Origin of the sequence: Lactobacillus helsingborgensis (genome assembly GCF_000970855.1) — a bacterium.
In the GTDB taxonomy this organism is placed as follows: Bacteria; Bacillota; Bacilli; order Lactobacillales; family Lactobacillaceae; genus Lactobacillus; species Lactobacillus helsingborgensis.
Window position 1 is genome coordinate 396942 of the sequence record NZ_KQ034046.1, and the last position, 57671, is coordinate 454612.

Annotated in this window: 58 protein-coding genes and 4 tRNA genes (1 of these 62 only partly in view); 47 read left to right on the forward strand and 15 right to left on the reverse strand. The window is 35.8% G+C overall.

Features of this window, described 5'->3' with window-relative positions; translation table 11 throughout:
* The first annotated feature begins 168 nt into the window (after positions 1-168).
* Genes JF73_RS01800 through JF73_RS01815 form a run of 4 tightly spaced genes read left to right on the forward strand, consistent with a single transcriptional unit; the run spans position 169 to position 3311 of the window.
* A complete protein-coding gene (locus JF73_RS01800; protein WP_046326752.1) occupies positions 169-1173 on the forward strand; it encodes a mannose/fructose/sorbose PTS transporter subunit IIA in 1005 nt (334 codons plus the stop codon).
* Between the two features lie 17 nt (positions 1174-1190).
* Entirely contained in the window at positions 1191-2000 is an 810-nt protein-coding gene (locus JF73_RS01805; RefSeq protein WP_046326753.1) for a PTS mannose/fructose/sorbose transporter subunit IIC, read from the forward strand.
* Between the two features lie 27 nt (positions 2001-2027).
* Complete coding sequence (locus JF73_RS01810; protein ID WP_046326754.1) at positions 2028-2942, forward strand: PTS system mannose/fructose/sorbose family transporter subunit IID; 915 nt, start codon at positions 2028-2030, stop codon at positions 2940-2942.
* A gap of 6 nt (positions 2943-2948) precedes the next feature.
* Complete coding sequence (locus JF73_RS01815; RefSeq protein WP_046326755.1) at positions 2949-3311, forward strand: DUF956 family protein; 363 nt, start codon at positions 2949-2951, stop codon at positions 3309-3311.
* Positions 3312-3428: 117 nt separating this feature from the next.
* On the opposite strand, the gene JF73_RS01820 is transcribed toward JF73_RS01815, so the two are convergent.
* Positions 3429-4799: an amino acid permease gene (locus JF73_RS01820; protein WP_046326756.1), complete on the reverse strand. Its 1371-nt coding sequence runs from the start codon at positions 4797-4799 to the stop codon at positions 3429-3431.
* 186 nt (positions 4800-4985) lie between these two features.
* Between JF73_RS01820 and JF73_RS01825 the strand changes: the two genes are divergently transcribed.
* Positions 4986-5534, forward strand: a complete 549-nt coding sequence (locus JF73_RS01825; protein ID WP_046326757.1) for a GNAT family N-acetyltransferase — start codon at positions 4986-4988, stop codon at positions 5532-5534.
* Positions 5535-5571: 37 nt separating this feature from the next.
* Here the strand turns inward: JF73_RS01825 and galE are convergent, their stop codons facing one another.
* Entirely contained in the window at positions 5572-6564 is a 993-nt protein-coding gene (gene galE / locus JF73_RS01830; protein ID WP_046326758.1) for a UDP-glucose 4-epimerase GalE, read from the reverse strand.
* Between the two features lie 140 nt (positions 6565-6704).
* Between galE and JF73_RS01835 the strand changes: the two genes are divergently transcribed.
* From JF73_RS01835 to JF73_RS01850, 4 genes are all read left to right on the forward strand, one after another.
* Complete coding sequence (locus JF73_RS01835) at positions 6705-7463, forward strand: NADPH-dependent oxidoreductase (RefSeq protein ID WP_046326759.1); 759 nt, start codon at positions 6705-6707, stop codon at positions 7461-7463.
* Positions 7464-7530: 67 nt separating this feature from the next.
* Positions 7531-7603, forward strand: a tRNA-Thr gene (locus tag JF73_RS01840).
* A 928-nt stretch (positions 7604-8531) separates the two neighbouring features.
* A complete protein-coding gene (locus JF73_RS01845) occupies positions 8532-9104 on the forward strand; it encodes a ribonuclease H family protein (protein ID WP_046326760.1) in 573 nt (190 codons plus the stop codon).
* Between the two features lie 627 nt (positions 9105-9731).
* A complete protein-coding gene (locus JF73_RS01850) occupies positions 9732-10580 on the forward strand; it encodes a matrixin family metalloprotease (protein ID WP_046326761.1) in 849 nt (282 codons plus the stop codon).
* Positions 10581-10789: 209 nt separating this feature from the next.
* Here JF73_RS01850 and JF73_RS01855 read toward each other — a convergent pair whose 3' ends face one another.
* On the reverse strand, positions 10790-12301 hold the full coding sequence (locus JF73_RS01855; protein ID WP_046326762.1) for a DNA/RNA helicase domain-containing protein: 1512 nt from the start codon (positions 12299-12301) through the stop codon (positions 10790-10792).
* A 288-nt stretch (positions 12302-12589) separates the two neighbouring features.
* On the opposite strand from JF73_RS01855, the gene JF73_RS01860 reads away from it, so the two are divergent.
* Both JF73_RS01860 and JF73_RS01865 read left to right on the forward strand, forming a co-directional pair.
* Positions 12590-13303: a uracil-DNA glycosylase family protein gene (locus tag JF73_RS01860; RefSeq protein WP_046326763.1), complete on the forward strand. Its 714-nt coding sequence runs from the start codon at positions 12590-12592 to the stop codon at positions 13301-13303.
* A gap of 35 nt (positions 13304-13338) precedes the next feature.
* Positions 13339-14091, forward strand: a complete 753-nt coding sequence (locus tag JF73_RS01865; RefSeq protein WP_046326764.1) for a hypothetical protein — start codon at positions 13339-13341, stop codon at positions 14089-14091.
* 129 nt (positions 14092-14220) lie between these two features.
* On the opposite strand, the gene JF73_RS01870 is transcribed toward JF73_RS01865, so the two are convergent.
* Both JF73_RS01870 and JF73_RS01875 read right to left on the reverse strand, forming a co-directional pair.
* Positions 14221-14985: a MerR family transcriptional regulator gene (locus JF73_RS01870; protein ID WP_046326765.1), complete on the reverse strand. Its 765-nt coding sequence runs from the start codon at positions 14983-14985 to the stop codon at positions 14221-14223.
* Positions 14986-15116: 131 nt separating this feature from the next.
* A complete protein-coding gene (locus tag JF73_RS01875; RefSeq protein ID WP_046326766.1) occupies positions 15117-16079 on the reverse strand; it encodes a D-2-hydroxyacid dehydrogenase in 963 nt (320 codons plus the stop codon).
* 313 nt (positions 16080-16392) lie between these two features.
* On the opposite strand from JF73_RS01875, the gene JF73_RS01880 reads away from it, so the two are divergent.
* From JF73_RS01880 to JF73_RS01920, 8 genes are all read left to right on the forward strand, one after another.
* Positions 16393-17247 (forward strand): zinc ribbon domain-containing protein, encoded by an 855-nt coding sequence (locus tag JF73_RS01880; RefSeq protein WP_046326767.1) that lies wholly within the window; start codon positions 16393-16395, stop codon positions 17245-17247.
* A gap of 14 nt (positions 17248-17261) precedes the next feature.
* On the forward strand, positions 17262-18662 hold the full coding sequence (locus JF73_RS09295; RefSeq protein WP_052727760.1) for a zinc ribbon domain-containing protein: 1401 nt from the start codon (positions 17262-17264) through the stop codon (positions 18660-18662).
* A 131-nt stretch (positions 18663-18793) separates the two neighbouring features.
* Positions 18794-19120, forward strand: coding sequence for a hypothetical protein (locus tag JF73_RS01890; RefSeq protein ID WP_046326768.1), 327 nt, complete (start codon positions 18794-18796; stop codon positions 19118-19120).
* A 317-nt stretch (positions 19121-19437) separates the two neighbouring features.
* A complete protein-coding gene (locus tag JF73_RS01900; RefSeq protein ID WP_046326770.1) occupies positions 19438-20367 on the forward strand; it encodes a phosphate/phosphite/phosphonate ABC transporter substrate-binding protein in 930 nt (309 codons plus the stop codon).
* 171 nt (positions 20368-20538) lie between these two features.
* Positions 20539-20967 carry a galactose-6-phosphate isomerase subunit LacA gene (gene lacA, locus JF73_RS01905; protein ID WP_046326771.1) on the forward strand — a complete coding sequence of 143 codons (429 nt, stop codon included), beginning with the start codon at positions 20539-20541 and terminating at the stop codon, positions 20965-20967.
* 10 nt (positions 20968-20977) lie between these two features.
* A complete protein-coding gene (lacB, locus tag JF73_RS01910; RefSeq protein WP_046326772.1) occupies positions 20978-21553 on the forward strand; it encodes a galactose-6-phosphate isomerase subunit LacB in 576 nt (191 codons plus the stop codon).
* 156 nt (positions 21554-21709) lie between these two features.
* Positions 21710-22789 (forward strand): AEC family transporter, encoded by a 1080-nt coding sequence (locus tag JF73_RS01915; RefSeq protein WP_046326773.1) that lies wholly within the window; start codon positions 21710-21712, stop codon positions 22787-22789.
* Between the two features lie 18 nt (positions 22790-22807).
* On the forward strand, positions 22808-23806 hold the full coding sequence (locus tag JF73_RS01920; RefSeq protein ID WP_046326774.1) for an NAD(P)-dependent oxidoreductase: 999 nt from the start codon (positions 22808-22810) through the stop codon (positions 23804-23806).
* A 44-nt stretch (positions 23807-23850) separates the two neighbouring features.
* On the opposite strand, the gene JF73_RS01925 is transcribed toward JF73_RS01920, so the two are convergent.
* The 4 genes from JF73_RS01925 to JF73_RS01940 all read right to left on the reverse strand — a co-directional run bounded on the left by JF73_RS01925 (position 23851) and on the right by JF73_RS01940 (position 27061).
* Positions 23851-24537, reverse strand: coding sequence for a response regulator (locus JF73_RS01925; protein WP_046326775.1), 687 nt, complete (start codon positions 24535-24537; stop codon positions 23851-23853).
* A 1-nt stretch (position 24538) separates the two neighbouring features.
* Positions 24539-26134 (reverse strand): ATP-binding protein, encoded by a 1596-nt coding sequence (locus JF73_RS01930; RefSeq protein WP_046326776.1) that lies wholly within the window; start codon positions 26132-26134, stop codon positions 24539-24541.
* A gap of 141 nt (positions 26135-26275) precedes the next feature.
* Positions 26276-26566: a PTS sugar transporter subunit IIB gene (locus JF73_RS01935; protein WP_046326777.1), complete on the reverse strand. Its 291-nt coding sequence runs from the start codon at positions 26564-26566 to the stop codon at positions 26276-26278.
* 27 nt (positions 26567-26593) lie between these two features.
* Positions 26594-27061 (reverse strand): PTS sugar transporter subunit IIA, encoded by a 468-nt coding sequence (locus tag JF73_RS01940; protein WP_052727761.1) that lies wholly within the window; start codon positions 27059-27061, stop codon positions 26594-26596.
* 203 nt (positions 27062-27264) lie between these two features.
* Between JF73_RS01940 and JF73_RS01945 the strand changes: the two genes are divergently transcribed.
* From JF73_RS01945 to JF73_RS02000, 12 genes are all read left to right on the forward strand, one after another.
* Entirely contained in the window at positions 27265-28023 is a 759-nt protein-coding gene (locus JF73_RS01945; protein ID WP_046326779.1) for a DeoR/GlpR family DNA-binding transcription regulator, read from the forward strand.
* A gap of 9 nt (positions 28024-28032) precedes the next feature.
* Entirely contained in the window at positions 28033-29388 is a 1356-nt protein-coding gene (locus tag JF73_RS01950) for a PTS galactitol transporter subunit IIC (protein WP_046326780.1), read from the forward strand.
* A gap of 25 nt (positions 29389-29413) precedes the next feature.
* Positions 29414-30223 (forward strand): SDR family oxidoreductase, encoded by an 810-nt coding sequence (locus JF73_RS01955; protein ID WP_046326781.1) that lies wholly within the window; start codon positions 29414-29416, stop codon positions 30221-30223.
* Between the two features lie 84 nt (positions 30224-30307).
* A complete protein-coding gene (locus JF73_RS01960) occupies positions 30308-31303 on the forward strand; it encodes a tagatose 1,6-diphosphate aldolase (RefSeq protein ID WP_046326782.1) in 996 nt (331 codons plus the stop codon).
* A 792-nt stretch (positions 31304-32095) separates the two neighbouring features.
* A complete protein-coding gene (gene apf, locus JF73_RS01965; RefSeq protein WP_046326783.1) occupies positions 32096-32767 on the forward strand; it encodes an aggregation-promoting factor in 672 nt (223 codons plus the stop codon).
* A gap of 229 nt (positions 32768-32996) precedes the next feature.
* Entirely contained in the window at positions 32997-34055 is a 1059-nt protein-coding gene (locus tag JF73_RS01970; RefSeq protein ID WP_046326784.1) for an SEC10/PgrA surface exclusion domain-containing protein, read from the forward strand.
* Positions 34056-34122: 67 nt separating this feature from the next.
* Positions 34123-34641 carry a GNAT family N-acetyltransferase gene (locus JF73_RS01975; RefSeq protein ID WP_046326785.1) on the forward strand — a complete coding sequence of 173 codons (519 nt, stop codon included), beginning with the start codon at positions 34123-34125 and terminating at the stop codon, positions 34639-34641.
* 85 nt (positions 34642-34726) lie between these two features.
* A tRNA-Gln gene (locus JF73_RS01980) sits at positions 34727-34798 on the forward strand.
* A gap of 209 nt (positions 34799-35007) precedes the next feature.
* Positions 35008-35712: a glycerophosphodiester phosphodiesterase family protein gene (locus JF73_RS01985; RefSeq protein ID WP_046326786.1), complete on the forward strand. Its 705-nt coding sequence runs from the start codon at positions 35008-35010 to the stop codon at positions 35710-35712.
* Between the two features lie 173 nt (positions 35713-35885).
* Entirely contained in the window at positions 35886-37067 is a 1182-nt protein-coding gene (locus JF73_RS01990; protein ID WP_046326787.1) for an aminotransferase class I/II-fold pyridoxal phosphate-dependent enzyme, read from the forward strand.
* Positions 37068-37130: 63 nt separating this feature from the next.
* Positions 37131-37212, forward strand: a tRNA-Tyr gene (locus JF73_RS01995).
* 7 nt (positions 37213-37219) lie between these two features.
* Positions 37220-37291, forward strand: a tRNA-Gln gene (locus JF73_RS02000).
* A gap of 42 nt (positions 37292-37333) precedes the next feature.
* On the opposite strand, the gene JF73_RS02005 is transcribed toward JF73_RS02000, so the two are convergent.
* Positions 37334-39163 carry a BspA family leucine-rich repeat surface protein gene (locus tag JF73_RS02005; protein ID WP_046326788.1) on the reverse strand — a complete coding sequence of 610 codons (1830 nt, stop codon included), beginning with the start codon at positions 39161-39163 and terminating at the stop codon, positions 37334-37336.
* Between the two features lie 433 nt (positions 39164-39596).
* Here JF73_RS02005 and JF73_RS02010 point away from each other — a divergent pair, with 433 nt between their 5' ends.
* The gene (locus tag JF73_RS02010) at positions 39597-40712 is read left to right on the forward strand and encodes a hypothetical protein (protein WP_046326789.1); all 1116 of its coding nucleotides are present in this window, start codon (positions 39597-39599) and stop codon (positions 40710-40712) included.
* A gap of 80 nt (positions 40713-40792) precedes the next feature.
* Positions 40793-41491: a GntR family transcriptional regulator gene (locus JF73_RS02015; RefSeq protein ID WP_038521477.1), complete on the forward strand. Its 699-nt coding sequence runs from the start codon at positions 40793-40795 to the stop codon at positions 41489-41491.
* 41 nt (positions 41492-41532) lie between these two features.
* On the opposite strand, the gene tagD is transcribed toward JF73_RS02015, so the two are convergent.
* A complete protein-coding gene (gene tagD / locus JF73_RS02020) occupies positions 41533-41919 on the reverse strand; it encodes a glycerol-3-phosphate cytidylyltransferase (RefSeq protein ID WP_038521479.1) in 387 nt (128 codons plus the stop codon).
* Between the two features lie 120 nt (positions 41920-42039).
* On the opposite strand from tagD, the gene JF73_RS02025 reads away from it, so the two are divergent.
* The 10 genes from JF73_RS02025 (at position 42040) to trxA (ending at position 53033) form a co-directional block, all read left to right on the forward strand.
* Complete coding sequence (locus JF73_RS02025; protein ID WP_046326790.1) at positions 42040-42771, forward strand: WecB/TagA/CpsF family glycosyltransferase; 732 nt, start codon at positions 42040-42042, stop codon at positions 42769-42771.
* A gap of 2 nt (positions 42772-42773) precedes the next feature.
* The gene (locus JF73_RS02030) at positions 42774-43865 is read left to right on the forward strand and encodes a glycosyltransferase (protein ID WP_046326791.1); all 1092 of its coding nucleotides are present in this window, start codon (positions 42774-42776) and stop codon (positions 43863-43865) included.
* Between the two features lie 78 nt (positions 43866-43943).
* Positions 43944-45422 (forward strand): nicotinate phosphoribosyltransferase, encoded by a 1479-nt coding sequence (locus JF73_RS02035; protein WP_046326792.1) that lies wholly within the window; start codon positions 43944-43946, stop codon positions 45420-45422.
* A complete protein-coding gene (nadE, locus tag JF73_RS02040) occupies positions 45419-46246 on the forward strand; it encodes an NAD(+) synthase (protein ID WP_046326793.1) in 828 nt (275 codons plus the stop codon). The genes JF73_RS02035 and nadE overlap by 4 nt, the downstream gene beginning before the upstream one ends.
* Before the next feature lie 296 nt (positions 46247-46542).
* Entirely contained in the window at positions 46543-49182 is a 2640-nt protein-coding gene (gene alaS, locus JF73_RS02045; protein WP_046326794.1) for an alanine--tRNA ligase, read from the forward strand.
* A gap of 52 nt (positions 49183-49234) precedes the next feature.
* Positions 49235-49492, forward strand: a complete 258-nt coding sequence (locus JF73_RS02050) for an IreB family regulatory phosphoprotein (protein ID WP_038521496.1) — start codon at positions 49235-49237, stop codon at positions 49490-49492.
* The gene (gene ruvX, locus JF73_RS02055; protein ID WP_038521499.1) at positions 49492-49920 is read left to right on the forward strand and encodes a Holliday junction resolvase RuvX; all 429 of its coding nucleotides are present in this window, start codon (positions 49492-49494) and stop codon (positions 49918-49920) included. Before JF73_RS02050 ends, ruvX begins: the two co-directional genes overlap by 1 nt.
* 1 nt (position 49921) lies before the next feature.
* The gene (locus JF73_RS02060) at positions 49922-50227 is read left to right on the forward strand and encodes a DUF1292 domain-containing protein (protein ID WP_038521502.1); all 306 of its coding nucleotides are present in this window, start codon (positions 49922-49924) and stop codon (positions 50225-50227) included.
* A 54-nt stretch (positions 50228-50281) separates the two neighbouring features.
* Positions 50282-52636: an endonuclease MutS2 gene (locus JF73_RS02065; RefSeq protein ID WP_046326795.1), complete on the forward strand. Its 2355-nt coding sequence runs from the start codon at positions 50282-50284 to the stop codon at positions 52634-52636.
* A gap of 85 nt (positions 52637-52721) precedes the next feature.
* A complete protein-coding gene (gene trxA, locus JF73_RS02070) occupies positions 52722-53033 on the forward strand; it encodes a thioredoxin (RefSeq protein WP_034980713.1) in 312 nt (103 codons plus the stop codon).
* Positions 53034-53060: 27 nt separating this feature from the next.
* Here the strand turns inward: trxA and mscL are convergent, their stop codons facing one another.
* Together mscL and JF73_RS02080 are read right to left on the reverse strand one after the other, a co-directional pair.
* On the reverse strand, positions 53061-53432 hold the full coding sequence (mscL, locus tag JF73_RS02075) for a large-conductance mechanosensitive channel protein MscL (RefSeq protein ID WP_038521509.1): 372 nt from the start codon (positions 53430-53432) through the stop codon (positions 53061-53063).
* A 73-nt stretch (positions 53433-53505) separates the two neighbouring features.
* The gene (locus JF73_RS02080) at positions 53506-53910 is read right to left on the reverse strand and encodes a YslB family protein (protein WP_038524923.1); all 405 of its coding nucleotides are present in this window, start codon (positions 53908-53910) and stop codon (positions 53506-53508) included.
* An 80-nt stretch (positions 53911-53990) separates the two neighbouring features.
* On the opposite strand from JF73_RS02080, the gene murI reads away from it, so the two are divergent.
* Together murI and JF73_RS02090 are read left to right on the forward strand one after the other, a co-directional pair.
* On the forward strand, positions 53991-54779 hold the full coding sequence (gene murI / locus JF73_RS02085) for a glutamate racemase (protein WP_046326796.1): 789 nt from the start codon (positions 53991-53993) through the stop codon (positions 54777-54779).
* Between the two features lie 16 nt (positions 54780-54795).
* Positions 54796-55410 carry an XTP/dITP diphosphatase gene (locus JF73_RS02090; protein ID WP_038521514.1) on the forward strand — a complete coding sequence of 205 codons (615 nt, stop codon included), beginning with the start codon at positions 54796-54798 and terminating at the stop codon, positions 55408-55410.
* 36 nt (positions 55411-55446) lie between these two features.
* Here JF73_RS02090 and JF73_RS02095 read toward each other — a convergent pair whose 3' ends face one another.
* Positions 55447-56262 (reverse strand): mechanosensitive ion channel family protein, encoded by an 816-nt coding sequence (locus JF73_RS02095; protein WP_046326797.1) that lies wholly within the window; start codon positions 56260-56262, stop codon positions 55447-55449.
* A 111-nt stretch (positions 56263-56373) separates the two neighbouring features.
* Between JF73_RS02095 and JF73_RS02100 the strand changes: the two genes are divergently transcribed.
* Complete coding sequence (locus JF73_RS02100) at positions 56374-56799, forward strand: DUF948 domain-containing protein (RefSeq protein WP_046326798.1); 426 nt, start codon at positions 56374-56376, stop codon at positions 56797-56799.
* Between the two features lie 18 nt (positions 56800-56817).
* Positions 56818-57213 (forward strand): hypothetical protein, encoded by a 396-nt coding sequence (locus JF73_RS02105; RefSeq protein ID WP_046326799.1) that lies wholly within the window; start codon positions 56818-56820, stop codon positions 57211-57213.
* 75 nt (positions 57214-57288) lie between these two features.
* Here the strand turns inward: JF73_RS02105 and JF73_RS02110 are convergent, their stop codons facing one another.
* Positions 57289-57671: the 3' end of an aminopeptidase P family protein gene (locus JF73_RS02110; RefSeq protein ID WP_046326800.1), read on the reverse strand. It continues 718 nt past the right edge of the window; the window shows 383 of its 1101 coding nt (coding positions 719-1101); its start codon lies beyond the right edge, outside the window; the stop codon is at positions 57289-57291.

Here is a 57671-nt window from a genome sequence, read left to right on the forward strand (position 1 = left end):
CGAGCAGCAAAAAGAGGACCTAACGGTCCTCTTTTTTGTACCTGTTTTTTCCTTAATATTAAAGGAATAGTATTTTATTTATATGAGAAAATAATGCGGTTACGTGACTTAAAAGCACTTTCACGGTACAATAGTAGCGGATACATTTTATCTAAAGGAGGAAATCTCATGGTAGGAATTGTTTTAGCCAGCCATGGTGGTTTTGCCGATGGAATTGCGCAGTCTGCGCAAATGCTGTTTGGCGAACAGGACAATTTTGCTCATGTCATTTTAAAGCCTGATGAAGGCCCAGATGATATTAGGGGCAAAATGGAAACAGCAATTGCTTCGTTTGAAAATCAGGATGAAGTTTTGCTGATAGTCGATTTATGGGGTGGTACGCCGTTTAATCAAGCAAGCGGTTTACTCGAAAAGCATCCTAAATGGGCAGTAGTAGCAGGTATGAACCTGCCTCTGGTGGTAGAAGCTTTAACACAGCGGATGACTAAGCCAGTTGCTACAGCTCACGAAATTGCAACTGCTGTGGTAGAGCCAGCACGTGATGGTATTAAAATAAAGCCGGCAGAATTAATGCCGAAGTCTTCAACAAAAGTTCAAACTAAGGCACAAACTGCTGGTAAGAAGAAGACCATTCCCGCGGGTACTGTCGTTGGTGATGGTCATATAAAATTTGTTTTGGCACGAATTGATTCTCGTTTATTACATGGTCAGGTTGCTACAGGATGGATACCTTCCATGCACCCAGACAGAGTAATAGTTGTTTCTGACAGTGTAGCAAAAGATGAAATGCGTAAGAGCATGATTCGTGAAGCAGCTCCTGCCGGTGTTAAGGCACATACTGTTCCTTTAAAAAAGATGGTTGAGATTGCAAAAGATCCCCGTTTTGGCAACACACATGCGTTATTATTATTTGAAAATCCTGAAGATGTTTTAAAGGTAATAAAAGCTGGAGTTGACATTAAGACTGTCAATGTTGGATCAATGTCTTATAAAGTTGGCGACGTCAATGCTAACAATGTATTGTCTATGAATCAGGAAGATGTTGATACTTTCCACGAACTTGAAAAAATGGGAGTCAAGTATGATGTGCGCAAAGTTCCAACTGATAAAGAAGGCAATATGGAAGCTATTTTAAATAAAGCTCAAAGTTTGCTTGACGAACAAAATAAATAAGAGAATAGGAGTAAAACATGAACGCTATTCAAATGATTTTAGTTGTCATAGTTGCCTTTCTTGCAGGTATGGAAGGCATCTTGGATCAATGGGAATTTCACCAACCACTGGTCGCTTGTACGTTAATCGGCCTAGTAACCGGTAATCTGGTTTTAGGCGTTACTTTAGGTGGATATTTACAAATGATTGCCTTAGGCTGGGCTAATATTGGTGCCGCTGTTGCGCCTGATGCTGCTTTGGCTTCTGTTGCTTCAGCTATCATTTTAGTTCAAAGTGGTCAAGGAACAAGGGGGATTGGTATGGCTACAGGTATTGCGATGCCTTTAGCTGTTGCCGGACTCTTTTTGACTATGATTGTGCGGACTATTTCTACTGGTATTGTGCACATTATGGATGCAGATGCCAAAAAAGGTAATTGGCGTAAAATTAATATGTGGCAATGGATTGATGTTTGTCTACAAGGGTTGAGAATTGCTATTCCAGCCGCTTTGTTACTAGCTATTCCAGCTTCTACTGTTAAATACTGGCTAGGCTTAATGCCAGCATGGCTCAGTGATGGTATGTCAATCGGTGGTGCCATGGTTGTAGCCGTTGGTTACGCGATGGTTATTAACATGATGGCTAGCCGTGAAGTTTGGCCATTCTTTGCTATCGGCTTTGCCCTGGCGGCTATTAAAGACTTAACTTTGATTGCCTTAGGTGCCATTGGTCTAGCAATGGCTCTTATGTACTTAGCTTTAGAGTCAAAGGGTGGTAATAACGGCAGTTCAAATTCTGATAATGAAGGTACCGGCGATCCACTCGGCGATATCATAGATGACTATTAAAGTGATATTTAAGAGGAGGATTTTACAATGGCTGATAAAAAAATAAAATTAACTAAAGCCGACCGCTTCAAAGTTATGTGGCACTCACAATTTTTGCAGGCTTCTTGGAACTATGAAAGAATGCAGAATGGTGGGTACGCATATTCACTTATTCCTGCTTTGAGAAAACTTTATCCTAAAAAAGACGACATGGCTGCAGCTTTGCAAAGACATCTGGTCTTCTTTAACGTTCACCCTTATCTAGTATCGCCAATTTTAGGTGTTACTTTAGCCTTAGAGGAAGACAAGGCTAACGGTGCTAAGGTTGAAGATGAAGCTATTCAAGGTGTTAAGGTCGGAATGATGGGACCTTTAGCCGGTGTTGGTGACCCTGTATTCTGGTATACCGTGCGGCCAATAGTTGGTGCCTTAGGTGCTTCAATGGCTATTCAGGGCAACATTTTAGGACCAATTTTGTTCTTCGTTATTTGGAATGTAATTAGATTGGCTTTCATGTGGTACACACAAGAATTTGGTTACAAAGCAGGTTCTGCGATTACTAATGATATGTCTGGTGGTCTATTGCAAAAGGTAACTCGTGGAGCTTCCATGATGGGTATGTTTGTTTTAGGCTCCCTGATTGAGCGCTGGGTCAATATTAAGTTCACCCCAATTGTCTCAAAAACACCTGTTCAAAAGGGTGGCTATATTGATTGGAGTTCACTTCCAGCCGGTGCTAAAGGTATTCAACAAGCTTTAATTGATCAGGCAAATGGCTTATCTCTTACTAAGTTTAAAGTAACTACTTTGCAAAACAATTTGGATAGTTTAATTCCCGGTTTAGCCGGGCTACTCTTGACATTCCTTTGCATGTGGCTGCTAAAGAAGAAAGTTTCACCAATTGTGATTATTATTGCCATCTTTATTGTTGGTGTTGTTCTGCACGTTCTGAATGTGCTTTAATTCAAAATGGTTGAATCAAGTAACACTAAAGTTGATTTAACGGCAAATGCGACTTGGTTTCGCGCATTGTCGACATACGGTAAAGTAATGGTCGGAGATAAGGCGTTTGAATTTTATAATGACCGCAATATCTCTGACTATGTCCAGATTCCGTGGCAAGAAGTTACCTATGTGGTGGCGGATGTCTATTTCCACGGTCGTTATATCCCTCGTTTTGAAATTCGCACCCGTGCAAACGGAAAATTCATTTTTACAACACGAAATAATAAAAAGACTTTGCGCGCTATTCGTAATTACGTGCCTGCTAATCGCATGCGGCAAGCATTGGGATTGTGGCAAAAAATCAAAAGAAGAATAATGCATAAATAAAAAGTTCCTAGACAAAAATAATTGTCTAGGAACTTTTTTACTTAATTCTTGCTTTTAATATTTATTTTTTCCACAACACCCAATTCACCAACAATTTCTGTTTCAAAGCTTGCATTGCTATGCCTTCTTTTCTTCATGCCAAATTTTAGACAGGGTTGACAAGACTATAAAGATTAACAGTGCTGAAATCATAGAAATCCTGTTTTCAGGTAAGATTAACAACAATATGATCATTAAAATAAAAAAGATTAGTGTTATGTAGTCCAAAAAAGGAAAACCGGGCATCTTGAAATCAGTTAATTCTTGCACAGGTGTTTTTTTCCTATATGCAATATGCGTTAAAAGCATCAGGCACCAAATAATTAAAAACATACTGGTAGAAGTAGAAGAAATAAAATTAAACGCCTCATTGCCGATGACGATGATGACAAAAGGTGCTAACGCCATTAGGCAAGCTGATAAGGTCAGCGCATTTTGTGGTAATTGTCTTCTTAAATGACCAAATGTCTGGTTAAATTTACCCTTACCGTTAAAAGTAACTGAAAATAACAACCGGCCTGCACTATACAGAATACTATTAGTTGAAGAAACTGCAGCAGAAATGACCACAAAATTAATAATTGAACCGGCATTGCGGATGCCAGTTGCCGCTAGAGTCTGTACAAACGGACTGGAATTTGTAGCCACCTTATCCCACGGAATAACTACTAAAATTGCAATGATAGCCAGTACATAGAATAAAATTATTCGTAGTGGGACTTGATTAATAGCCTTTCTAATCGTTACCTTGGGGTTTTGTGCCTCTGCGGCAGTTAAACCTACTAGTTCAACGCCAACAAAGCTAAAGATGACCATTTGGAAGCCGGAGAAGAAACCGGTGCTTCCTTTAGCAAAAAAGCCACCATGCGCAGACAAGTTAGCTAGAGTAACGGGACCAAAAGAGGTTTTGCCACCAGTTATTAATAAATAGGCTACTAAAATCACAAAGGCAATAACCGTCACAATTTTGATTATGGCAAAACTAAATTCCAAGTTGCCAAAAAGACGGGCAGAAAGCAAATTGATAAATAGCAAAACAGCGATGGTAATTAAACCAGGCACCCAGGTAGGTAAATGCGGGAACCAATATTGAAAGTAAATCCCTAGAGCTGTCATTTCCGCCATGCCTAACGTAACCCAACTAATCCAGTAAAGATAACCTGAAATAAAACCAGTGTTTTTACCTAAGTACTTTTCAATAAAATCAATATAGGTGTGTTTAGATAAATCAGAAACTATCAGCTCTCCCAAAGCCCGCATTAGTAGAAATAAGAAAATACCGACCACGACATAAATCAGAATGACGCTGGGACCGGCTCGTCTAATGCTGTTACCTACACCTAGAAATAAACCAGTACCAATTGTCCCACCTAGGGCAATTAATTGAATATGCGCGTTAGTCAAGGTTCGTTCGTAACCAGAACCGTTATTTTCCTCTTCTTCGCTCATTAAATCACTCCAATTTCTTAAAAAAATGTTACATTATTAAATTATAGCATTATACAAAAGTATATGTTTTTAACTAATTAAAAAAATTAGCAGATTGTAATTTTTGTTATGCTAAAAAGGGCTACATTTAAGCTTAAATTGTAGTATGATATACTTTATTAAAATTTAATTAAGGAGAACGATGTAATGTTTACCATTAGTCAATTTACTATTAACAACATGACGATTAGTTTAGTTTTACCCGAAATTAGACATGCAGAGGCTTTATATGAAAATATCGCCCATGATCGTAAAGAACTGGCACACTTCCTACCCTGGGCAGATAATATGACAAGCGTCAATGATGAGGTTGATTTTATCAAGGCAATGCGTGTCGATACGGCGCGTTATGAAAAGTTGGCTCTAGTTGTTCTAGTTGATGGTGAACCAGCAGGAATGGTAGATTTGCATAATATCAAACTCAAAAATGAAAGCGGCGAAATTGGTTATTGGCTGGGGCAAAAATATCAGGGACAGGGAATTATGACTCAAGCTGTTAAAAAGCTAGTGGAAGTTTCGTTTAACCAGTTGGGCCTACATAGCATTAAATTACTGGCAGATACTAATAACCAGCCTAGTAGAGCCATTGCTGAAAGACTGCACTTTGAACATGTGGCCAGGCTTAAAGATGAAGTTAAATATCACGGTCAGTTTTGTGATATGGAATTATACATCACATTTAACCCTAAAAATTAGTCAAAAAAATTGCTGGTAAATTTTACCAGCAATTTTATTATTTGTCTGCGTATCCTTGGGGATGACTTTGGTGCCATTTCCATGCACTTGTCATCATATCCTCAGCGTTCTCATGTTGTGGCTGCCAGTCTAAAATAGTTCTGGCTTTAGCTGAATCGGCAACTAGACTGTCAGGGTCACCTGCACGGCGTGGACCCATCGTATATGGAATTTCAACATTAGTAACTTTACGAGCTGCTTGTAATATTTCCAAGTTGGAGTAGCCGTGAGCAGTTCCGAGGTTGAACACATCGGACTTGTTAGTTTTAACTAAGTATTTTAGTGCCAGTACATGTGCATCAATGAGATCTTCTACTTGAACGTAATCTCTAACATTAGTACCATCTTTAGTGTTGTAATCATTCCCAAAAATAGTAAATTTACCGTCACCGGTCAGAGCACTTTTTAAAATATTAGGAATTAAATGCGTTTCGGGGGCATGATCTTCTCCGATTAAACCGTCACTTGCGGCACCGGCAACGTTGAAGTAACGTAGAGCAATTGATTTGATGCCATCCGCTTTATCTGCCCAATGCATGATTTTTTCCATCATTACTTTGGTTTCGCCATAAGGACTGATCGGATTAAGCGGTGAATCTTCAGTAATTGGCAATTTCTTAGGGATGCCGTAAGTTGCCGCACTTGAAGAAAAGACGAGGTAATTGACACCGGCATCTTTCATTGCTTCTAGGAGTGCAATCATACCTGAAACATTATTGTCATAGTATTTCAGTGGATTTTGTACAGATTCAGGCACTAGAGAATAAGCGGCGAAATGCATTACTGCTTCAACTTTCTCTTTACGCAATATTTGGCTAACTAAAAACTTGTTCTCAATGTCGCCTTGATAAAATTTAGCTTTTGGATTGACTGCTTTTCTGTGACCTGTATACAAAGCATCAAAGACAACAACATCATTTTTTTGCTCAATTAGTTTCTTAACAGCTATTGAACCAATATAACCGGCACCGCCGATAACTAAAATACGCATAAATTCCTCCATTTATTATATGGTAATGATCTTCTGTCTAAATTTTAGCACAGTCTGTTAATTTAAAAGACAATTATTGACAGTAAAATCAATTTGCAATACAGTTACTTTTAGTAAGATAGTTAGAAAGAAGTATCAAAATGATTCATAATTCCACAATTAACCAACAAATTAATCATCGCTCTATCAGAAAATTTAAAGATCAAACACTAACTGCAGAACAATTAAATACTTTGTACACCGTTTTTCAACATACAGCAACGAGCATGTTTATGCAAAATGCTACAATGCTTCATATTACTGATGAAGGTAAAAGGGCAAAAACCAGAGAATTGTGCGGTCAAAAATATGTTGGTGCTGAAGGAGATTTGTTTATCTTTGTAGTTGATTTATACCGCAACCAACAAATTCGCCGCCAATTAGGTAAAGATGACGGACGTGTTCATACCACGGATATTTTCTTTCAGGGGATGGATGATACATTACTTGCTTGGCAAAATGTGGCTAATGCTGTTGAAAGTATGAATCTTGGTTATGTGCCACTCGGCACCATTAATGATCATCCGATAAAAATGTTAGAGGTATTAGACTTGCCTAAGCTGACATTTCCGGCTCTAGGAATGCAAGTGGGTATTCCTGATCAAGAACCGCAATTAAAGCCGCGCTTGCCACTAGCCTTTACTACTTTTGAAAATGAGTATCCGCGTGATTTTAAAGTGGCAGACTTGAAAGAATATGACCAAGTCGTTACCACTTACTATGACTTGCGGGATGCTAATAGACGTATTGATTCTTTCACTAATCAAATAACTGGTGACAAGTTAAACGATAAGAGAATTGATCGTGACGAGTTGCCAGAATTACTGCACAAACAAGAGCTTTGCCTAGATTGGAAATAAAATAAAAGTCGCGCATTCGATTGCACGACTTTTTTTGTTTTGGTATAATTTAAACGTTGTGAAAATTGCTGATTTAGCTCAGTTGGTAGAGCGTTTCCCTCGTAAAGAAAAGGTCGCCAGTTCGATTCTGGCAATCAGCATTCAGAAGAATAAAATTGTTAAAATAACCTTGAAATATCAGTATTTTCTGTTGATAAGTTAAGGTTATTTTTGTTTATTAAAGATAATTATGCACACGATACGGAACACATTTTTAGCTGTGTTCCGTGCAAAAACTTTTAGGTAGGCTTTTAGGTTGATATAACGGGATTTAGAGCTACTTTTTTTGCATGCAATGACAAAATTTTTCTTTTTTGGGTTTACATTAAAATGTTTATGATTTATTTTATATATAATAGTAAATATAAAATAAAATTACTATTATTTTATTGTACGTTTGAACTCTGATTTCTTTTTCAGAAGGAAGTACATTTATTATGAAATATGCTAATCTGTTTAGGAAATTTGCAGTTACTGGAACATTTAATAAAATACGATATATTATTTCAGCTGATCTTGATAATAATAAAAAATATCTAATTCCAGCCGAATATTGTAATAAACTATACGGATTAAATTAAAGAAAATCATGCACCAGTCTATTTATATCAAGATTACCTTGAAAATTCATGGTGTGGATATAATGATTATCATCATGACTATGTCGACTTTACCAAAGAGAATAACGTATATAGTGGTAATAACAAGCGAAAAGTTTCAATAAAAGTAACTTTAAACAGAGTTGACAAAAATACTGGTAAGAATCGAGGATTCTGGATCAGTAAAACTCCAATAAATTTAGAGTTGAAGGCACAGATACCTATGAAACTATTATCCATTGTATATTTATGATCGAAGTGGTCAGTTGATCATAAGTTATATTAAAACTGAAGATCTAAGTCAATTCAAACGGGCAACAGTTAGTAATGTTAATTTTCAGACGGTAAATTTAACAATCTAGTATTCACATTTAAGTTCTAACTTAGATTGTAGTACAGGGAATATTATATTTAACTTGAGGTGAAAAAAATGAGTGAATCGGAAGAGAATAAAAAATTAAAAGAAAAATATTCTAAAGACAATTATTTTGCAATAATATATCTTAAAGGTGGTTGCAGTAATGGGAATACTAAAATAAGTTCAAGAGATACATCAGCTTGGATGTATTATATTGAATTTCCTTCTTCTAGGAAAAATATTCAAGTAAACGATAAGAGTCATGCAAACTATGTTTTAGAAGCTACAACAATGAAATCACAAAATAGGATGACTCTAGAAGTTATGAAAGAAGCAATGAAAGAAGCAATTAACTTAGGAATAAATAAAAATAAATTACTTTTTGTTACAGATTATAATGATTTGGCTAAAGGTATTAACAGCTGGAGTAAAAAGTGGCTGATAAATGGATTTAGAAATTCAAAAGGTAATTTTATTGTTGATAAAGATTTATGGAAGAATCTTATTGATACATATGATCAAAATTTCCCTAATAGTGAAGTATTGTTTTTAGTTAAGGGAAAAAATACAGATTTGCCTCAATTTAAATCAGGGATGCAGATTGTGACAGATTTTGTAAATAGTAGAACTGAGTTTAACAAATAAAATCAGGATCTTAAATACTTAATAAATATTTTTAAAGCATTAATAGTATTCGTCAATCGTAAAACTGGTTAACTGAATTTTCTGACCGATACAAAGGCTTTCGGTCGTTAAGATATTCTGATTACCAAATTAATGATTTATCTTTGCAAACGATAAGTCATTATGTCGATAGCGTTATATAATTATGCGATTATCAAAGTTTCAATACTAGTTACTGACCAAGAAGATGATGGCCAGAGAACTAACTTTATACTTTAAATAAGACGGTTAGATTTATCTAATCGTTTTTTTAATAAAAGTATTAGTAATCTAAGACAAATTAATCAATTTTTGTGTAGAAAAATGCTTTGTAATATGAATTAAATAAAACTATAAATTATTGATTGCTATATTTATGAAAAGTTGGAGCTATTTTGGCTTATGCAGTTTACAGTCTATATGCTCAATTACTATATCTATAATTTATAGAGTATGGAAAGCAGCTGAAGCGAAATTATTTATTCTTATGGCAATGTTCAATTTTATCGTTAAAAATCAATATGGTAACTTGTTACAAGTATGAAAGTAATGATATATTAAACTTGTTGTTTTGTCTGTTGAACTAATTTTAAAGAAAAAGAATTTATTATGGAAATTAAATTAAATAGAAAATTTATTAAACTTTGCGTTGCAGCTTTAGCTTTAATTACTACCACTGGTACTTTATCACCAACTACTATTAACAATGTAACTTGTGTTTCAGCTAAAGCTAAAAAACATCACAAGAAAGTAAAGAAAACATACGTCATTGCTAAATACTACGATGAATTTAAACCCGGTTACAGCTACACCTACAACAAAAAGAAAGGTGTTTTCATCGGCCACAAAATGAAGAAACGTCATTCTTCAACCACTGACTCTGATGAGCCTAAAGTTGAACAAGCCACTAGCACTTATGATGTACCTAAAGTAAAGGAATTTACTAAAAAAATAGAAAATGAATACAACATTTATGATGAACGTTGGGCAAAAAACACAATAACTTACCATATTGAACAGGTAAACAATGAACAAAAACAAATTATTGAGGAAGCTATCGCCCAAATAAACAATATAAACATAATTAAACTAGAAGAAACAAATAAAAAACCAGATATTACTATAAGTATTTTAAGAAAAAATGGAACAAGATTAGGACAATCTATAATTGAAACATCAGGTGATCACTATAAAAATTTAGATTTATTGGAAAGTGCAAAAGTAGAACTTTTTAATGACACAATAACAGAATATGCTAACGGTAACTATGCTCTAGAACTAAACCAAGTAGTCTTACATGAAATTGGACACTCTTTAGGTCTTAATCATAATAACAATGACAAAACAAAAATAATGTACCCCGTAGCATACATAGATCAAATGACAAAACTCGATTCAACTCATGTTGCAATTGACCAAGATTACATCAACGGTTTAGCCATTCTTTACCAAAACTAATTCTTGTATCATTAAATAAGCCATATCAATAATTATCATTGATATGGCTTATTTACTTTCTAATTTAACAAATTACATTCAGTAAGTTTTATTTCGAGAAATTAAATTTTTACTACTTAAAAATTATTAATGATAAAACCTATTATTCCCATAAAAGCACTTAAAGCCAAGGCTGAAAAAGTCACAACTTAGTTTTGTAATAAGAGATTTTATTTTTCTGGAGAATTAATGATTTTTATACACTGCCTAAAAACTTCTATATTATCAATTATAATTAAATATAATTCCTCTTTGGTGCGAGTCAAATTTTCAAATAGAGTTTTTACAGAAGGATAATAGGTATTAGCACTAGTTAAATCTCCAGTCTGTTGATTATATTTAAAATTTGACCCAATAAAAGTAGCAACCTTGTCAAATTCTTGCCCAATTACATCATGTGAGCTATATTCCGAGATTTCTTCAAAATCTTTGTAATATTCTTCTTGATTATATCCTGGTGTCAAATTAATAACTGTCCAATTTTTTTCTATTAATTGCGATGCAAATTGTTTTGCCTTATTTTTGTCTTGAAAAAATTCAACATGAATATGATTGAATGTGATACCTTTTTTTATATCTTGATTAGCCTTACTTAGTTTATATAGGTGTTTTATGAAAAATGCTATTTCTTCATTATTCCTAATTTTTTCACTTAGCTTTAAACAAGAAATATTATGTTCTTTAAGTAATTTGTCTAGATCAACTGGATTTATTTCTGGATCTTCTTTTTGGTTTAACCACTGTTTTGGATCTCCAGATATAATAATTTGACCTCGAAATTCAAAAATTTTATCTACCGTTGTTAATTCATGCATTCTTTGGAATTCATCTACAATAAGAACATCATAATTAGAAAAATCATCTTGTGTGTAATTATTGATTTCTTTTATAGGAACTATTGTAAAACCAGACATATTTAATTTATTTTCTTGGGCTGTATTTAAATTTGCACAGTGAATAATTAAAACTCGTTTTTTTTCTTTAGTTAGATAAGTTTTAGCTATATCGTACGCCAAAAGGGTTTTTCCAGTACCAGCTTGTCCTTTTATAAAATAATTTTTTTCATAATTATCAAGTATGGTTTTTTTGAAATCTCTTTGTTGATTTGTTAAAAAATATTCAGAATTCAAAAATTTATCAGTATTATTAAACGGAGATACTAAGAATTTGTTTGCCGTGCATATATTTGAAAGATTAACTTTTTCCGAATTATTAGATAAATCACGGATTAAGGAATTCCAGTCATTCTTCGTTAACACATACACATTATTTGAGTTTTTAATCAAATGGTATAAACAATTATTTTCGCTCATATAAGTATATAAGTGAATTTCTTTGGCTTCGTAATTAAATCCCTTGAGGTAATACAAGTTTTGAACAAGTTGCTTTTCAATTTCTATTTCGGTTTTATTTTTTGATTTAAGTTCTATATTAAGTATCAAGTCTTTTGAAAACCTAAGTAAATCGAATTCTTTTGAAATTTGTGGGATTTTAAATCCCAGACAGAAACCATCTGTATTTACTTCTTGAGAGTGTTCATTTAGTTGCTTAACTAAATTTGAAATATCATTAAGTTCTTGCGATCTAAATGCTGTATCTAAATATTTATAATATTCATTAGTCGTTTCAAAACTATTTACTGTCCTAATATTATCAAGGGTCATCAAATCAAAAAATCTCATATTATATAAATTCCATTCTATAACTATTTTAAACCAAAAAAGTTTAACTATTTCATATTCAAATCACCATTTATTATATAACTATATATTTTATTGTAAATATGATGACTTAAAAATCTATTAAGTTAACCCTTAGATAGAAAGAACATTATTTTAAAATCTATCAGTAGTTTCTACCTTTATTAAAAAATTAAATAGTAGAAAACAAAAATAAGCAATTAGCATAAATGTATATATATGATAAAATTTATGTTTTAAATAATGTGAAGTAACTAAATAATAAAATTTATGCAACGAAAACAAAATTTTTCAGAAAAAGTTTTTCAATTTGATGAGGAACTAAGTAATGTAGAGATTAATTTACCTGAACCATATAAAATAATTAATCCTTATAGTGGCAGAAATAAAAAACAAGTTTTACAGATGGTTCAAATTTTCTATCAAAAATATTTCAATGATACTAACAAGCGGCACTTAATATTAGGCAGTTCTCCGGCGAGAAGAGGATCGGCAATAACAGGGGTTCCCTTTGAAGATGCTTCCAATCTTCAAAAAGAAACAGGAATCTCAATAGCAAATTTTCATGTTAATAATGCAGCTTCTAATTTTTTAAATGAAGTCATAGATAAATATGGTGGAGGGAACAAATTTTATCATGATTTTTACCTCAATTTTGTTTGTCCCGTAGGCATTTGCAAGACCAGTTCCAAAGGTAACCAAGTAAACTGCAACTATTATGAAAACAAACAAGTTGAAGAAATGGTAACTCCTCTTATAATTTCTGCGCTTAAAACGCAAATTAATTTTGGAATTGATACTTCCGTTTGTTACTGCATAGGCAGTGGTCAAAATTATCAAGAACTAAGCAAGATTAATAAAAAGTGGCGCTTTTTTCAAAAAATAGTTCCACTTGAACATCCGCGTTTTATTACACAATATCATCCTGAAGATAAAGAAAAATATTTGCATAAATATTTGAATGCTCTGATGTATAGATATTAAGCATTAGTTTGAAAAATAAGTGAGGTCAGCGATTTATGTCCGATGTAATTCTTAAAAAAGCAAGAAAAATTTATCAAATGTACCAAAATGGCGATTTAGGTGATACTACTTTACCTGAAGATAGCAACCCGCACTTAGATCCAAGTACTAATGAAAATGCGCTCTATTTCACGGTGCCAATGGCTTTAAATTATCAGAGAAATTCCTATACTTTGTGGGAAAGTGCCTTGAAGACATATGAAGATCCCGAAACTAGTTTTGTTTTTATACCGGCAAAAGTTATTACTGCTGGGTATGAATCAGTACAAAAAGCTTTGACTAAGTATCGGCTTGCTTTGCAAAAGAACAAGCAAACAGATATTTGGCTTAAATTATGTCAGACATTTACAGAGCTTTCTGACGGTAATATTATCAAATTCATTAACAATTTGGATAATGATGTGAATAAAATAAGGCATTTCATGCAGAAAGATGCCAAGAAAAAGTTTCCATACTTGTCTGGTAATAAGCTTTGTAACTATTGGCTGTATGTTCTCAGTAAATACACTGCTATTCCTTTGAAAAACACTAATAATATTTATATTGCTGCAGACAGGCATGTAATCAGAGCAAGTTATAAATTAGGCTTAATTACTAAAGAACAAATGGAAAGTTCTAAAGTGCAAACCTATGTGATTAGTGCTTGGGCAAAAGAACTGCAGGGAACAGAATTTGTGCCAACCGACTTGCAAAATCCATTGTGGTTGTGGAGTAGGAGTAATTTTAAAGATTTGGATTCTTACAATTGAGAATAAATACGATTGCATAAAAGATCTACAACTAAAATTACTAAAACAAAAACCTTTCAAAACAATTCTTAACGAATTTATATTTGAAAGGTTTTATTTTGCAACTAACTTTATATAGATTAAAGACGTTTACGCATAGTACTCAATGATTGCTTTCAACGTTTTCGCAGCTTCAGGATTGCCAGTGGCTGCTTCATAGTATTTGCTAAAACGTGGATCACACACATACATTTGGGAAAGTTTCTTATGTGCTTCTCCCGAATACTGACCTTTAGGCCATATTGTCAATAAATATTCTTTATGTAGGTCAAAAAGATGTTTGCCAGCAGCTTGTTTGATATCAGCAGTCTTATTAAAGTTCTTTAATTCAGTTAAAATTTCAGCGGTCAATTTTTTGAAATGTGCTAATTCATTTTCAGATAAAGAGCTAAATTTTTGATTACTAAGATCTATTTGAGCATCACCATATTTCTCCCTGATTTCCGTACCGTATTGTTTTTCATTTTTGCTAATCATTTCTTTTTTTAATGTGGCAAATTTTTCCGTGTCAGTCATTTGTGTTTCTCCCTTCATTGTTGCAAGTGTCTTGTCTAAATTCTTAATCAAATCACCCAGATATTGCTGCTGCGCAACTAATTTGCTGCGCTGATTTCGTAAAACTTGATATTGAGTTTCCGGTGAAGTCTGCATTACCTGTTTTATTTGTTCCAGTGGCAAGTCAAATAGCTTTAAAAATAGAATTTTCTGCAATTGATCAACTTCGCTTTCCTCATAATAGCGATAATTATTTTCGGGATTCCTGCGCGCTTTTAAAAGTCCCTGTTTATCGTAATAGCGTAAAGTTCGTGCTGAAATGCCAGCTAGTTTTGCTAGTTCATTGATAGAATACGACATGTTTAAAATCTCCTCACTTGCAAAATTAAGTATATTGGCTGACGCAGCGTCAAGGTCAAGCACGGAAAATGATTTTTGAAAATAAAAAAGCCAGTAACTCAATCAAGATTACTGGTTTTTGATTATGATATTTAATTTACAACGTTTAATTTTTCACCTTTTAGAAATGCCTGCAGATTTTCAACGACAATACCCAGTAAACGATTGCGAGTTTCGCGCGGTGCCCAAGCAATATGAGGGGTAATGTAACAGTTCTTAGCAGAAAGAAGTGGACTGTCAGCAGGAATGGGCTCTTTTTGGGCAACATCAATCCCCGCTGCAGCGATCTTGTCTTCATTTAAAGCGTCTGCGACATCTTTTTCATTAATTAAACCGCCACGAGCAGTATTAATTAAAATGACGTCGTCCATCATTTGAGCAATTGCCCCTTGATTAATCATTTCCGTAGTTTCTGGAGTTTGTGGCACGTGTAAACTGATGATATCTGCTTTTTGATAAAGTTCGTCAAGTTCAACCTGCTTAACGTAATCCGGTAAATCTGATTTTGGCCGATGGTTCCAAAAAATTATATTCATAGAAAAAGCATGACCGATTTCTGCCACTTTTTTAGCTATGTTGCCAAAGCCAATTAATCCTAAAGTTTTACCGTTTAGTTCCATTAACGGTTTTGCCCAAAAAGTAAAATCAGGGTTGCTGCTCCAGCGACCTTCATGGACTAATTTGTTATGTAAGCCAACTTGGCTGGTAATTTCAAGTAGCAATGCAAAAGTAAATTGCGCAACGGCATTGGTACCATAAGTAGGGATGTTAGTTACAGGAATGCCAGCTTCACGAGCTGCAGTGGTGTCTACAATGTTATAACCAGTAGCAGTCACACCAATATATTTGATGTTGGGCGCAGTCTTAAGGACTTTTTCGTCAAGGGGCGTTTTGTTAGTCAAAACAATTTCAGCATCCCCAATCCGCTTTAAAATTTCATCATCGTCGTCCACTGGAGTACGGTCATAAAATTTGCATTCACCTAATTTTTCAAGCGCTGACCAATCTAAATCACCAGGATTTAGAGCATAACTATCTAAATTAACAATTTTCATATCTTTACCTCATACATATCTACAAATCTTCTTTTAATTTCTAGTTTACTACATATACGTCTGAATAATTCGAAAACCTTAAATTGTATTAATGTAGTAATTGCAATCTTATTTGACAGTATTTATAAATAATTTTAAACTTAACGAGTATTCTGCTTTTTTAGTAATATTTAAAAATTATTAACTAGGTTGAAATAAAAAAGTGTTAATGAGCTATTTCTAGATTTTCAAGCTAAGATCATGTTTTTAAATAGTGGTATAAATAAATTAGTAAATAAATATAGAAGTTAGTAGATTTATGAAGGAGTTATCTATGAAAAAATGTCCTCAGTGTGGCGCCATGATGGAAAAAGATGTTAATTTTTGTACGTCATGTGGTTATGATTTACGCAATGTTGATGTTCAAAAAGAAAAAACAGTGTCTGCTGCTAATGTAGTGCAAAATACTGCAAAAATGGGACCCCAACAGACTGAACCAGAAGTTCAAGATGTCAATACACCGAACAAAACGGAAGGACAATTTCAAAATTACTGGCAATGGTGTGTTGATTCTTGGCGTAATCCGGGGACTAGCAATCCCAATGTAGCCAGTTGGTATGGTTGGCTAACGATTTTAATTAAAGACGCTCTCGTCGTTTTGGGTCTGTATTTTTGTGCCAACACTATTATTAATACGTTAATTGATTGGGCTAATCATAGAGGCAGTGACATTAGCGGCTGGGAAAATTTTCATGTCCCGTTTAACATTATGCTTGAAATATTTGTGGTTGTAGTCATTTTTGAAGCAGTGGTAATTGGTGGCTTTTATGCTGGCTACAGATATATTTATGACAGAAAGATCAGCTTTTTAGAGTTTGTTAACCGAAGTGCCCATGCTTGCAATTTAAACCTAATTCTGGCTGCAGCATTCTTTTTATTGATGATTCTGGGACTTAACAGTATAAAATTTGTCGTTGTTATATTTTTGGTTATGCTAGGCTTATTTATCGCAAGTCAACACGTTATTTTGTTTGGTGATGATGGAGCGGTTCGCGATAAAATTTATGGGTTTTTAATTGCGTTTGCTATTATATTTTTATGTTTGATGATCTTAGATTCAATTATTTATAGCTCTATGATTCATTCAATCATTAACCAAATAATGGCAACGCAAAATGGATCAATGTAGATAGTGTGAATAAGATGAGTGAATCTAAATTTTGTCCTAATTGTGGTAAGCAGGTAAAACCTGATGCCGAATTTTGTCCTAATTGTGGCCAGAAACTCTCTCCTGCAAAGCCCAGCAGAAAAGAATATCGTTCTAACCAGACTAACACTTCGGTTCAACCAGTCGCTAGTCAGCAGAAGGTTGTAACAAGAACTGTCCATCAGCCGATGAAAAAAAGAAATAAAATTTTGTTAATCTGTTTAGGAATTTTGGTTGTGGCTTTCGCTGCTTTTTATGCTTGGGGTTCTAATCATTACCAGAGAAATAATCAGATTAGTCAGATTGCAGCGAGTCTAAAAAACCCGCATGCTGATTTAGCTCCATATGTGGTTTCTGAAAATCCAAATGCTAGTGTAACCACAGCGGCTTTAAAACCCACTCAGGAATATTATGCTGATCATTATGTTGAAGCTGACAAGATGGCTGAAGCTTTTAAATATGGTAATCAATATGAAAATGTTAGTTTGGTCCAAAATGGTCGCTATTTACTCTTATTCCCTAAATATTGCTTGCAGTTAAAAACATATTCACCGCAAATAAGAACAAATCATGCTAATTCGACAATTTATATTAATAACAAAAAGTTTGGTGGAGTTGATGGCAGTGGCGAAGATTATTATAAAAAGGTCACACCGTTATTTCCTGGTAAATACCATATTGAAGTAAAATCAACTGCATCAGGTCATCAGTTATCGGCTGATAAGAGTACTAATATTTTTTCCAATAAAGAAATTGATATGAATATCAAAACGGTCAATTTTACGATTAAAAGTATTCCTGCAGCTGCAGTTTATATTAATGATAAAAATGTGGGTAATCTTGATAAAAAAGGAAATAAAGTATTTAAGGATTATCCGGTAACTGATGATATGAAAATTTATGTGGTTACTAAAGTTGATGGCAAAACCATTAAATCCGAAACCGTTGATTATGATGAAATGGGTTTTGAAGATGATGATGACAGTAGCAGCAATGTAATTAAACCAGAATGGCCAGGTCTAATTAGCAAAGATGATGCTGAGGATATTTTAGAAAATGACTTTAATTCTCCAGAGGAAGATGACTTTATCGGTGGTGCAGAAAATAAAGGCTATCAAGAATTACATTCTCAAAACTCTGGCTTTAATAATGACGATGACATTAATGACTATAATATGGAATGTTCTGTAGTTTCGATTACACCTGCACCTAACAACTGTAGCAGCGTAACCTATAAGATTACTTACACTTTTGAGCATGATGATTTTGAACATAAGCAAGTCATGTTGTATACTGGTGGACTTTTTAAACAAACAGGCGATAGCGATGACGGCAGTCAAAAAATCAAATCAATTGGTAATGGCAAAATAATCAGTGATAAAAAATACGATAATTAGGAATATTTGTTAAAAAAATAAAGCTGTCTATATTTTTACCGTCTAGTTGAATAAATCGTGCTATGATAACAGTAACAAGATGATAATCATATTATTTACAAATCAATTGTTACTGCTAGGAGGTATTTTTTATGAAATGGCCGCTAAAAATATATGAATGGACAAATAAACTTTTTCCAACTACCAATAAATATTTTAAAGGAGAAACTGTTTTTTGGAGTTCTACTTATTTGATTACGCTTAAAGGTGGTCTAGTACTAGATGTTAATGATTACCCAGCTTTAAAGAAATTAGGCTATTGGGTTAAGAGTGCTGACCGCAAAAATCTCAAAGTTTGGTCACATTTGTCCCAGCCGGAAGTAGAGCGGAAATTTACTGAAATTACGGGATTAACACCGGACCAATATGATATTGGTTCTATTGCGGGCTTATGGCAACTATGGCCTAAAGTTAGCTAATAATAATGATCTGGAACCACTCTCTTATAGAGAGTGGTTTTAGTATGCATAAAAACAATTAAATTTCCTAATGCAAAACAACTATTATCATTAATAAAATTGTGCTAGTATTTTAATAGATTAAGAAAGAGAGGTAAATTATCATATGTATAAATCAATTCAAATTACTGAAGCAGATTTTATGCTTAATTTGCTTTTTTCTTATCTCTTTAAATTGTTGTTGCTGTTTTTTAATAAGATCAATAAGGGGCTTAGCATTATCATCTATGATATGTTGAGCCTTTTTGATTGCTATATTTCCAATGTGGGAGGAAATTATGCCAAAATTTAAAAAATTTTTAGTCGGTGCAGTTGCTGTTTTAGGGGCTGCCTTTCTGGCTGGATGTTCAAATTCAACTAAAAAACAAAGCGATAGTGGAACACCCAAATCTTTAAACGTACAGTTCGTACCCAGTGTTTCTGCTAACAAGCTAGAGGGAAAAGCCAAGCCACTAGAAAAAATGCTGTCTAAAAGGCTCGGAATCCCGGTTCACGTTTCAGTTTCAACAGATAATAATGCTGTGGTAGAAGCGATGAAGTCTAAAAAAGTAGATGTGGGTTTCTTACCAGGCGACGCCTATGTGCAAGCTCATAAACAACATGCAGCTGACGTCTTATTGCAGTCAGAACGTTACGGACTGAAAGCTCCGAGTGGTACTTGGACTAAAAAGTTAGTTCATACAATGCGTTCAGAAATTTTGGTCAGAAAGGGTTCAGGTATTAAGAGCTGGAAAGATCTGAAAGGTAAGTCAATTTCCATTCAGGGTCCTACTTCGACTACGGGCTATATTTTCCCAGTAGCTGAATTAAAGCAAAAAGGGTTAGATGTTCCGCGCAGCTGTAAGTTAGTTACCGTTACCGGTCATGACCAAGGTGTACTCAACGTTTTAAATAAGGATACCGATGCTGCCTTTGTCTTTGAAGATGCGCGCAATAACGTCATCAAGGATAATCCTAAAATTAAATCGCAGGTTGTCCCAATTTACTACAGCCGTCCCATCCCTAATGATACGATTTCAGTAGTTCCCAGCATGTCTAAGGCATTTCGGGAAAAATTAGCCAAAGCTTTCATTGCTATTGGCAAGTCGAAAAGCGGCAGAAAAGTGATTGAAAATGTCTATGACCATGAAGGATATGTCAGGGCGAAAGACAGTGACTATGATATCGTACGCAAGTACCAAAAGATTGCTGAAGCAATCAAAAAATAACAATCTATTATCAAACTAATTCTTTAATGCACCACTTTGAGATAAATTTAAATTTATCTCAAAGGGTGCATTTTTTTAAAAAAGCAAAATTTCTTTTGCTAAAGAGCACTTTTTACATTTAAATAATAGTATCAATGTTAATAAATACTCACTTTGAAAGGAGACTTGATTATGAAAGTTGTCATTGGCAGTGACAAAGATGGTTTTGTCCTAAAGGAAAAAGTAAAACATTACCTAAAAGAACATGACTATGAAGTTTTTGACGTTACACCAGAGCCCGCTGTGGACTTTGTCGAATCTAGCCTGAAGGTAACACGTAAAGTTTTGGAAAATGGGATAGAAAAGGCTATCATGTTCGACGAGTATGGAGTCGGGTCAGCAATGGCTTCGAATAAGGTCAAGGGCATGATCACGGCAAACTTAAATGAAGAAAGAACCGCACACATGACCGCCATGCACAATGGTGCCAAGGCTATTGCTCTTGGCAGTGGCATTGTCGGAGAAAAGTTGGCCTATTCAATTGTGCAGCACTATTTAGATGCTAAGTATGCAGGTGGCCGTCATCAAATACGTCTGAATATGCTTGAAGAAATGATTTAAGGGGGATCTCATGTTAGATAACGATAGACCGCAACCGGAATTTGTTGATCCTAAGGTCGATAAGCACACTGTTGTAGCTTTAGGAAATGATCACGTTGTTACTGCCGTAAAAATGGCTATTTCTGATCACTTAAAAGAAAATGGCTATCAGGTAATTGATGAGGGCACCCACGATAATACCAGAACGCATTATCCTATTTATGGTAAAAGAGTAGCAGAAGATGTTGCTTCTGGTCGTGCTGACTTCGGTATTGTGCTGTGTGGTACCGGCATAGGTATTTCAACGGCTGCTGACAAAAACGAAGGAGTTCGTGCTGCGATGGTCGGGGATGTTACTCAGGCTAAATACGCCCGTCGTGAACTAAATGCTAACGTATTAGGCTTTGGCGGTATTGTACTGGGACGCGATTTTATTTTTGATATTGTAGATGCTTTTTTAAATACAAGTTATCACGCTACCAGTAAGAATAAGCAGTTAATTACAAAAATTGATCAGATTGCGCAGCCAAATCCTGAACAAAAAGATAATGAACACTTTTTTGACGCTGAAAACAAGAAGTGGGCTGAAGGCGCATACCATGACTAGAAAAATTTAAGGATAAAAGTATGACATAAAATGTAAAAAGCACGGCTTTTTTATTTACATAAGTTACAAAAGGTTACTTTAGTTTGTTAAAGTTACTAACTTCACAAATAAGTAGTATTATTAATGTGAAAAGAATAACTAACAGGAGGAAATAAAATGAATATTGCGCAAGCAATCAAAGTAACTTTTTCAAATGTTGCGATTGTCAGTTCAATAACATCAACAATTTTCATTATTCTATTGGGCTTTTACCTGCGTAAACGCGGTATTTTTACTGAAAAATTCGGTAAAATTTTGTCCAAAATAGTTTTGACGGTTGCATTACCAGCTTTGGCTTTTAACTCATTTATGCAACCGATTAGTAATGAAACTTTATCACAAGGGATGAACGTTTTAATCTGGGGAATTGTAATTTATATCATTTTGATATTCTTGACCCCGTTGTCCTATGTTAAATACCCTAAAGATAAAAGAGATGTTTTAGCCGTACTAACTACATTTGGTTCAACTACTTTCTTTGGTATTCCAATTGTAGGGGCTGTTTTCGGTCCTAAGGGTATCATGTACAGCTCCATCTTTAACATCGGTTACCGTATCTTCTTATATTCGTATGCGTATATAAAGATGTCTGGATTAAAGATGAAGGCCAGCAACTTAAAGAAGATGTTTGTTAACCCAGTCGTAATTGCTACATTCTTGGGTTTGCTTTTATGGTTGTGCCAAAATTACGTGCCGCAAGTAGCTGTTAAACAAGCAGTTAACGGCGTAATTGATGCCAATGCACCAATAGTTCACGTTGCGTTTTACCGTATTGATCAAACCGCAATTTGGCTATATAAACCGATGCAATACTTAGCAAATCTGGCTTCACCTCTAGCTTGGTTATCAATCGGTTCAACGTTAGGCTCAACCTCATTCAAAGAAGCTGCTGCCAACAAGACTTCTTGGTACTACAGCTTTAACAAGGTTATACTAGTGCCAATCTTGAACTTACTGCTTTTGGTTATTTTAACTGTAACTAATATTTTACCTGTCAGCTACATTGCGTTAGGAACAATTATTATCATGATGGCTACCCCAACTGCAGCTGTTGCATCATCTTATGCTATCAGTTTTGATCGTGAGCCGGTGCTATCTTCTGATGCATCATTTATTTCAACAATTATGGCGGTTATTGCCATGCCAATATGGATCGCTTTTCTGGGTGTTCTGAGCCAGATGGGTATATTTCACTAATTAGGAGGGAAATTCTATATGTTTAAAATAGTAGCCTACGGCGTTCGCAAAAATGAAGTAGATTATTTTAAGAAATTAAATAAATATAATTATGATTTACAACTTGAATCTGACATGTTAACCCATGATAATGTTGAAACTGCCAAGGGGGCTGATGCGGTTTTACTCAGAGCCAATTGTGTGGGTGATGAAACCAACTTGGCCAAATTCCACGAGTGGGGCATTAAATATGTTTTCACAAGAACAGTAGGTTATAACCATATTGATCTCAAGGCAGCTAAAAAATATGATATGAAAGTTGCCCGCGTTCCTGCTTATTCACCATACGCAGTGGCCGAATTAGCTATGACTTTAGGAATGATGCTCTTTAGACATACTGCCTTAGCTACCAGCTTGACTAATAAAGGAGACTTTTCAGTTTCGACAGCTACTTTTTCAGGTGAAGTCCATTCAAGTACGGTAGGTATCATTGGTACTGGTAGAATTGGTGCTACCGAAGCACAACTCTATCATGGTATGGGGACCAATGTTTTGGGCTATGATCCTTATCCAAGTGACTTTGCCAAGCAATATGTTAAGTTTGTAAGTCAAGACGAATTATTAGCGCAATCAGACATTGTTTCAATTCACGTACCGTATTTCCCAGGACAAAATGACAATTTAATAGATGAGACTTTTCTAAGTAAAATGAAGAAGAATGCGGTTCTGGTTAATACAGCCAGATCACAACTGGCAGATTACCCTGCTGTGATTAAGGCAATTAAAGATGGTCAAATTGCGGGCTTTGCAAGTGACGTGCTACCTGATGAAGAAGAAGTATTGGGACATAATTTTAATGGTAACATCACAAATGATTTGACTAGACAATTAACAGAATTATATCCTAAAGTTCTATTAACCCCTCATATTGGTTCATACACCAGTCCAGCTTTGACAGACATGATTAATGTCAGCTATGAAAACTTCCACCAAGTTTTGGAAACAGGTCATACTGATAATGATGTCAAACTTGACTAAAGTTTTTCTAATTAAAAACAAGCTACATTAGTAGCTTGTTTTTTTTATTTATTCAATTTGTAGATTTTAATTGGACGACCAATTTTTAAATAATGTACTTTAGCAGAAAGTTTGCCGGTTTTTTCCAGATAATCCAAGTACTTTTTAGTAGTAATGCGTGATAATTTTGATTGTCGTGCTACATCTTGATTGGAAAATTCACCGGCAAGTTTTGAAATAGCAGTTTCAATTTTGGTTAAAGAAAAGTCCGAAAGTCCTTTAGGCAAACCATTATCATTATTTGAGTTATTAATATCTTGAGTGATAAAAATGCGGTCTAGTTCACCTTGTGATACCACATTGTCTTTTTGCAACAATTCGTTATATTTTAGAAAATGTTCAATTGCTTCTTTAAAACGTTTAAAAGAAAAAGGTTTAAGTAAGTAATCCAAAATACCATATTTTAAAGCTATATTGATATTTGAGCTGTCTTTGGCGGCAGAAAGCATAATGACATTGGGGTGGAGATTGTGCTTAATAAATTGTTTCAACAGTTCGGTACCGGAAGTTTTAGGGAGATAAACATCAAGCAATATCAGGTCAGGACTGATTTTTTTAGTAATTGCCAATGCCTTTTGGGCCGTATCAGCTTGATAAACAGTCAAGTTTTCCGGCTTAATAATTCTCGTTAAATATTGTTTGTTAATTGAGCTGACCATTGGGTCATCTTCAACTATTAAAATTGTTAACATTTTATTCCTTTTCGCTTTTTTTCTGCAAAGGTAATTCTATATAAAAATTGCTGCCATGAGGCTTACAAGATGAAACTACAAGATGACCACTATAGGATTTAATGATTTGCTGCACCAGTATAAGTCCATAGCCGTGATCTTTACCCTTAGTTGAATACTTTTGTTTAAACAAATGCTTTTTGACTTCGCTTGAAATACCAGTGCCGGTATCTGTAACTTCAATAATCAAAACGGAACTTTCGCTGTCAAAATTAATTGTTAAGGTAATTTTGCCGCTATCTTTAATTGCCGCGAGCGAGTTGTCAATGAGGTTGCCCAGTATTTTAATCAGGTCCAAATTCAGTTGCTCAGTAACAATCTTTTGCGGTAAGTTGGAGTCTGGCGTAATTTCCAAGCTGATTCTCTGCTCTTGTGCCTGGTTCATTTTCCCCGTCAAGAAGCCAACGAGTGCAGGAGATTCGAGTTGCTTATTCAATTGGCCAAATTCTTGCTGGTAATTTTGGTTTATTTGCGCGATGAATGAATTAACTTGATCATACTGTTTTAATTCAATCATCCCGTAAATTGCCTGCAATTTATTTAGAAATTCGTGTGACTGTGCCCGCAGTGACTGAATGTATTGCTGACTGCCTGCAAGCTGCTCGGATAGTTTCTGATATTTGGATTGATCCTGCAGTAAAGCTACTTGACCAAAAATCTGCTTATGGTATACCAGCTGGCTGACTGAAACAATATATTCTTTAGCATTGATCAAGACCAGTTCATTTGTCTTAGGTAATTGCTGGTTATCTGCAAATAATAAATCATTTAAATTTTTATCCAGAGACTTTCCTACTATTAGAGCAGGAAAAGATTTCTTGGCCAAGTGATTAGCAGTAATTAAAATTTTTTGATTATTAACCACGATAAGCGCTTCATCAATACTATCATTAATAGCATATAATTCTGTGAGCTTAAATGCAATTTCATTTGGCTCCATGTCGAACAGCGTTTTTTTAATGTGCCTTGCTATTAATAACGCCAGCAGTATGCCAATTATTAAGGCAACCAAAGAACCGATCACAACAGATTTTTGAGCAACCCGAATAACTTTACTGATTGATTTATCAGTTAAGCCAACGCAAACAATTCCGATTTGCTTTTCTTGCGCAAAAATTGGACGAAAAATACGGTAGCCGGTTCCCAAAACACCCATACGGTGTGAATAATGCACCTTACCGGAACTTGATTTTTGAGCATCAGAAGGCGAACTAAATCTTTTGCCAATATGATTTTCAGCAGGGTGGGAATAACGAACGTAGTTATTGTCAAGTACCACAATAAAGTCTACTTTAGTCTCTTTTTTTACTTGGTCAGCATATTTTTGGATCGAGTTATCTTTTGTCGGTTTGACTCTTTTTCTTAAAGCAGTTTGTACCTGCTGATTATTGGCGACAATTTTAGCCACACTATTAATTTCTTCTTTGATGATTTGCTTTTGGTTTTGCGCTACTTGATATGATGTGATGGTGCCAGCAGTTAAAATAAAAACAATAGTGGTAAAAAAAACCAGAAAAATAGTTTTTGACTGTAGCGTAAAACGTGTTTTTTTGAACATATATCTTCCTTTGTTTTTTGCAATTATATTTAATTGTAATATAAATTCTTAAATTAAGATTTTTAAAATAAAAAACATAAAAATAAGTGATTTTGCTAATTGGTAAAATCACTTATTTAATTAAAGAAAGAATGTGTATTGTTATTGCAAATGCAAAGCACTGATAACTTGATCAACTGTATTATCCATATTAATACCGGTGAGAAAAGCTAAGCCGTTAATGACCGGAGTACCTACGTCTTCAGTATACTTTGCAGTAGTGACGATTAAATCATAGTCATTTGCTTGACTACGTAATTGGGGAATTGAAGTCTGTGAAAAGCTCACTTTATCACTACCAAAGCCCCGTTTTTTCAATTCTTCTTCCAATTTGTTGCGTGCAACTGTTGAAGTGGCTATCCCAGAACCACAAGCTACTAAAATCTTTTTCATAATTCTATTCCTTTCTCTGACTAAATATTAAATGTGAACTTCTTGAAAAATTTGGTTTAAATCAGCAAATAATTCTTCTGCTGTAGTGTATTTCATGAGTTGTTTTAAATGTTGTGAATCTTGCACAATGCCCATGATTTTTTGCAGCATTGATAACTGTCCTTTTGGCTCTGCAATTGCCATCATAATAACAATGGAAACTGGTAAAGTGCTTTTTGGTTCTCCCATATTATGAAAGTCTACGGGCTCTTTTAATGTCATTACAGCTAAAGTAGATGTTATTACATGTTCTGAATCTGCGTGAGGAATAGCAACGTTAATTTTACCGGTTGGCAAACCCGTAGGAAAGATCTTTTCCCTTGCTAGCACAGCATCTTTATATGTAGAACGAGCATAACCGGCATTTTCAACCTCTAATGCCAGAAAAGACAACGCATCATGATCATTTTTAAATTTTTTATTTGGAAAAACAAGATTTTTATGAATTATTTCCAATATAATCATCTCCATTAGCTTAAATATTTTATAAAAACTGAAGTAGTCTTAAAATAGAATAGCGCTTTCATTAGATATTTGCAATACTTTTAGACAAAAAAATTGTCATATTTTATTTTTTGCAAAATATTTTTGTCAAAAGTATTGCAATTGCACTTAATCAGTCTTATATTAAATTCGAAGCGAAAAAAAGGAGTGTAAATTTGGACGCAACAAAACGTAGAATGAAAATTTTAGATATGTTTCAATCACAAAATACTCTAAAAATTTCTTTTATATCCAAAAAGTTAAATGTTTCCAGGGAAACCATTCGAGGCGATTTATCAGTATTACAAGATCAAGGCAAAGTAACTTTGATCCGTGGTGGTGCTATCTTAATTGTTTCAAAAGATGAAACCCCTTACGAAAAAAGATTAGACTTTATGGTCGCAGAAAAAAACGAAATTGCTGAGTCATTTTGTAATTGTATTAAAGAAGGGGATACGATTTATTTGGACTTCGGTACCACGTCCTTGTTCGTAGCTCAGAAACTTCATAGGTTTAAAAAGCTGACAGTTGTAACTAATTCGCTTCCTATCATCAATGAGCTCTATAAAGATGATAATATTGCACTCTTTGTATTAGGGGGGAGAGCTAGGAAAAATGAAGGGTCTTTTGTAGGCGAAATCGCTCATGAATATTTAGATTCATTAAACATCAATATTGGTTTCTTTAGTGGTGGCGGTTTTGATACAAAGGTAGGACTTTCAAACTTTAGTATAGATGAGTCTAAATTATCAAGAATCTTTGTTAAGAAATGCTTGAAAGTAGCAGTTGGGGTTGATCATTCAAAATTTAATCAGATTTATACCCAAAATGTTGCCAGCATAGAAGATATTGATATTTTAATTTCAGATACGATTGATAGAAAAATATATAAAAAACTGGAAGATAAAATTCCAGAAGTTATCTCAAGAAAATGAGGTGTTTAAATGCAAGTTTTACAATATATAGTTAACTTAGGTGCCTCAGTTATGATACCAATTGTGATCTTTATCATTGGTGTCATTTTCCGCGCAGGTGTGGGTAAATCCCTCAAAGCCGCTCTTTCAATCGGTGTCGGTTTTACAGGAATAAACTTGGTAATTCAACTGCTTACCAATAACTTGGGTAAAGCAGCCGAAGCAATGGCTAAGAACTTTCACTTAGGCCTAGACGTCGTTGACGTTGGCTGGCCAGGAACATCACCTTTAGCGTGGGCATCAGAACTAGGATTAATAGCAATTGTAGTTTCAATTATCGTTAATGTAATTATGTTGCTGACTAAGATGACGAAAGTTGTTAATGTCGACATTTGGAATATTTGGCATATGGCTTTTACTGGCTGTATTGTACAAGTTGTTACAGGCAGCTATTGGCTGGCAATTATCGCCATCATAATTCATTCGGCCATTGTTTTTAAACTGGGTGATATTTTTACTCCAGTTACAGATAATTATTTTGGCTTAAACGGTATTTCAATCCCTCATGGCGATTCAGCAATCATGGGAGTATTTGCTAAGCCAATTGATGATTTAATTGACCACATTCCAGGATTAAATAAAATAGATATTTCTTTTGAAACTATTGAAAAGAGATTTGGAGTTTTTGGTCAACCATCAATTTTAGGTGCCTTTTTAGGATTAATAATCGGTCTATTAGCAGGACAAGGAATTGGTAAAGCCTTAACTTTGGCCATTCAAATGGCGAGTGTCATGGTTTTGATGCCAGTGGTTGTGAAATACATTATGGAAGGTTTAATTCCAATTTCAGACGCTGCCAAAAAAATTATGGATAAGCACTTTAAAAACGCTAATTTCACAATTGGTATGGATCCAGCCTTGTTACTAGGTGATTCCAACGTAATTGCGACCAGTTTATTGCTAATTCCGATTACACTCCTTTTAGCGATGATCATGCCTGGCAACCGCATTTTACCATTTGGTGATTTGGCTACTATTGGATTCTTTGTTGCTATTGCGGCAGGTATTCATAAAGGTAACATTTTTAGAACATTGATTTCAGGTACTGCTATTATGACCATGACGATCTGGATTTCTAACCAAACTTGGAAGTATCAAGTTAAGCTAGGTCGCTCTGTTGGTTTGTTAGCAGCAAATAAGAAAGTGGGCTCATTAGACCAAGGTGGTAATCCTATTACCTATATTTTGGCTAAGGGTCTTTCAAAGGAATTCAGCATTGGGTTGCTTATTATTTTTGTCCTTTGGGTAAGCGCTTTCGTTTATACCTATATCAGCTACAAAAAGAAATCATTGTACAAGATTGATTCAGTCGAAGAAAAAAATTAGAACAAAATAGAACAAGAGGTTAGTAATGTTGCACGAGAATGATTGGTTAAATATTAAGAATAAGGTCTTTATCGTAACCGGCGGCTCTTCAGGAATAGGGAGCGCGATTGTAGATGAACTGCTTGATGATGGAGCTAAGGTTGTCAATGCTGATTTAAATGATGACAAACGTGAAGCACCAAATTATTTATGGGTTAAAACAGATGTCACCAGTAAAGAAGATACAGAAAATGTCGTTAAAACAGCAATTGATCACTTCGGTCAGTTGGATGGGTTAGTGAATAACGCTGGTATTAACATCCCTCGTATTCTGGTTGATCCCAAAGATCCAGACGGAAAATATGTAATCAATGAAAACAATTATGACAAGATGTTTGATGTTAATGTTAAAAGTGTTTTCTTAATGTCTTCTGCAGTTGCTAAAATTCTTGTTAAACAAAAACATGGTGTAATTGTTAATATGTCCTCTGAATCAGGCTTGGAAGGCTCACAGGGTGCTGGAATTTATTCTGGAACTAAGGGAGCAATCAATGGTTTTACCAGAGCTTGGGCAAAAGAATTAGGTCAATACAATGTCCGCGTAATCGGTGTTGCACCAGGTGTACTGGAAGCAACTGGACTAAGAACCCTATCTTATGAAGAAGGGTTAGCATATTCTAGACATGAAACTGTTGAGCAATTACGTGCTGGCTACGCCAACACTTCAACAATTCCTTTAGGTAGGAGTGGCAAATTATCTGAAGTTGCCAATCTTGTTGTCTTTTTCCTTTCAGACAGATCAAGTTATATGACCGGACAGACTGTTAATGTGTCTGGCGGTAAATCAAGAGGATAAACTTTTAAATTTGTATTTCATTTTTAATCTTTTCACTCGTCGTTTTAAAGATGAAAAGAAAAATGATATTGAAGGAGAGATATAATGAGAACAATTTCTGCAGCAGTTGCTGAACACATGGCAAAACTGTCAACAGCTGATGGCATCATCAGCGCCTTGGCAATTGATCAACGTGGCTCTTTGAAAAAAATGCTGGCTGATGCTGCTAATAAGCCTGCTGACGAAACAACGATTGTTGATTTTAAAAAAGCAGTTTCCAGTGAACTGACTCCTTATGCTTCAGCCATTTTGACTGATCCTGAATATGGCTTACCGGCAACCAAAGTTAGAGATCAAGCTTGCGGCTTGCTGCTTTCTTATGAAAAAACTGGTTATGATACGACAGAACCGGGCAGAATGCCTGACCTAATTGCTAACCAGTCTGGATTAAGAATTAAAAATGAAGGTGGCGATGCCATTAAGTTTTTGGTTTACTATGATCCCGATGAAGGACAGGAAATTAATGATAAAAAGCAGGCTTTTGTTGAAAGAGTTGGTGCAGAGGCTTTAGCTAATGAACTACCATTCTTTTTAGAAGTTTTAACTTATGACGCAAATATTGCTGATGCTAAAAGCGAGGAGTTTGCAAAAGTTAAGGCCGATAAAGTGCTTAAAACAATGAAAGAATTTTCCAAACCCCAATACGGTGTAACTGTCTTAAAGGTTGAAATTCCTTTCAACATTAAGTTTGTTGCCGGCTTTAATGGGGACAATAACGTTGTTTACACTCAAGAAGAAGCTAAGGATTTGCTAAAGAAGCAGTCTGAAATAACTGATTTACCATATATTTTCTTGTCTGCTGGCGTAACCAGTGAAGAATTTATCGCTGAAATCAAAATGGCTGAAGAAGCTGGTGCTGATTTTAACGGTGTTCTTTGCGGGCGAGCTACTTGGAAACCCGCAATCAAACCTTTTGCGGCTGAAAGTGAAGCAGCAGGTAGAAAATGGTTATCTACTCAAGGTAAAGAAAATATCGAAAGCTTGAATGAGGCTCTTAAAAAGGCTAAGTCCTGGCAGGAAAAGTTAAAAATTGCTAAGTAATTTTTAGATTAAAAGAAAACTTTCTACACAGTAATTAGATGTAGAAAGTTTTTTTATTTAATATGAAGATTTTCAAAATAAGACCAATATTTTTGTTTCCGAACTAGTTTTGTCGACCGAGTGCCGCCAAAATGAGGTAATTGCTGTTTAATTCCGTTCATCATTTTGTTTAAAAATGAAAAAGCGGCACTTGCATACTGTAGTTTAATTCATGCATTCTTCTCATTCAGATATTCAAATCAAACAAAAACAGAGGGCAAATTGCTGCCTTCTGTGATCAGTGTATTTTAATCTGCTATTTTTTTAGCGTTTTCCATTGCTTTCATAATTGCAGGATTTTTGGAATGACAATCCTTAATCATTTGCAAGTCTTCTTCATCTAAAATAACTTCGTATTTGCTCATTGTGTTTTTCCTTTCTGCCAAATCTAAATTTTACTATAACACTTTATTGGGTAAACGAGTAAAACTAGTCAAAGTTTTTCATTTGTGTTGCAAAATCAGTTTTGATCAGCGATGTTTGCACATTGCAAACGGGTGTTCTTGCTATTAGCAATTCAAGTTTAATCCCTTGCTACTGCAGCGTTTTCAAGCACTAAATTTAGAATAAATTTGTGTTACAAGTGTGACATTTTGAGTGGCAGAGGTAATTAATTCTTAAAAGTTGAGTGATATTCCTGTTATGGTTCTGCAACTTTAACGTTGTACTATATAAACCATCAAATTGAATAATACTTTGCTATTTTTGATTTGAAAAAATTGTTAAGGATTTTTATTTAAGGAGAGAATTTTTTTGAAGGTAAAATCTATCTTAGTTAAATCAGCAGCAGTAGCAGCATTATCTGCTTCAGGAGTTGCGATCATGAGCAAGGCTAATACTAGCGATGTTCAAGCAGCTACTGTAGAAAATGATGCAGCAGTTGTGACTGTAAACTACGTTGATGGCAATTCAATTCGTGTTTGGGACAGTTACAAACATCCTGAAGCTACTGGGCAAATTTTACCAAGTAATTCTTCTTGGAAAGTCATTAAAACTGCTTATGACAAGAAGGGTCACAAGTGGTATGACCTAGGCAAGAATCAATGGGTTAGAGCTAAATATGTTAATAAAGGCTACTACCCAGCAAATGAATCTCAAAATACAGCAGCTGCAACCGGCAGCGTAACGCAAAACAGTACAGTTGCTGCTAATAATGATTCTACAAATTATAATAATGTAAATTACACTGCTGCTGCTTCTGATACAGAAGCAGGGGCTAAGGCATGGATTGCAAATCGTGAATCCGGTGGCTCATACAGTGCACAAAATGGACAGTACATTGGTAAATACCAACTTTCTGCTTCATACCTTAATGGTGACTACTCAGCTGCTAACCAAGAACGTGTTGCTAACAATTACGTTGCGAGTCGTTATGGTTCATGGGCAGCTGCTAAACAATTTTGGCAAGCTAATGGTTGGTACTAATTAGCTGGCTGTTAAAAATAAAGATTGATATCAGTAGACGCTCGTGAATTAGCGTCTGCTTTTTATTTTCTAGTTACTTAGTTTTATTTTTACCAATTTAGTAAATTAACTAATATTTCAAGTTTTTTTTGAATTGAAAAAATAATTTAATTGGAATTCTCTAGTAATAAGTTTAGAATTAAATTTATACCAAAAAGAGCCAATATAAGAGTAACTCTCGAGGAAGATTATGAAGAAAAGCAAACTTGCTATTGCCGTCGTTAATATTATTTTTTTAATCACAATTCCAGGATTGACTTTAGGTGAACCTGAACAAGCAGCAGCAGCTACTATTAAAGGTTACGTTAAAGTAAAAAAGAAGAAAAAAGTACGACTTTATAAGTTATCTGGTAAGCATTCCAACTTTTATGCGCAATCTAAATACCGGTATCCCTATAGCGCAAAGAAAAAGATTGGCAAGAAAAAGAAAATGGCTTATAAAATTGGCAACAATTCCCATTGGATTCTGGCTAAAGATGTCAAAGTCATTAAAAAGAGTACCAAACGTGTTTATACCAAAGCAAAAATGGTGCTGCCAAGCGGCTATACTAAAACTGAACTGTTATCTGCCTATCAGGGCAAACCAAGTAAAAGTTTTATTGATGCATCAATGCAGGGGATGAAGATCAATGATTTTAGCCGTCTAAAAGTATCTGAAAGTAAAGCTGATGATGAAACCCAAGTAGATTTGGGTCAGCTAACCCAACAGCAGATTGGTGATCTAACAGCTTTTTCTTTAAGACTGATCAATGAGGCTAGAAATGATTTAAACCTAGCTCCGTGGGTTGCAAGTGGCGGAACAGGTAAGTTAGCCGCTGACATTGCGCTAGAGTACAGTAAAAACAATAAGACCATTAAAGACAGCCACTATGTTCCCGGAATTGTTCGTGCATGCAATGCTAACGGCTTAAAACTTGATGACAACTTTGTTGAAGATATGGCTGGGTTTTATAATCCTAATTCGACAATGACTATGACAGAACTAAAAAAGAGTATCTATTTTGGTTTAAAACAAATGATTTTTGGTTATGTCGGCAGTGGCGAAGAAGAAAGTGCCGACCGGAATTATTATCAGGAATGGGAGCACGCTGGCGATTTGTTTAATACTCAAGGATCGTTGCATGATGGCGACTACAATTATTATGGCTTTAGTATCTCTCATAATGATAATATTTGTTCTTTGCACTTTATCAGCGTTCCCACATACATTGTAAAAAGTAAAAAATACAACTCTGGGTTTGAGCCTTAAAAAGAGCAGCCTTGTTGACGGGCTGCTCTTGCTTTCACTTATAAGTTTGACAAGATAGGATATGAAAATGTTAGTATACATTCGTTTGGCCAAAAAAGAAGATCTGGATCAGGTCATGACAATCATTGATGAAGCAAAGAAGCTATTAAAAAAAGACGGCATTCCTCAGTGGCAAAGTGGCAGTCCCAATCGGGAAATGCTTACTGAAGATATAGCTAAAGAGCGTGCTTATTGCCTTGTAGCAGATCAAACCATAGCGGGAGTGGCAGTTTTACTGACAACACCTGATCCCAACTATGCACAAATAGACGGTTCTTGGGCAAATACTAGTGAACAATATGCCACCATTCATCGGATTGCAATAAGCACAGAATTTCGCGGACAGCACCTGAGTCAATTTATGATGTCAAATTTAATTTCTCGTGGTCTAATGTTGGGCATCAAGAACTTCCGTATTGATACCCACGCACTTAATCAGCGCATGCAGGGCCTGATTAAAAGTCAAGGGTTTAATTACCGGGGGATAGTTCAGGTTGATCAGACTGAAAACAGTGCCAGAAACGCCTATGAGCTCAATTTATCATAAGAAAAATATTTTTTTGCTTGACTTGCAGGACACAATTTCCTATACTATTTAATGTTGAGCAAGCAAGTAAAAGCTCAAATGGCATTGGGTTATAGCCAAGCGGTAAGGCACTAGTTTTTGGTACTAGTATGCGCTGGTTCGAATCCAGCTAACCCAATTGTTCTTACGAACACCCAACCCGAAAAAGAAGCAGTTTTAAATAGACTGCTTCTTTTTTTGCCTGTTTAATTCCAGTAAAAGATGAAGAAAATAAAGTACAATTATTTAGCTTTTGCTATTTAAATTTTATATGAATGGGTTTATTATATTTTCTGTGCTTTGTTTGTAATGTTTATATTCAAAATGAGGTAAAACAAACATAAAAATATGAATAGCGGTAACAACAAAACAATTGTATTTGGCCATAGGGGTTATCCCGCTAAATTTGCTGAAAATTCGATGGAAGGTTTTCGTAACGCAGTTGAAAACGGGGCTGAAGGGATTGAATTTGACGTTCATTTAACTAAAGACAGTGTACCAGTGGTTATGCATGATGAAAAGGTTGATCGTACAACTGATGGCAGTGGCTATATTAAGGACTACACTCTTCAAGAATTGAGAAAGTTGCATCTAGCAAACGGTGAGCGGGTACCAGAACTGAAAGAATTATTTGCGTTACTCGCAAATCGCGATCTTCAGATTAATTTAGAGCTTAAAACAAATACTATTCATTATCCTGGAATTGAAAAAATTGTTTTAAGTCTCGCACAGAACTATCATTTTATTCATCCCATTATTTACTCGTCATTTGATTATGTTACTTTAAAAAATTGTCAGGAGATTGACCCTAAGCAAATTTATTGTTACTTAACCGATGAGGATGTAACTAATTCGGCTAAATTAGTTAAAGATAATCATTTTGCTGGTATTCATCCGGGAAAGTTTTTGCCGGCGAGTGAAGCAATAACTGAGCGTATTTGGACGGTAGATGATCCCCAAACTGCCAAAAAATATTTTCAGGAACATGTTGCAGGTATTTTTACCAACAATTATCCTGCGATGATTAAACTAAGAGACCAAATACAAGGCTAAGATAATCTGCATTTTAACAGACACCTTTAATTCAAAAATTTAAAGGTGTTTTTTAATTAAAACGATTTTGTTTTATACCAATTGTATGAGCTAAAAATTAGAAAAATCTTGTAGAAAAATAATTTTATTAAAGGTATAATTTAGATAATTAAAAAGAAAGTTTGGTGAAAGATATGGCAAAATTAATTAAATATGTCCGCAAGGGACTAGCTGAAACCCCTTCTAGCCCAATCTTAAAATTTTCAGATTACGCTAGTAAAATCCCTGATGTAGTTAAATTTACTCTCGGAGAACCCGATTTTAATACTCCTGACCATATTAAGGAGGCTGCTAAGAGAAGTATTGATGAAAATCATTCTCACTATGCTCCTTCAAATGGAACAATGAGTTTGCGTAGAGCCGCTAGTCAGTTTTTGAGTAAAAAATACGATCAAAATTATGATCCGGAAACTGAGGTACTAGTTACTACCGGTGTGACTGAATCAATTTTTGATGCCGTTTTAGCAACTCTTAATTCTGGCGACGTGATGGTTGTACCCACGCCTATTTTTCCGCTCTATATGACGGATGAAAACATTATTAATGAGGGTATAGAGGTTGTTAAAGTTAACACATCTGATGACGGCTTTAAGTTGACGCCAGCAAAATTGCAAAAGGTAATTGATCAGTACGGAGACCGGGTGCGAATGCTGGTCATGAATTATCCGACTAACCCAACTGGGGTAATGTATAGTCAAGATGAATTGGACGCATTAGCAGATGTTATCCGCGACAAACCAATTTTTGCACTATGTGATGAAATCTATAGTGAATTAAACTATGACCAGCCTCACGCATCAATGGAAAAATCATTGCATGACCAAGTTATTTTAATGAACGGCGTTTCCAAGTCATGGGCCATGACCGGTTACCGTATTGGGATTGTTTGTGCTCCAAAAGATATTTTGCAGCAAATTGCAAAAATTCACCAAGCAATTGCCACAACTGAACCAACACCAATGCAAGATGCAGCAGAAGAAGCCTTTAAGAACGGAATGGATGATGCACTGCCAATGAAAGAAGAATTTCAAAAGCGGCGCGATGTTCTATATGCCGGTTTAACTAAATTAGGCTTTGAATGTGCTAAACCCCAAGGCGCATTCTATATCTTTGCCAAAATACCAGAGGGCTTCGACCAAGATGATAATCAATTTATCTATGAATTGGTTGATAAAGCTCATGTAGCTGTTTCTGCCGGCTCTAGTTTTAGTGAGGGCGGACAAGGCTATATTAGATTTTCTTATGCTGTTGCTATGGATCAAATTAAAGAGGGATTGAAGCGATTAGAAAAGTTTGTTAAAGAAAATAAGAAATAATTTTTAAGCAAATTTTGCTTGCAATCACGTGCGTTTTTCGGTATTATAATTAACGTGCGTGACGGAGGAGTAGCGAAGTGGCTAAACGCGGCGGTCTGTAAAACCGCTCTCTCTGAGTTCGGCGGTTCGAATCCACCCTCCTCCATTATCACTGGGTTATAGCCAAGCGGTAAGGCACTAGTTTTTGGTACTAGTATGCGCTGGTTCGAATCCAGCTAACCCAATAATCAAAAAGACGACTCGTACGAGTCGTCTTTTTTGTTACTTCAGGCTATGTTATTAACCTTAATATACTTATTCTTATCAATTACATAGTAAAGCTTCTTTTTAATTTTGATCGGATTACCATAGACCCGAACTGATTTGCCTTTCTTTACCAGTAATTTACGAATTCTTTTGCCTTTTTTGTTATAAACGAATGAATTGTGCTTGATTTTTCTTTTCTTACCCTCAATGTCTTGTGAGTTAGCAAAAATATTTTTACCCAGTTTATAAAACTTTTGGTTATTAATAGTTTGTGTACCAAAAGTTTCAACAGTCATTCCTGGTTTAAGAATAAAGCCTTTGATTGGACTGCCTGTTTTATCATAAACCTGAATTGAGCAATAAATTGTACGTGGCGCCTTAACATTGTTGCTATCAACTGACTGCGGCTCTACCGTTTGCTTTTCATCTTTGGCTGGTATTGCGACCGGCTCATCTTCTGTGGCTTTTTTGTTATTTTGGACTTCACTAGCGGGAGCAGAAACAGGAGGGACATTAGTTGAAATACCTGTAGTGGTTCCGACTGAACCAGCGGTAGAATTGTTGGACTCAAAACTTGAGTCTCCTTTATTAACAGGTAAGTGATTGTCACTAGTGGCGTGATTTAGATCAATTGAACCATTAGACCAAGTTATAGGCTGACTGACATAGGTTTCAGCTGGACAATTGACATCTTCTTTATCGTATAATTTTGCTAATTCTGCTACCGAAATTGCTTTTCCTGCAGGTTTAGCTATGCTGCCATTACTTACTGGGATAACCTTAGGCATTTTGAAAGTAGCAAAAGCTGCTGGTTTCAGCCGATGCTTTCCGAGACTAAGAATAAAACCATTACTGTTATTGCCTAGTCCGTCTAACATGCTTGTCATTTCAAAAATGTTACCCGTATCCCAGTGGCTTAAGTTTAATTGCCTTAAATTAGGATCATTGAACATATAGCTCATATTAGTGACGTTATATGTTTGCCAAGAAGTAATATCATCTAAATCCGTAGCAACTATCCCATTAAACATATAACTCATGTTTTTGACATTGCCGGTTTTCCAGTTAGCCAATTTTAGAGTTGTTAATGAAGTGTCACCCTCGAACATGTGACTGAAATCAAAGACACTGTCAGTCCTAAAATTATCTAAATTGACCTCAGTTAATTGAACATCATTTTTAAACATGCTGTTCATGTCCCTGTTTGAGATTGTATCCCATGAGCTCAAATCAAGCTGTTTGAGACTAACGTCATTAGCGAATAAACTGCTTAAATCACTGGCATTGCTGGCATCAACATTATCTAGACCGATAAAACCAATTAAATTCGGTAAATTAGCAAACTTGCTACTGGAATTACGTGCTAGGCCAGCTTTTAGATACTCGCCATAATCAGCCATCACTAATTCAAACTTAATATATTGGATATCGCTAGGACTAACTTTTTCACCTTCGTAATCATGATCGGCCAACATCTGGCTGATTGGTGTCGCTGACAAAACCCCACCTTTAATTGTTAAGGTCTTTGTGTCCTCGTTATAGGTCCAGTCACACTTGTTATCTTTACCGCGAGCGGTAAATTTTTCGTTTTGTGTGCTTTTGGTAACACTATTTTCAATTTCTGACTTACCAGTAATGTTATTTTTAAAACTGTTATTATTTTTGGTGTCAGAATCACTTACTGAAATGGGTGACGAGTTAACACTGGCATATACCGCTTTTTCAGTAGTTACCATAGCCGATCCAATTAAAGCGCTTGCAATTAAACTATAAGAGAAAAACTTAACCCTGTTATTTTTTGAAAAATAATAGGCGTTATTTTTCCCCTCTCCATTATTAAACTTTAGCATAATTAAAACCTCTTTATGTAATTTATACATTTACCTTTACCATAGGGTATACAGCATTTTTTATGGTAGGTCAACTATTTATATCGAGGAATTAAATACTTTTTGTTATCTAAAAAAAGCCAAAATAGTCATTACTATGCACGGTAATTTATTAGTTATTTATTTCACAAAAGCTGAAAAGTGTTATTTATAAAAAATCGTATATAATTGGTCTGAACCAATATTAATAAAGTGTTATTTATATGCAAAAAACAATATTGTATATATTATTTTTTGAAGTTAGCAAATTGTAGTTTGACAAATTTAATGGTTATTTTTAATTGCAATAGAGCTGTTATTTAGCTTAAAAAATCAAATCGGTAAATTTTAACTATTTTTGCGCTAATCATAGTACAATAGATGCTAGCTTACTTTTAATTGAGAAGGGAAATTTATGTCAAGACTTGTGCGAGTGGGCGCTGGTGGCAAGGAAATCAGCTGGCACGATGCCTTAAAAGACTTGCGTGCAGATGATGTTCTCTTATTAGAGCCCGGATTTTATGAATTGCCTACAGGAATATATCTATCTGATATCACAATTAAAGGAACTGGCAATCTGCCTGAAGATACAACAATACTTGGTTATGTTAACGTTGATGCTGGCAGTCAGTTTATTAATTTAGAAAACTTATGTATTAATACGGTTGATGATGCTAATAGTTTGTTTTTGCCAGCAGAAGCAAACGCTTTTTTGTCATTGCGCAATTGTATAGTTAAAGGCTTCGGCAATGATACTGCCGTTATTGCAGCAAATGGTAAAGTCACTCTTGAATTATATTCAACTGTGATAATGAACGGCTCCGTTTCTTTATTTGCCGATGCAAATTTTCGCTTAGAGATGAACGATTCTACCATTAAAAATGTTACTAAGGATATCGGTGCTTTAGCTTTAGAAGGTCACGGTACCGCTATAGTTAATAATTCTCGCATTCACGGTAGTATTGATACTTTTACAAAATCTAATGTAGAGCTTGATGTTAATAATTCTCAGGTTGACTCATTGCTGTTGCAGGGACAAGTTTGGCTGAACATGCTTAATAGCACGGTATTATCACAAGAAGATACTGGAATGTTTGTTACAGATGAGGCTTGGGTTAATATCATTGGCAGCGAAGCTAAAGGTGGTATTTATTTTGAAAAGAAGCCGCATGCTATTATTCAAAATAGTCGGCTTAATCGTTTAATTGCGACAGGAGAAGCTCAGCTTACACTTAATAATTCTGTGATTGTTAATCACGCTGATTTTCAGGATAAAGTTGATTGTAATTCTCGGCGGGTTACCTTCAATGGTGGTAATGAATATGAATATTTTTTAGCACTTAGTGATCATGCACAACTAGAAGGACATGACCTTATTTTTAACTCTAACGGAGCTAATTTAGCGGTAGAAAACAAGGCACAAATGCATGCGACTGTGATTGCGACGAGTGATAAATCCATTACTGTTGAATGTGGGCAAGATGCTGAATTTCGCCTGTGGGGAATGAAATGGACCACCAAAAAAAGTTAAAAGTAAATGGGTGAATGATAGCGCTTTATGCAAAATAGACCAATTTAGATTATAATAAAAGATGTAATGGGGGTGTATACATGGAAGAACCAATGTACATCAAAATTCATAATCAAATTAAAAGAGAAATAGAAAATCATGATTATCAAGTTGGCAGCAAGATACCAGCTGAAAGACAATTAGCGCAAAAGTTCGGTGTTTCCCGCATGACATTGCGTCAAGCGATAAAAACTTTAGAAGATGAGGGGATCTTGGAGCAGCGTTTGGGTAGCGGTACGTATGTTGCTAACCAAAAAGTGCAGGAAAAAATGTCAGGTATTATGTCATTTACCGATATTACCCATGCCAATGGTCAAACGCCATCCAGCAAGTTGATTTCGTATCGCTTTGGTAAGCCGTCTTTATCTGAAATGGAAAGGCTTGACTTAAGTGATAAACAAGAAGTTTTGCGGATGGAGCGAATTCGCTATGCCGATGATGTTCCTATTTGTTATGAAGTAGTAACCATTCCGCAAAGTGTAATTGCGAATATGTCAAAAAGTGATATTTCTTCTCATTTATATCAAACTTTAGAAAAAAGCGGCTATAGTATTGGTCGGGTAACTGAACATATTTCTGCAGCTGTCGCAAATGAAAATGCTGCGCGTTTACTCGATGCCAAAAAGGGTGAGGCGCTGATTACGCGTTTACAAGTAACGGAATTATCAGACGGTACCCCTTTTGAATATACGAGGGCTAGCTATGTGGCAGATCGTTTTGAGTTTACTTTTTCCAAATAAAAAGCTCTGAAATAACTTCAATCAGTTAGTTCAGAGTTTTTTTATTTCAAATCGTTTTTGATTTTAGTGGTGGAGATTCCCGGCGTTCGCGGCAGATAAACTACTTTGCAATAAGGTTTTAAAAAGTCAAATTTGCCTTGCCAATCATTTCCCATCACAAAAGTATCAATGCCGTATTTTTTAACATCATTTGTTTTTTGTTGCCAGTCTTTTTCAGGAATAACTTCATCAACGTAACGAATGGCTTCAAGAATATACTTACGTTCCGCATAAGTATTATAAGATTCTTTATGCTTTTGCAACTGATTAAATTCATCAGTTGACAAGCCTACAATCAGGTAATCTCCAAGTTCGCGTGCGCGCTTTAATAAACGAACATGACCATAATGCAACAAATCAAATGTGCCGTAAGTAATAATTTTTTTCATATCGGTACTCCTATTATTTTGACGAGTTAATAGTATCATATTTATAAAAAAGGTAAAGCATGTCCAGAAATGGATATTAATTTGGTAAAATAAAAGTAAATTGAATGGTAGGAGATAGTTATGGCTAAAGTAAATATTTTAGGAGTTAATTTCGATAATAAAAGTTTTACTCAGTTTCAAAACGAATTTATTGGCCGAATTAACGCCCACAAATCAACTTTGATCGTTACCGCCAACCCAGAAATTGTCATGGCAGCTAATGAAAATCCTGAATTCATGAAAATTTTAACTTACGATGCTGATTATATCACTGCTGACGGTATTGGCATTGTTAAGGCAAGTCAGATATTAAAAAAGCCTATTAAACAACGGGTAACCGGCTATGATTTATTTGTTTGGCTGATGAAATTAGCTAATGAACGGGGACTACGGGTATACCTGATAGGAGCTAAACCTGATGTAATACATGCTATCCAGGCAAAAATTGCACGTGATTATTCTGATATTCAACTAGTTGGTGCTGAGGACGGGTATTTTAACGAAGACCTTGAACTTGTTGCTTATCAAATTGAGCGGACCGAACCTGATTTAGTTTTTGCTGCGTTAGGTTCACCTCGGCAAGAACAGCTTTTATCTATTTTACGTAAAAATTTATTACCTGCTTTGATGATGGGAGTTGGCGGCAGTTTTGACGTTTTTTCAGGAAAGGCAAAACGCGCTCCGCAAATTTGGCAGTCAGCTCATCTAGAATGGTTTTATCGCCTGCTTAAAAATCCTTCACGTTATAAAAGAATGCTGGTTTTACCACGATTTGTTAATGAAGTTTACAAATCAAAAAAGGGAAAAGAATAATTATGAAAGTTTTGCATGTTAATGCCGGTCTGGAAAATGGCGGCGGTTTGACGCATATTATCAACCTGTTAAAGCAGGCAAAAAGTGAACAGCAAGACTTTTCTTTGCTCTGTTTAAGCGATGGACCCGTTGCTCAAGCTGCAAGAGCTGCAAAAATAAAGGTGCATGTTTTGGGAATAACAAGCCGCTATGACTTAAGAAGCTTAAAAAAACTCACTGAATTTATTAATAATGGCGATTATCAAATTGTTCATACTCATGGTGCCCGTGCAAACCTGTTTGTTTCCCTAATTAGGCGCAAAATAACTGCTAAATGGTGCATAACTATCCATTCAGATCCCTATCTTGATTTTGCTGATCGCGGTCTGAGTGGAAAATTGTTTACCAAAATTAACCTCAGTGCTATTCGTAAGGCAGATTGTATTTTTGCTGTTACCAAAAGATTTGCCGATTTAGTGGTAAAGAAGGCAAAGGTAAAAGCTGAAAAAGTTCATGTCATTTATAATGGCACTTTTTTTCATCAAGACAGTGAAATTCCGGCAAAGTATGAACACCCTAACTTTAATATTGTGAATGTGGCCAGAACTGAAAAAGTTAAGGGTCAGGATTTGTTATTAAAAGCTTTGAAAGAACTAAACAATGCCAACGTGCACTTATTTATTGCTGGGGATGGTTCACAATTAAAGGCACTAAAAGACTTAGCCCAGAAGTTAAATTTAGGACCACAAGTTACTTTTCAAGGTTTCATGACACATAAGCAGTTGAAAAATTTATATCGGCGAATGGATCTAGCTGTATTGACTTCTTATTCTGAAAGCTTTCCTCTGGTTTTACTAGAAGCAAGTGACAATCTGCTGCCGCTATTATCGACAGCAGTTGGTGATATTAACATGATGATCCCTGATAAAGAGCATGGCTTTGTGGCTCAAATTGGAGATGTTTCTTCAATCTGTTCTGCCTTAGAGCAGGCAATAAGTATGCCCCAAAAACAACTGAAAGAAATGGCATATCTGGAAAAGAATTATGTGGTAAAGCACTTTTCATTACACCAGCAGCTAGATAGTATTTTGCGGGTGTATGACGCTATCCTTTGAGTTGGTAAGATTGTTAAAAAGTCCACAAATGTTTATAATAAAACAAAAATATTTAGTGAAATTAGTTAAGAGGACAGAATGTTTTACCAAGAATTGGATAAAGATGATTCGTTAACCCTTCATACAGACCTGTATGAAATTAATATGATGTATACCTACTTTAAAAAAGGAATTTCGGAGCGTAACGCTGTTTTTGAAGCGTACTATCGTCAAGAACCATTTGGCAATGGCTATTCCGTTTATGCAGGTCTAGAACATGTGATTATGTACTTAAAGAACTTAAAGTTTAAAGAAAGTGATTTGAAGTACTTAAAAGAAGAAGTTGGTTACGATGATGACTTCATTGACTATTTGCGTCATTTAAAAATGAAGTTGACAGTTCGTTCTATGCCGGAAGGTGAAATTGTTTTTGCCAATGAACCTTTATTGCAAGTTGAAGGACCGCTTGCGCAATGTCAATTAGTAGAAACTGCTATCTTAAATATTATTAACTACCAGACTTTACTTGCTACTAAGGCGGCGCGTGTTAAATTGGCTGTTCAAGGTGACGGTGTGATGGAGTTCGGTACACGGCGCGCACAAGAAACAGACGCCGCACTTTGGGGCACCAGAGCAGCATATATTGGTGGCTTTGACTCAACAAGCAATGTACGTGCCGGTAAACTGTTTGGCATACCAATTTCAGGTACTCATGCTCATTCTTTAGTTGAAGCCTTTGGCAATGAATACGAAGCATTTAAAGCTTATGCAGAAACGCATAAGGACTGTGTATTTTTGGTTGATACCTACGATACGGTCAGAAGTGGGGTTCCCAACGCAATTCGGGTTGCTGATGAAATGGGAGAGCGGATAAACTTCCAAGGCGTAAGAATTGATTCAGGAGACATGGCCTATATTTCAAAGCAGGTTCGCCGTGAACTTGATAATGCTGGTTACACTAAAGCTAAAATTTACGCTTCTAATGATTTAGATGAAACAACAATTACTAGTTTAAAGATGCAGGGCGCTAAGATAGATGTTTGGGGTATTGGTACCAAGTACATTACCGCCTATGATCAGCCTGCACTAGGAGCTGTTTATAAATTAGTTTCAATTGAAGATGATCAACATCGTATGCGTGACACATTAAAAATTTCTTCGAATGTGGAGAAAGTGTCAACACCTGGTAAAAAGCAGGTTTGGCGGATTTCAGCTAATACGGAAAAGAAAAATGAAGGTGACTGGATTGCGCGCGTAGGCGTAGATCCCCGCAATTTTGATTCATTGTACATGTTTCACCCACAATATTCATACATTAACAAGGTCGTGACTAATTATACTGCTGAGCCTCTCTTAAAAGATATTTTTGTTGATGGCAAGCTAACTTATCAGCAACCTAAATTAATTGATATTAAGAAGTTCTGTGCTGCTAATTTAGACGGGTTATGGGAAGAATATAAGCGCAGCCTGAACCCGCAAGAATATCCAGTTGACTTATCCCAAGATTTATATGACAGTAAAATGAATATCATTCAAGATATTCGCAATAATATCAACAAAGGAGTTGGTGCACAATGAGACCGTTGCAAGAAAAAATCATCGCTTATGAACATGTTTTACCCCAAATTAATCCTGAAGAAGAAGTGAGACGGTCAATTGATTTTTTGAAAGATTATCTCAAAGCTAATTCTTTTTTGAAAACTTATGTTTTGGGAATATCGGGCGGTCAAGATTCTACTCTGGCTGGTAAACTTTGCCAGATGGCGATTGCAGAAATGCGCGCTGAAACGGACGATAACTCCTATCAATTTATTGCAGTTCGTTTACCATATGGTGTTCAGACAGATGCACAGGATGCAGCAGGTGCAGTAGCTTTTCAAAAGCCCGATCAAGACTTAATCGTCAATATCAAGCCTGCTGTTGATGCTTTGGTAACCAGTTTGCATGAAGCAGGGCAAGAAATTACGGATTTCAATAAAGGCAATATTAAGGCCCGTGAGCGTATGGTAGTGCAGTATGCTATTGCAGGAGCCAATAACGGTGCTGTTGTCGGGACAGATCACGCAGCTGAAAACTTTAGCGGCTTCTACACTAAATATGGTGACGGTGCGGCAGATTTAACACCACTTTTCCGCTTGGATAAAAGACAAGGCAAGCAGATGCTCAAGTTTTTAAATTGCCCAGAGCATTTGTATCACAAAGCACCAACTGCAGATCTCGAAGAAGAACAGCCGGGTCTACCTGATGAAAAAGCCTTAGGTGTCAGCTATCACGATATTGATAATTATTTGGAAGGGCAGACTGTAGCAGACGAGGCAGCAGAAAAGATCGAAGCTTTGTGGCGCAAAAGTGAGCATAAGCGGCATTTACCGGTAACTGTTTTTGATGATTTTTACCGCTAATATGAAAGTGGATATTTTGTGTATAACTTAGTATAATTGCCCAGTTATTGACAAAAACTGTGCAAGTAGTACAATTACTGTTAACTTAAGATATGTTTTTTAAGATTTGCAGTTCAAAGAGAGAATCGTCTGGTGAAAAAGATTTACTGTTACTTAAAAAATGCTCCTTAAAGTTCAACTAATAAAAATAATTAAGAGGTAACAAGCACTGTTGCAATTGAGGTGGTACCGCGTTTAAAGGCGTCCTTAAAGTAAGCAACGGTGTTTTTATTTTGGCAAAAAGGGAGATATATTTGATGAAGAAACTGACAAGTTCAGAATTTAGACAAATGTTTTTGGATTTCTTCAAGCAGCACGGACACATGGTATTGCCGAGTCAATCTTTAATCCCACAAGATGACCCAACTTTACTGTGGATAAACTCTGGTGTAGCAACCATGAAGAAATATTTTGACGGTTCTGTAGTCCCTAAGAATCACCGGATTACTAGTTCACAAAAGTCCATTAGAACCAATGATATTGAAAATGTTGGTAAAACTGCCAGACACCAAACCTTTTTTGAAATGCTAGGTAACTTTTCAGTCGGAGATTATTTCAAAAAAGAAGCAATTACTTGGGCTTGGGAATTTTTGACGAGCCCAGACTGGCTTGATTTAGATCAGGAAAAGCTATATTGCACGGTTTATCCTAAAGATACCGAAGCGTACAAAATTTGGCTGGAAGTTGGGATGCCCGAAGATCATATTGTTAAGCTGGAAGAAAATTTCTGGGATATTGGTGAAGGTCCTTGCGGTCCTGATTCCGAAATCTTTTATGATCGTGGTCAAGAAAATAATGACGTGGCAGAAGATGATCCCGAAAACTTCCCTGGTGGTGAAAATGCCCGTTATTTGGAAATTTGGAATATCGTCTTTTCACAATACAATCACTTGGCAAATGGCAAGTATGTTGATCAGCCGCATAAGAATATTGATACCGGTATGGGCCTAGAGCGTGTTTTGTCTATTTTGCAGGATGCACCAACTAACTTTGAAACTGACCTCTTTTTGCCGATTATTCATGAAACTGAAAAAATGGCAGCTGGCAAAAAATATGGCACTAATAATGCCGATACTACTGCTTTCAAGATTATTGCCGATCACGTTCGTACTGTTAGTTTCGCTATTGCTGATGGTGCTTTGCCATCAAATACAGGCCGGGGCTATGTTTTGCGGCGTTTAATTCGCAGGGCAGATTTAAATGGTCAAAGGTTGGGCATTAAAGGTGCTTTTCTCTACAAATTGGTGCCAGTAGTCGGTAAAATCATGGAGAGTCACTATCCAGAAGTTACTAATCAAAAAGACTTTATTGCCAAGGTAATTAAAAATGAAGAAGAAAGATTTCAACTGACACTTGAATCCGGCTTGTCTCTGCTAAATGACTTAATTGTCAAAGCGCAGAGTTCAAATGATAAGACCATCTCTGGTAAAGACGCCTTTAAATTATTTGATACTTACGGTTTCCCATACGAGCTTACCTTTGAAACTGCCCAGGATGCAGGCTTAAAAGTTGATCAAAAAGGTTTTGATGCTGAGATGGCTGCTCAAAAAGAACGTGCCCGTAAAGCTCGGGGCAATCTGCAATCAATGAGCTCTCAAGATGCAACCTTGATGAATTTAAAGGACAAGTCAGAATTTGAGTATGGCGTTTATGAAGAAAAACATGCCAAATTAATTGATATTATAGTCAATGACCAATTAGTTGATAAAGCTGATGGCGACAATGCTGTCTTGATTTTTGATAAAACGCCATTTTATGGTGAACGTGGTGGACAGGTTGCCGATCACGGCAATATTTATGACCAAGAAGGAGAACTTGTAGCCCAGGTAACTGATGTACAACATGCCCCAAATGACCAGAACATGCATTTTGTTGATGTGATTTTACCGTTGAAAAAGGGTGAAGAATACACATTAAAAATCGACCGGGTTCGCCGTGAGGGTCTGCGCCATTCACATACTGCTACCCACTTATTACATGCAGCACTTAGAAGCGTCTTAGGCGAGCATACTCATCAAGCCGGCAGTTTAGTTGAACCTGATTATCTGCGTTTCGATTTTACAGCTGTTGAACCAATGACAGATAAGGAAATTAAATCGGTTGAAAATCTGGTAAATCAAAAAATCTGGGCTGCAATAGAAGTTCAAACAACGATTACAGATCCAGAAAATGGTAGAAAAATGGGTGCGCTAGCATTATTTGATGGCAAATACGGTGATAAAGTCCGGGTTGTCCAAATGGCAGATTTTTCAATTGAATTTTGCGGTGGTACGCATTGCGCTAATACTAATCAAATCGGTATTTTCAAGATTATTTCCGAATCAGCTATTGGTGCGGGGATGAGAAGAATTGAAGCTGTCGTTTCTAAGAAGGCGTATGAATACCTGGCTAATAGATCAGAACTGTTAGATGAGATACAGGCAGAAGTAAAATCAACTAAGCCTGAAGATATTATTGATAAAGTCGATTCTCTTGAAAAAGACTTGCATGATAGTCAAAAGCTGGTTGAAGATTTGAATTTGCAAATTAATCAAAACAAAGCCAACTCTATCTTTAATAATGTAGAGCAAGCAGGAGATTTAAGTGTGATTGCGCAAGAGGTTGATGCAAACAGTATGAAAGATTTGCGTGAGTTTGCTGATACTTGGAAGAACGGTAATAAATCTGATGTGCTTGTCTTGGCAAGTGCTAGCGCGGGTAAGGCTAATATGATTATTAGCTTGAAAGAAAAGGCACTAGCAAAGGGACTTAAAGCAGGAGACTTGATTAAGCAAGTTGCGCCAATCTTTGGTGGTGGCGGAGGCGGTCGTCCTGATATGGCACAAGCAGGTGGTAAAAAACCTGAGGGTCTTAAAAAGGCTATTCAGACAGTAATCACAGCGATATCAAAAAATTAATTGATTGAGTTTGTACTATTTTTCAAGTAAAATTATGCTAGGAGGAATGATTATGAGTTCGCTAGATAAAACGATGCATTTTGACTTTAATGAAAATAAAGGCAAAAATGTGCATGATACTTTGCAGGACGTTTATAATGCTTTAGAAGAAAAAGGTTATAATCCAGTTAACCAAATTGTTGGTTACCTATTGTCTGGCGATCCAGCTTATATTCCACGGCATAATGATGCTCGTAATTTAATTTTGAAGCACGAACGCGATGAAATTATTGAAGAGCTTGTCAAAAATTATCTTGGAAAAGATAAATAATGCGACTAGTTGGTTTAGATGTTGGGTCAAAGACAGTAGGTGTTGCGGTCAGTGATGAATTAGGTATTACTGCGCAAATGCTTGAAACTATCCCTATTGATGAAACGCGTTATAATTTTGGTATGCGTGCAATTAAAAAAATTGTGCGTCAATATGAGCCAGAGGGCTTTGTCTTAGGCCTACCTAAAAACATGGATGGGTCTTCCGGACACTCTGTTTTAAGGAGTAAGAATTACGGTAAACGTTTAGAACAAAAATTTGGGTTGCCGGTTTATTATTCCGATGAACGTTTAACAACAGTTGAATCAGAACGGGTTTTAGTTGAAGAAGCTGGCATGCATAACCGTCATCAACGCAAAAAAGTAGTAGACCAAATGGCTGCTGTTTTGATTCTGCAAAACTATTTGGATCTAAACCGAAAGGATTAATATGGCACAAGATATTAACGGCGATGACCGTCAAATTACCTTGATCGATGATCAGGGTAACGAAGAAATATATGAAATTTTATTCACATTTCATTCAGATGACTACGATAAATCATACATACTGCTGTATCCAGCAGCTGCTGATGATGAAGATGAAATTGAAGTTTTAGCCTTCAGTTATGATGCAGATTCTGCAGGAGATGTAACCAGTAGCGACTTGCATGAGATTGAAGCAGATGATGAATGGAACATGGTTCAAGGTGTATTGAATACATTTTTGGACGATGATCGCTTAAGTGGAGAATAACAAAAAGACTGGCCAAGCCAGCCTTTTTTATTCAAGATAATAAATAGAGAACTAATGAATGATAAAATATTAAAAACTTTAGAATTTGCAAAAATTACTGAGCAATTAAAGCAGCTGGCTATAACCAGACCAGCGAAAATGAAAGCAATAAATCTTGTTCCTAGTAGTGATTTTGCTCAAGTTGAACTGGCATTAAAGCAGACACTCGCAGGTGCAGATATATTGCGGATTAAGGGGCAATTACCTTTAACAGATTTTACTGATGTCAGACCTAGTACTAAGCGCTTACGGATTAAAGCAAACCTAAATGCTAAAGAATTAGGTAATTTATTATTGGTTTTAGCATTGGCAAATGAAATTAACGAATTCTTTACTAATACTGATGAAGAAAAATTAGATTTAACGGTAATCAGTCCAATATTAGCACAACTAGAAGTACCGCAGTCTTTATATGCCACGCTTAACCGTTCACTTGATTTTGATGGAGAAGTGCTTGACGCTGCATCAAGTGAGTTGTCTCATTTGCGTCATGAACTAAAAAGTAACGATGCAGAAATCAAAGACAAAATGGATGGCTACATCAAGGGCAGCAGTAGCAAATATTTATCTGAACAGATTGTGACTATTAGGGATGAACGCTATGTTATTCCGGTTAAGCAAGAGTATCGTAATAAATTTGGCGGCGTTGTCCATGACCAAAGTGCCAGTGGACAAACATTATTTATTGAGCCCAGTGCTGTTTTAAACCTTAATAACCGCCAGCAAAATCTCTTGGCAAAAGAAAGAAGAGAAATTAATCGTATACTGCATCATTTATCTGATCTGGCTCGCGTTGAAGTTGATAATGTTGATAATATTGCTGCCGGCTTAGTTAAATTAGATTTTATTCAGGCTAAAGCAAGATTGGCTCAAAGTATGAGAGCAACTGAACCAAGACTAACTCGTGATCAATCTTTGTCGTTTTTGCAGGCGCGACACCCCTTGATCAACCCCAAAACAGTGGTAGCAAATGACATTCGCTTAGGCGAAGATTTTGATACTATTTTAATCACGGGGCCTAATACTGGCGGTAAGACTATTACCTTAAAGACGGTTGGTATTTTGCAATTAATGGCACAGTCTGGTCTTTTCATTCCGGCTGCAGAAGGCAGTAAAGCAGGTATTTTTAAGGATATTTGTGCTGATATTGGGGATGAACAATCTATTGAGCAGTCATTAAGTACTTTTTCTTCACACATTAACGGTATTGTTAAAATTATGAAAAAAGTAGACGCCGAAACACTGGTTTTAATAGATGAAATCGGTGCTGGAACAGATCCAGAAGAAGGTGCAAGCCTTGCAATCAGTATTTTAGATTTTTTGCGCCAGCGAAAAGCCAAGATTATCGTTACCACGCACTATCCTGAACTTAAATTATATGGTTATAACCGTGAAAGAACGACCAACGCATCAATGGAATTTGACCTAAAAACTTTGTCTCCAACCTACCGTTTACAGATTGGTATTCCTGGTCACAGTAATGCTTTTGCAATTGCACGTAGACTTGGTATGCGTGAAGATGTTGTTAAAAAAGCTCAAGGGCTAATGAGTGACCAAAATGTCGACATTAACCAGATGATTACTGAATTAACCAAACAAACCAAAGCGGCAACGGATGCGCATAACCATTTAGCAACCAGCCTTGATCGGGCGCAAAAGCTGGAATTAAAACTTGAGCAGGCGCTTGATTGGTATAATCAACGTGTACAAAAGCAGTTGGAATTTGCGCAGGAAAGGGCTAACGAAGTAGTAGCCAAAAGTCGCAAAAAAGCTGATAAAATTATAGCGCAGCTTGAACAGCAAAAGGGAAATGTGAAGCAAAACGAGATAATTGCAGCCAAAGGTGAATTTAATCAGCTTGAACGGCAAAACGAAAACCTGGCCCATAATCGGGTGTTACAACGTGAAAAAAGACGGCATCATGTTAACGTGGGTGATCAAGTAAAGGTCTTGTCTTACGGACAGACTGGCACGATTACCAAAAAATTAGCTGAACATGAATATGAAGTGCAGATGGGGATCATCAAGGTTAAAGTTAGTGATCGTGATATTGAAAAGATTGGCCCCCAGCAAAAGTCACAATCTAAACCAAAGGTGCGCGCTGTTAGCGCCAGCAGGCGCAGCAATATTAGAAGCGAGCTTGACTTGCGCGGTCAGCGTTATGATGAAGCAATGACCAACTTAGACCGCTACATTGATTCAGCCTTATTGTCTGGACTAGATGTTGTGACAATTATTCATGGTATTGGCACAGGGGCCATTAGAAAAGGTGTCTGGCAATATTTAAAGACAAGTAAACACGTTAAGAGCTACAATTATGCCCCGGCAAATGAAGGTGGCAATGGTGCAACCATAGTTCATTTGCAGTAAATTGCTTTACTTGTAAAAAGTAAGTCTACTTGCTATAATGAAAATATCAATAGATAAAAATATTTTCCTTAAAGGAGGTTTTTTCATGGTTGATGAACTTACAGATCAGAACTTTGAAGAAGAAACAAAAGACGGTGTCGTTTTAACAGACTTTTGGGCAACTTGGTGTGGTCCATGTAAAATGCAATCACCAGTAGTTGATGAATTAGCTGAGGAGCGCCAAGACGTCAAGTTTACTAAGATGGATGTTGACCAAAATAAAGAAGTACCTAGTTCTTTAGGGGTCATGGCTATTCCTACTTTATTGATCAAGAAGAATGGTGAAATTGTTGACCGTATTACCGGTTATACCCCTAAGGCAAAACTTAGTCAGATTTTAGATCAATATACTAAATAAAAAATTCCTGCAAATGCAGGAATTTTTTTAATTGCTTTTTTCTTTTAATAAGTCGCGGATTTCTTTAAGGTAATCTTCTGCAGACGGACCAGCTGGTTGTTTTTGGTCATTATGCCTCATTACTTTATTGACAGCTTTGACTAGCAAAAAGACAATAAAAGCAATAATTATAAAGTTAATGACTGTATTGATAAATTCACCATACCTAAAGGTGGCTCCACCTGCTTTAAATACCAAGTTGGAGAGATCTATTTTTCCGATAAATAAACCTAAAAGTGGATTGATCAAATTGTTTACCAATGAATTAACAATGTTGGTAAAAGCACCACCAATAATTACACCAACGGCTAAATCAATAACATTGCCACGTTCAATAAATTCTTTAAATTCTCTTAGCATCTTATTTCCTCCATTCCTACTTTAATAATATTGCAAAAATGGTAAAAAACTAAATTATTTGTTTTTTGAGAATTTAATCAAATTTTGCCAGCAATTTTACTTCTTTTTTGCGGTCATCTATTTTTATTTCACATTCGGTTGTGCGACCGGTTTCCTTTTGGATTGCTTCGGCAACTATTCCAGCTTCTAAGGAAAACTCCTGACTGCCACTATTAATGCGGTCCGTGACGCTTTGACCTGTTAATTTAAAAACTTCTTCATTGCGATGGGTTTTGGTCTTTTCCAATAAGCCAAATTCGGCAGTATTAAAAAAGCTAACCACATCTTCAAATGACAATAAGTCATATTTTCGGGCAATACGCTTGCCACCCCAATAAAGAATAGCATCATTATCTGTGCCTAAAATAGTAGGTAATAAGAAGTCGCGGTATAGTTGATTAACAAAATATACGTGTTCATGTTGGTTATTGTCTTGCATAAAGAAATTCATCCCTTTTATTTTCTTTTATTTTACCGTAAAATTGATTGAAGTATAAATTATTTAGGGAGACTTTTATTATGGATAATCGACCAATTGGCTTGCTGGATTCTGGTGTTGGCGGGTTGACAGTAGTTAAAAAAATTATTGCCAAGATGCCTCATGAATCGACTGTTTTTATTGGTGATAATGCCCATATTCCTTATGGGGACAAGACAAAAGAAGAAATAATTGCCCTAACGACCCAAAGTGTTAAGTTTTTATTAAGTAAAAACGTGAAGTTAATTATATTTGCATGTAATACAGCGACTGCTGTGGCCATGAACTTTATTCAAAAGGAAATTGAGCCCCAAATAATCGGCGTAATCCAGTCGGGTGCGCTGGCAGCAGCAAATACTACCAAAAATAAAAAGGTTGCTGTAGTGGCTACAAAAATGACAGTTGGTTCACATGCTTACCAAAAGGAAATTCAAACACGTGATCCGCAAATAGAGACTATTGAACTAGCTGCTCCTAAAATTGTGCCTTTAATTGAAGCTGATGCGGGCCACAAAGCCTATATGACCGAGCTTAAAAAGACTTTGGCACCGATTAGTAATTTGGACTTTGATACCTTAATCTTGGGTTGTACTCATTACCCAATTATTCAAAAAGAATTTGCTCAGTGCTTGAAACCTGATGTTCAAATAATTGATCCGGCAGACCAAGTTGCTCAGTATACGTATAACGTTATGAAAAGAGACCAGCTGTTCTCTACTAACATAGCTGAAGGTAAACACGAATACTTTACAACGGGAAATGTGGCACTGTTTGACGAACTTGGCCGTTTGGTATTGAATGACCAGCAGTTTCAGGCTCAGCAACTTTAGAGAAAGGATCTAAATAATGGAAATCTTATTTGCGACTACTAACAAGGGAAAAGCAACAGAACTGCGTGCAGCTTTTAAGAATGCTGGTATTACTGCCACAATTAAAACTAATGCTGATTTGGATAGACCACCAGTGGTGGAAGAATACGGCACCACTTTTGAGCAAAATGCCAAATTAAAGGCGCACGAATTAGCGGATTATAGTCAAATGCTGACGATAGCTGATGATTCCGGTTTGATGGTTGATGCGCTTGATGGTGCTCCTGGAGTTCATTCTGCCCGCTATGCAGGAATTGAACATAATGATCATAAGAATAATGCTAAACTACTGGCAGAGCTTGGCGGTGTGCCGTTAAAACAGCGGACTGCCAAATTTAATACCACAATTGTCGCATCAAAACCGGGTCATTTTGACCAAGATTTGGTTGTTTCAGGTCAATGTGCTGGTTTGATTTTACCAGCTCCACAAGGTGAAGATGGTTTTGGCTATGATCCACTATTCTTTGTGCCTGAAAAGCAAAAAACTTTTGCGGAAATGACGACAGCTGAAAAAAACAGTTTATCCCATCGCGGTAGAGCAATTTCCCAATTGCTGCAAAAATTACCTGCTTGGCTTGAACAATTTGAATAAAACAAAAACTGATAAATTTTTTATCAGTTTTTTATTTTATTCTGCCAGGTGAATTTGATTTTTTTGCAAGATTTTCAAATATTGTGTTAAGTATTCATCTTGTACTTCTTTTTCGTGACCGGGTTTAACTTGAAAGTGGACAACATAGTTGACTGTTTGCGCCGTTTGCGCTGTAATGCCCACTATTTTAGGCTCCTGGACTAAAACTTTAATATTGGTACTCAATTCATTATTTATTTGATTAATTAAATCATGAACTTGGGCAAAATCGTTATTGGCCTTAAGCTGAATATTAATATCCAGTCCAATACCACCATGAGCCAAATTTTGTACAATAGAAATATTGCGGTTGGGGATATAAATGATAGAACCGTCTGAACCTTTAAGTCTGGTAGTTCTTAAGCCCAACTGAACTACTACCCCGGTTTGATCATTAATTGAGACGATGTCACCAACGTCGAATTGATCTTCGCTTAAGATGAAGAAGCCGTTGACTAGGTCACTCACAAATCCTTGAGCTCCCATGCCTAAAGCTAAAGAAAAAATACCAGCACTGGCAAGCAGTGTGCCAATGGGAATGCCCAAAATTGATAAGACTGCAAATAAATAAAAGAAAATCACAGTGTATTCAAAAATACTGTTAATTAATGCAGTAACTGTTTGTGTTCTCTTGTTTTGTTTTCTTTTACTATGCTTTAAATAATGATTGATGATTTTTTTACCAATGCGGTCAATTATGTAAAAGACCAACGTTGAAATGGCTAATTGCCAAAGTATTGTTAGTGCTTGTTCACCCAATCTGTCCCAATTGAATTTTAAAACACGTTTGTTTATTTGAAATATTTTATTCATAATAATTGCCTTCCGTATATGCATATTAACTATAACAAAATATGACATATAGATTGAGATTGAAGCATTTTCATGCTAGACTTTTTTTAGGTATAGAATTGGAGGTAAAAGATGGGATTATCTTATGGTGCATTAGCGGGACTAATAGCTGCCATTGCATTTTTAATTTTAGTACTTTTCACAATTCCAGTGCTTATACGTGCCGCGAAAGCGACTAGAGAAGCAGAAAAAACGATCCAGAGTGCTAACGAGTCAATTCAACAGGTTACTGGGGATGTTAATGATTTACTTCATCAGACTAGTGATTTGCTTGATAAAACTAATGTCTTGCTAGCAGATGTTAATGTTAAAATGAAAACTATTGATCCTGTTGTGCAGGCAGCAGCTGATTTAGGCGAAAGCGTTTCAGATGTCAACACATCTACCAGAAAGATGGCAAAGCGTTTCAATAATTTTCATTGGAAACGTAACGGGTTGATGTCATCTGCTTTAGCATCAGTGTTTGCACGGCATAAGCGGCGTAAAGGTGAAGATTAAGTAAAAGGAGTTACTTTTATGAAAAAGTTTGCAAGTTTTGTTTTGGGAACAATTGTCGGAAGTGCGGCAGGATTTCTTGCCGGTTCATTTTTAGTTAGTGATGACCAAATTGATGAATTAAAGAAAAAAGTTAAGAACAATGAAACCGTTCAAGACTTAAAGAAAAAATATGATAATGGTACTGAAGTTGTGAAAAACCAACTGGCTTCATTCCCTAAGAATGTTGAGGATGATTCAGAATTAAAGGATTTTGATGATATCGTCATTGATAATTCGAAAGATGAAGATTTAAAGAATAAAGATGTAGCAGAAGACTTACATCATGCTGAAGCTCCAGATAATTTAAATCATCCCGAACCTCCAAAGTCTGAAAGACCAGAGGATGCACCAGCAGATCCATTTGACAGACCGTAAGTAATTATTTATAAAAATGGCACTAGCAGATTAATATTTCTGTTAGTGCCATTTTTTCGTAACAAAATTGCTGTTTTACAAAGGCAGAATCTTTAGTTCTTTACTGGTATGAGTAAATGGTTCATAGCCGTTTTTAGTTACAACACCACAATCTTCGATTCTAACACCTGCTACATTTGGAATATAAATTCCTGGTTCGATTGAGAAACACATGCCCTCCTCAATAATTAAATCGTTGCCTTGAACGATTGACGGGTATTCATGCACTTCTTTGCCAATTCCGTGACCCAGACGGTGAATAAAGTACTCACCATAACCAGCTTTAGTAATAATGTCACGTGCAACACTGTCAAGCTCTGAAGCAGTCATTCCTGGCCTAACAGCTTCAATTGCAGCTTGTTGGGCTTCGCGATCAATTTCATAGATTTCCTTTTCTTTGGCTGATGGTTCACCATAGG

What these genes read in the sequence shown, in the direction of transcription:
- JF73_RS01800 (WP_046326752.1), top strand. Translation starts at nt 169, where the DNA reads ATGGTAGGAATTGTTTTAGCCAGCCATGGTGGTTTTGCCGATGGAATT.
- JF73_RS01805 (WP_046326753.1), top strand. Translation starts at nt 1,191, where the DNA reads ATGAACGCTATTCAAATGATTTTAGTTGTCATAGTTGCCTTTCTTGCA.
- JF73_RS01810 (WP_046326754.1), top strand. Translation starts at nt 2,028, where the DNA reads ATGGCTGATAAAAAAATAAAATTAACTAAAGCCGACCGCTTCAAAGTT.
- JF73_RS01815 (WP_046326755.1), top strand. Translation starts at nt 2,949, where the DNA reads ATGGTTGAATCAAGTAACACTAAAGTTGATTTAACGGCAAATGCGACT.
- JF73_RS01820 (WP_046326756.1), bottom strand. Translation starts at nt 4,799, where the DNA reads ATGAGCGAAGAAGAGGAAAATAACGGTTCTGGTTACGAACGAACCTTG.
- JF73_RS01825 (WP_046326757.1), top strand. Translation starts at nt 4,986, where the DNA reads ATGTTTACCATTAGTCAATTTACTATTAACAACATGACGATTAGTTTA.
- galE (WP_046326758.1), bottom strand. Translation starts at nt 6,564, where the DNA reads ATGCGTATTTTAGTTATCGGCGGTGCCGGTTATATTGGTTCAATAGCT.
- JF73_RS01835 (WP_046326759.1), top strand. Translation starts at nt 6,705, where the DNA reads ATGATTCATAATTCCACAATTAACCAACAAATTAATCATCGCTCTATC.
- JF73_RS01845 (WP_046326760.1), top strand. Translation starts at nt 8,532, where the DNA reads ATGAGTGAATCGGAAGAGAATAAAAAATTAAAAGAAAAATATTCTAAA.
- JF73_RS01850 (WP_046326761.1), top strand. Translation starts at nt 9,732, where the DNA reads ATGGAAATTAAATTAAATAGAAAATTTATTAAACTTTGCGTTGCAGCT.
- JF73_RS01855 (WP_046326762.1), bottom strand. Translation starts at nt 12,301, where the DNA reads ATGAGATTTTTTGATTTGATGACCCTTGATAATATTAGGACAGTAAAT.
- JF73_RS01860 (WP_046326763.1), top strand. Translation starts at nt 12,590, where the DNA reads ATGCAACGAAAACAAAATTTTTCAGAAAAAGTTTTTCAATTTGATGAG.
- JF73_RS01865 (WP_046326764.1), top strand. Translation starts at nt 13,339, where the DNA reads ATGTCCGATGTAATTCTTAAAAAAGCAAGAAAAATTTATCAAATGTAC.
- JF73_RS01870 (WP_046326765.1), bottom strand. Translation starts at nt 14,985, where the DNA reads ATGTCGTATTCTATCAATGAACTAGCAAAACTAGCTGGCATTTCAGCA.
- JF73_RS01875 (WP_046326766.1), bottom strand. Translation starts at nt 16,079, where the DNA reads ATGAAAATTGTTAATTTAGATAGTTATGCTCTAAATCCTGGTGATTTA.
- JF73_RS01880 (WP_046326767.1), top strand. Translation starts at nt 16,393, where the DNA reads ATGAAAAAATGTCCTCAGTGTGGCGCCATGATGGAAAAAGATGTTAAT.
- JF73_RS09295 (WP_052727760.1), top strand. Translation starts at nt 17,262, where the DNA reads ATGAGTGAATCTAAATTTTGTCCTAATTGTGGTAAGCAGGTAAAACCT.
- JF73_RS01890 (WP_046326768.1), top strand. Translation starts at nt 18,794, where the DNA reads ATGAAATGGCCGCTAAAAATATATGAATGGACAAATAAACTTTTTCCA.
- JF73_RS01900 (WP_046326770.1), top strand. Translation starts at nt 19,438, where the DNA reads ATGCCAAAATTTAAAAAATTTTTAGTCGGTGCAGTTGCTGTTTTAGGG.
- lacA (WP_046326771.1), top strand. Translation starts at nt 20,539, where the DNA reads ATGAAAGTTGTCATTGGCAGTGACAAAGATGGTTTTGTCCTAAAGGAA.
- lacB (WP_046326772.1), top strand. Translation starts at nt 20,978, where the DNA reads ATGTTAGATAACGATAGACCGCAACCGGAATTTGTTGATCCTAAGGTC.
- JF73_RS01915 (WP_046326773.1), top strand. Translation starts at nt 21,710, where the DNA reads ATGAATATTGCGCAAGCAATCAAAGTAACTTTTTCAAATGTTGCGATT.
- JF73_RS01920 (WP_046326774.1), top strand. Translation starts at nt 22,808, where the DNA reads ATGTTTAAAATAGTAGCCTACGGCGTTCGCAAAAATGAAGTAGATTAT.
- JF73_RS01925 (WP_046326775.1), bottom strand. Translation starts at nt 24,537, where the DNA reads ATGTTAACAATTTTAATAGTTGAAGATGACCCAATGGTCAGCTCAATT.
- JF73_RS01930 (WP_046326776.1), bottom strand. Translation starts at nt 26,134, where the DNA reads ATGTTCAAAAAAACACGTTTTACGCTACAGTCAAAAACTATTTTTCTG.
- JF73_RS01935 (WP_046326777.1), bottom strand. Translation starts at nt 26,566, where the DNA reads ATGAAAAAGATTTTAGTAGCTTGTGGTTCTGGGATAGCCACTTCAACA.
- JF73_RS01950 (WP_046326780.1), top strand. Translation starts at nt 28,033, where the DNA reads ATGCAAGTTTTACAATATATAGTTAACTTAGGTGCCTCAGTTATGATA.
- JF73_RS01955 (WP_046326781.1), top strand. Translation starts at nt 29,414, where the DNA reads ATGTTGCACGAGAATGATTGGTTAAATATTAAGAATAAGGTCTTTATC.
- JF73_RS01960 (WP_046326782.1), top strand. Translation starts at nt 30,308, where the DNA reads ATGAGAACAATTTCTGCAGCAGTTGCTGAACACATGGCAAAACTGTCA.
- JF73_RS01970 (WP_046326784.1), top strand. Translation starts at nt 32,997, where the DNA reads ATGAAGAAAAGCAAACTTGCTATTGCCGTCGTTAATATTATTTTTTTA.
- JF73_RS01975 (WP_046326785.1), top strand. Translation starts at nt 34,123, where the DNA reads ATGTTAGTATACATTCGTTTGGCCAAAAAAGAAGATCTGGATCAGGTC.
- JF73_RS01985 (WP_046326786.1), top strand. Translation starts at nt 35,008, where the DNA reads ATGAATAGCGGTAACAACAAAACAATTGTATTTGGCCATAGGGGTTAT.
- JF73_RS01990 (WP_046326787.1), top strand. Translation starts at nt 35,886, where the DNA reads ATGGCAAAATTAATTAAATATGTCCGCAAGGGACTAGCTGAAACCCCT.
- JF73_RS02005 (WP_046326788.1), bottom strand. Translation starts at nt 39,163, where the DNA reads ATGCTAAAGTTTAATAATGGAGAGGGGAAAAATAACGCCTATTATTTT.
- JF73_RS02010 (WP_046326789.1), top strand. Translation starts at nt 39,597, where the DNA reads ATGTCAAGACTTGTGCGAGTGGGCGCTGGTGGCAAGGAAATCAGCTGG.
- JF73_RS02015 (WP_038521477.1), top strand. Translation starts at nt 40,793, where the DNA reads ATGGAAGAACCAATGTACATCAAAATTCATAATCAAATTAAAAGAGAA.
- tagD (WP_038521479.1), bottom strand. Translation starts at nt 41,919, where the DNA reads ATGAAAAAAATTATTACTTACGGCACATTTGATTTGTTGCATTATGGT.
- JF73_RS02025 (WP_046326790.1), top strand. Translation starts at nt 42,040, where the DNA reads ATGGCTAAAGTAAATATTTTAGGAGTTAATTTCGATAATAAAAGTTTT.
- JF73_RS02030 (WP_046326791.1), top strand. Translation starts at nt 42,774, where the DNA reads ATGAAAGTTTTGCATGTTAATGCCGGTCTGGAAAATGGCGGCGGTTTG.
- JF73_RS02035 (WP_046326792.1), top strand. Translation starts at nt 43,944, where the DNA reads ATGTTTTACCAAGAATTGGATAAAGATGATTCGTTAACCCTTCATACA.
- nadE (WP_046326793.1), top strand. Translation starts at nt 45,419, where the DNA reads ATGAGACCGTTGCAAGAAAAAATCATCGCTTATGAACATGTTTTACCC.
- alaS (WP_046326794.1), top strand. Translation starts at nt 46,543, where the DNA reads ATGAAGAAACTGACAAGTTCAGAATTTAGACAAATGTTTTTGGATTTC.
- JF73_RS02050 (WP_038521496.1), top strand. Translation starts at nt 49,235, where the DNA reads ATGAGTTCGCTAGATAAAACGATGCATTTTGACTTTAATGAAAATAAA.
- ruvX (WP_038521499.1), top strand. Translation starts at nt 49,492, where the DNA reads ATGCGACTAGTTGGTTTAGATGTTGGGTCAAAGACAGTAGGTGTTGCG.
- JF73_RS02060 (WP_038521502.1), top strand. Translation starts at nt 49,922, where the DNA reads ATGGCACAAGATATTAACGGCGATGACCGTCAAATTACCTTGATCGAT.
- JF73_RS02065 (WP_046326795.1), top strand. Translation starts at nt 50,282, where the DNA reads ATGAATGATAAAATATTAAAAACTTTAGAATTTGCAAAAATTACTGAG.
- trxA (WP_034980713.1), top strand. Translation starts at nt 52,722, where the DNA reads ATGGTTGATGAACTTACAGATCAGAACTTTGAAGAAGAAACAAAAGAC.
- mscL (WP_038521509.1), bottom strand. Translation starts at nt 53,432, where the DNA reads ATGCTAAGAGAATTTAAAGAATTTATTGAACGTGGCAATGTTATTGAT.
- JF73_RS02080 (WP_038524923.1), bottom strand. Translation starts at nt 53,910, where the DNA reads ATGCAAGACAATAACCAACATGAACACGTATATTTTGTTAATCAACTA.
- murI (WP_046326796.1), top strand. Translation starts at nt 53,991, where the DNA reads ATGGATAATCGACCAATTGGCTTGCTGGATTCTGGTGTTGGCGGGTTG.
- JF73_RS02090 (WP_038521514.1), top strand. Translation starts at nt 54,796, where the DNA reads ATGGAAATCTTATTTGCGACTACTAACAAGGGAAAAGCAACAGAACTG.
- JF73_RS02095 (WP_046326797.1), bottom strand. Translation starts at nt 56,262, where the DNA reads ATGAATAAAATATTTCAAATAAACAAACGTGTTTTAAAATTCAATTGG.
- JF73_RS02100 (WP_046326798.1), top strand. Translation starts at nt 56,374, where the DNA reads ATGGGATTATCTTATGGTGCATTAGCGGGACTAATAGCTGCCATTGCA.
- JF73_RS02105 (WP_046326799.1), top strand. Translation starts at nt 56,818, where the DNA reads ATGAAAAAGTTTGCAAGTTTTGTTTTGGGAACAATTGTCGGAAGTGCG.